Raw genomic sequence first — 57,671 nt, 5'->3', positions numbered from 1 at the left:
TATATATACGTATAAACCGAGGTAAATCATACGAACTGTTATGGCGATTATACTACCTATCGCCGCTCCTTGAACGCCTAAGCCTGTTAATGTAACTCCCTCTGAAAAAGAGTAACCATGTATTAACACATAAGAGAATAACGCATTGATTGGTAACTCAATAAGGTAACCTTTAAAAGGAATTTTAGTTTTCCCCAAGCCATTGAATAAAGCAATCATTACTTGTGTAATAGCAGTAAACAGTATGATGTATTTTGATATATTTAAGTAATCTGAAATCTCTTGATGTAGGGGTATATTGTCAGTTAATACCGCTATTAGAGGAAGGTCGAAAAATGTTAATAGAACCCAAAAAAGCAGTGCAACAGAGCTATTAATAAACATCCCAGACCAAAGTCCTTTAGATAATGACACTTGATTTCCGGCTCCTACAGCACGGCTCAATACCAATTGTGTACCATTGGCCAACGCCATTTGAATCCCCAGAATTGCAGCAACAATCGCGGTGGATATACCCATTGCAGCTAAAGGGATTTCGCCTAAAGGGGAGACTAATAAAGTATCTATCATTAGCATCGACTGCATTAATAAACCGTTTAGCGCTAATGGCCAAGCGAGAGATAGGTTCTTTTTGACATAGGATTGGGAAGACACAGATAAACCTTAACTTAATAGCAATAAAGAAATCACAGCTCAATTTTGTTAATAATATCCAATTGTTAGCTATGTTTAATTGTCAGTGATAATTGTTTTTTAGATAATGTTAATAAAACGACTCTTTATATCAGCATACTTCACTGTCATTATCATAATAGTAACTGGCTGAAACTACGTTTAATAGTATTATAATAGTTTTAATTTATCGACACTTTGATTACTTTCATTCTTTAAGGAATTGGTGCCTAATTTGTACCTATTTAATACTTAGAAAGTGTTTTAGTTAAGGCGTTATTCATTGTCGTTTTTTGTTGAAAGGTTAATAAGTTGGTTTGGTCTAGATAATTCAGAGCACTTTGCTGATCATAGCGATACCAAATTTTAATCACTCTTTGTTGTGTTTCATTTTGTAGTGTAGCTGTTTTAATAAAAGGTAACCATTGCAAAGCAATCTCTATTGATTCGTTAGATGAAGCAGCAATAGTGGCTATTTTAACTGCTGCGAGTTCTACATCATCCCATTGGCTTTGTTGATTAAGCCATTCATTTGCTATTTGAATGTCACTTATCGCCCACTCTTTTATTACTGAAGCCATCGCTATTTTACGTTGTTTATCTGACTTTATTGTTTCACTGTATTGTATTGCTATTTCTGGTGCTGTTTTGGCCCATTTAGCGACCAGTCGACTTTGTTGTATTGGGTATGCTTTAGCTGAATAAACGGCTTGTAATAACTGATCTATATTGTTAATTCTGCCACTTTTAATTAATCGTGGTAATGCTATATGTGACATAAACTCACGTAAGTCCTTATTTTGCATCATTTCTATTGCAGTTATTAAAGAGTCATCGATTTTATTAATAGGTAACGATAAACCAATTTGCATTAAGATATTTTTTTGTAGTTGTATTTCTTCCGTTTCTACTTCATTAAATAACTGTAAAGCCTGGGTTGGAGAGTGATGGCTAATATTGTTGTATATAGTATTTAAGTGGTTTTTATGTTGCTCGTGAGATAAAGCCCAACGGATTAATTTTTCGCCTTGGTAAGGCGCACGCTCTGTTATTATCTGTTGGATTGTTGTGTCACGTAAGTTTGTTGATTGAATATGACTTACCCAAAGTAATGCACTTGAAATATCGATTTTGGATGCGGGCAATACTGATATTGCTGCGTAAGCTTTATCTGTGCTGTCATCTTTAATAATAAAAGGCTGCCATTGTTTGAATCCTTTTAAGTCAGTTTCAACCCAAACGGTAAGCGCTGCATAATAAGCAATATCTCTTTGCCTCTTCTCATCTAAACTAGCTAAAAATGTAATTAAGTTAGTAGGGCTTTTTTGGATCTGTTGTTGGAATAGCAATTGTAGCCAGAGTTGTTGCGCTGATTTGTCGCTTATCTGTAAAATATCTACAAATTCGGTATAAAGGGTATTTGTTTGTATATCAGTTGCTGTGTCTATTTCTACGGTATTTTGTTTGTGAGTTACCACTTTTTCTTGTTTAGCAGGCACTCGATTTTTTTGTCCTATGTTATTTTTTTCTTTTCTAGGCAATATCTTTTCTTCTCCTCCCGTAAAGATGTTTGCAGAAGAAGTGAAAGAAAATAGCGTTATTAAGACTAATATAGAAATGATAAAAAGAGGGTGTTTTAATAATGTCATATCATTAATTATCTATATTGATTGATGTTGGTGAGTAATGGGATCTTGAGATTAACGTTACTTAATCATCATCATAAGGGCCTATTAGACCCTTGTGATTATGATCAAATTTAGTCGTAATATTTTAAACTAGAGAACTGAACTTCAACATCTGGTGATGTATCTGACTGAATGTAAGCACCTGCTTTAAAGTAACTCGGTAGGCCGTCCCAGTAACTTACATCAAAATTATTAAACGCTTCATGGGCAACACCGTTAACTTTAATTGTTAATTTGTTGTTGGCTACTTTAATCTCAAATTTCACGGCTTCTGTTGCAGAGTAATCCGCTAATTTATATTTCACATAATCACTACAGCTTGAAGCACAAGTACCTGTTTTTACGATTGCAAAATATGAATCATAGGTTTTTGATGATGCACCTGTTTCCTTTTGCTCTTCAAGCCAAGCAATACGCACCAATGGTTTGTTGATTTTATCTTCGCCTTCGTCTACCGCTGCATTAGCATCATCATGAATTTGCATTAATGTTACTTCATCTGCCGTGCCTTTTTCGAGCAGCAATACTTCGCCAATCATTTTATTGTAGCTTGTATCACTCGTGTACCAATTCTCCATTTGGCGTAATTCAGATCGCATCTTTTCATCTGGACCAATTTGAAATGTTAACCATTTATTGCCACTGCTAGGAATATAAAAATACTCATTGTAAGCACCTTCAAAATCACCCTGTGCAACCGCCACTGTTGAACTGTCTGGCGCTTGAAGTTTAGAATCATTCAATACTGATTGGTATTTAGTACCATAATCATAAGGTGCAGAGTCTGCTATTGCTTGCATCGGTAGCAAAAAAACTGATGTTGCAACTGCTGCGATTGAGAGAGAAACCTTTTTGTTAAACTGCTTCATTGGTGAGCCCTTTTTATTCGTATCAGTGAAATTAATGTAGTCGTTAATCATTTTATTTTTTTGCTAATGGCCTTTAGCAAGTGGGAAACAGCTTATCTTTGGTTTGTTTTTGTACAAATCAGGTTTTTATAAAGTTGGATATTAATCATAAAATAATACAATAGTGGTGCTGTTTATGAGCTTTGTATCACTTTTATTCGTAATTTCAGTGTGTTGTCACTACGGATCTTGGTCACCCTTTAGGCTGTGGTTTTGGTTTGAATTAACTATATTGGTCTTAATTTTTTATTATTTTTCGTCTTCTTCAGTTTTAAATTTCAAAATAGACTTTGTTTTAACAAAACGTTGAACGATCGTTCTTATGTGGTTATATTAGATGTTAATCATGCTAATCCCCTTTTTCGATTTTTAGAATCGTTTGGGGTTATGTTGGCAAAATACATTATATGAGGTTGTTATGAGTAATAAAATTCAGTTAGATGTTGTTTCTGATGTTGTTTGCCCTTGGTGCATCATTGGTTATAAAAACCTGCAAACTGCAATTGATGAGTTAGGTGTTGCAGATAAGATTGAGTTGCAATGGCAACCTTTTGAATTAAACCCAAATATGCCGCCAGAAGGCCAAGATTTACGTGAGCATGTTGCTGAGAAGTATGGTTCATCACGAGAAGAAAGTGACAAAGCTAGAATTAATATTAGCCAACGAGGCGCTGAAGTTGGTTTTACTTTTAACTTTTTTGAAAAAATGAAAATAGTGAACACACGTGATGCTCATATTTTATTAGAATATGCTTATGAGCATGGTAAGCAAACTGAACTAAAAATTGCTTTTTTTACGGCGGCGTTCACTGATCAAAAAGATGTCTCTAATCGTGAAACACTACTTGATGTAGTGAATAAAATTGGGTTAGATGTAAAGCAAGCTGGAGCGAGGTTAGAAGAAGCTAAATATCGTGAACAAGTTATAGAACACGAAAGGTTTTGGCAAGGTTTAGGTATTTCAGCCGTACCAGCGGTGGTATTTAACCGTAGTAGTGCATTGTCTGGTGCACAACCTGTTGAAGCTTATAAGCAAGTATTAACTGAGCTATTAGCAGAACTTTGATAATTTACATTAGCGAGCTAGGTTAAATGACCTCGCTCGTAATAACAAATTTGCTCAGTTGTTTAAGCTTTAATACTGAATATACTTTATATCGAGTGAATGCTTATATGTTTATATAGTGTATTGGCTTATCGCACAATCTGAGTCCGATTGTTCGCGTAACAATGCTTCAAATTTATCAGCTGTTATGGGTGGGCTAAATAAGTAGCCTTGCCCATATTCACAATCAACATCAATCAAAAACTGTTTTTGTTGCTCCTCTTCAATTCCCTCTGCAACCACTTTCAGGTTCAACGCTTTGGCCATGGCAATAATCGCGGTAACCAGTGACTGATCCGCTTTATTTTTAGTTAAATTCATAATAAACGCACGATCAATTTTTAGTTTAGTGAATGAAAACTTTTGTAAATAACTCAGTGCTGAATAACCCGTTCCAAAATCATCAATACTAAGTTCAACACCCATATTGCGTAGCGATTTCAACATATCAAATAACTCGCCTTCTTGGTTGATTAGCAAGCTTTCAGTGACTTCCACATCTAGTTTATTCGACGGTAGCCCTGTTTCTATTAGTACTTGTTGAATTTCAGTTAATAACTTCTCACAGTTTCTAAATTGTACACTGGAAAAATTAACGGCTATTTGTAAAGGTGTGATTGCTTGCCATTGTGCGGCTTGAGCAGCGGCGGTATGTAAAGCAAAACTGCCTAACTGCTCTATTAAATTGTTTTTTTCTGCAATCGCGATAAATTCATCTGGCGGCACAAAACCCAGCTCACTATCAGTCCAACGCATTAACGCTTCTGCACCTATAATTTTTTGTGTCGTGAGGTCTATTAAAGGTTGGTAGTACATCTCTAATGTTTTTTCTTGAATTGCTTTATGTAGACGAATATTAATGGAAACCTTACGATTTACTTCATCATTCATTTTAGATTCATAGAAATTAAAGTTATTGCGCCCATTGCCTTTCACTTTATAGAGGGCCATATCCGCACTTTTTAGTAGTGTTTCTGCATTGCTAGCATCGTCAGGATACATCGCCAATCCAATGCTCGTTGTCGTGTGTATGAGGTGTTTGTCTATTTGAAAAGGCTTCTCAAATAAATGAAGTATTTTAGTGGCCAGTTTCGTCGCTTGTTGTCGGTCTTCTAGTTCATGTATTACCACCATGAACTCATCCCCACTCAGGCGCGCTACAGTATCTGTTTTACGCAAAGCATCAATCAGGCGTTTACTTGTTTCTTGCAGTATTATATCGCCTGCAGCATGGCCTAATGTATCGTTGATTTGTTTAAAATTGTCTAAGTCTATATACATCAGTAATACTTTCTTATTACTGCGCTCACAACAATCTATTGCGTAGTTTAACTTTTGTAAGCTATAGCTTCGGTTGGGCAAAGCGGTTAATGAATCATGTGTTGCTTGATAAGCTAATTTCTCTTCAGAGCATTTACGCTTTATAACTTCTTTTTCTAATAATTCATTATGTACCAAGAGCTCTTCTCGGCGTTTGGTGGAGTTGTTTATTTGCGTATTAAGTCGGGTGTTTTTACGATCGATATAAAATAAATAATATAGGCTTAAAAAGACTGGGATAGCTAATAAAGAAATAACTAAAACAAACCATTTAGACGTAAATAGATCTGCATTATTAATACTTTCAAACCAAGTTTCTAACACAAAAGGCGTATCTACAATCTCGGATTTTAAATTAAAACTATGTTGGGGATCATCATGAACATGTTTGGTATTGTCTTTTTGTGAATGGGCTAATGAGTCCCAAATGAATAGGTCACCATACTCACTTCTTAATGTAATATGGCTGCCGCTGCCTTCATATTCTTGAGCAGTGACCAATGAGATAATGAGTGATTTATCAAACTCAGCTATTAAGACTGCAATGGGTTGATAATTAAAATATATCGTCGTCGACAAACGAATAAGGATTTCTTTTTGGCTATCGTCGATAAGGATTTTTTGATCTATATCCTTCAATGCTAATAAGTTAATATCAGCATCGTTAAATGTATTATTATTTTTGTCACTATCAGCAATAATGGATCCATCTAATGCTAATAATGAAATACGAGAAAAAACAGGATTTAATTTTTTGTTTTGCTGTAAAACTTGTTTTTGCAGTGCATTTTCAACATTAAACAAACTTGCCCCTAACCCATAGGTTATCGACATACCTGAGTTCTTATTCGCAAAATAAGTGATGACTGTTTTATCTGTTGAAATAATAGTTAAGTTACGTTTGGCAAGGTCAAAATAGTTGCTTAATAATTCTGCATAATGATCTACTTTTAAATGTAATTCGTTGTATTTTGCTTCTTCTAATTTTTTTTGTCCGATATTAGTGACCGTTAAAATTAACAGCAGATACCCTAGTAACATTATACTAGCTATTACAATGGCATTTTTACTGGTAAACCAAGGTCGCATCGACATCCTTATTTATTTTAAATTTTGAAAAAGTCTGGATAAAAATGAAATACTGATGGGTAATATTTTTTAACTAATAAATTATATTCACCGGTCAGCTGTATACCTTTTAAATATTGATTAAAGGCTTTACGTAATTCTGGCGAGTCTTTACGAAAAGCGACGCCCATCTTTTGGTCTTCTGAAATAGGGCCGATCACTTTTGTTTCACCTGGCCATTTCTCTAATGCAATTAAAATATCTGGTACATCAAGCAAAGTACTCTCTGCGTCATTATTTAGTATAGCAGGTATCATCTCATTTAATTTAAGCTCAGTGACGGGCAGTATTATATTAGCCTCTGTATCGTATAAATCATATAAATCTGGATCAAGACAGGTTTGTTTCATAGCTAAAACATTGTGATCTTTAATTAGTTTCTTTACTGCAATAATATCCTGAGTAACGGACCCTGAAGGTGTTATTGGCTTAAGGCTAGAGTCTGTTCTTGCGATTAACCAAACAGCAGATGGGAAGTAATCTGTAGAGAAATCAACAACTTCTTTTCTCCATGGTAAAATAGTGGTACCACTAGCAAGTAGGTCGCCTTGAATCTCGTGAATAACGTGTCCTCTCACTAACCCTGTATTAGCATAATGTGCATTTCGTCCTGTGAGTAAAGTAAATGCATTAGACCAACTTCCTTTGATATATTGATATTCGAGGCCTAGGTGTTCTGCAAAACCTTTCATTAATTCAACATCAAATCCATCGACTATTGTTTTATTACCGTCTTCATAAATAATAATAAAATTAGCGTAAGGGATGCCTATATGGCGTAATACTCCATCTGCTTTAATTTCAGCGAGATCTCGGGCATTACTAAGACTACTAAAAAAGAAAACTAATAAGAAAATGATGCTTTTCAGATGTTTGAGGCGTATGTAGTGTGGTGGTACCATAATAAGGACTCCTTGCTATAACGTTGTTATTATTAAGGGAGTCATTATTATACCTATAAATGATTAAATATAAAGGTCACTCAATGTTAAGTGACCAAGGTATTGAACTTATAATCGACTGTATTAAGTCATATCATTATGGATAGTTTGCATTGCTTCAATCAATCCTTCTACGTCATTTTCATCATGAAATAAATGGGTTGAAATTCTTAATGCATGCGTATCTTCGGTATCACTTTGTTGTATTTTAAAGTCTGTTGTACGAATAATAAATCCAGTTTCTTCACGTAATCTATCTCTAAATTCATTTAATATGTCTAAATCATTAACGTCATAAAATGGGTTAAAGCTAGTAATGGCACTCGCTAACTCATCAATATCAGGCGAGTAGATTGCAGCATTTGGAAATGTTGCTTTTATTTGCTGCTTACAAAGCTTACTAAGCGATAAAACTCGTTCTTCAATGACATCACGTCCAATCTCATCCCACATATTACATGCATCTGTTAATGCTTGTTTTGCAGGGTAGTTATCATTACCAATGTACTGAAATTGTAATTGTGTGCCTAAATAATCAGCATGACCTAATGAGGAATTAATAAACCATAAAGGGTTTTCACGATCAGACCAATATTCATCTAATCGTTGTGCGCTGTTTAATACAAATAATATCCCCGTTGCACCAGGACCACACTGCCATTTATGCCCCGCGCCAGTATAAAAGTCACAACCGATATCATGGAAGTCTAGATCTAACATACCGATACCATGCGCACCATCAATCAGTGTTGGAATCTGATTTGGAATCGCTACTTCTTGGCAAATACGTTTAGCAGGTAAACGAGTCCCTGTTTTATAAGTAATATGAGAGAAGGTAATTAAACGTACGCGACCAGCATATTCATTAGCCGCTTCAGTAAATAAGTCTACGAATTGTTGTTCGGTAATGTTGTTATCGCCAGTGTCCACTGGGATATCTAGATAAACGACTTCTACCCCGTAACGTGCCGCTACAATATATAAAGGCGAATTCGCTGCTACATGTTCATGGTGTGTTGTTAATATCACATCACCGGATTCAAAATGCAGACCATTAATAATGCTACACATACCATCAGTTGTATTACGGTTTAATATGATTTCATCAGCATTTGCGCCAAACCCTTCAGCAATACTCGTGGTCATTTCTGTTACGTAAGGCCATTCACCAAACTTGTTTTGCATATCCCATGGGTTTTCTGCAACGCTTTTATTATTTTCTTGGTAATTTTTTAAAATATCTTTAGGCATTGAGCCAGTCGTACCAATATTCATGTAAGTTGTTTTTTTATCTAACACAAATTCTTTTTGTACTTTATTCCATAATTTTTTATCTTTATGTTGGTGTTTGTTATTTTTTGATTTAGCACTCGCTTGTGATGGCAATAAGCTTGCGGTGAGTCCTGCTGCTGCGATCCCTGTTGATACTTTCAAGAAATGTCTGCGATCTGATGAAATACCTTTTTCTTTAATCATGTTAAGTCCTTTATGTTAGATGAGAGTTAACAATAGAGGATTTCTGAGAGAATACCTTGATTTTTTAGGATATATTTGAAGTTAAATATTTTAATTGTTTGTTTTATATAGCTTAAATTAAAATGGGTTGTATAAAGTAGGGGAGTTAGAATTTATTATTCGATGGAGATATTTCTAATGGCTAACACTCAAATAATTAAATGATGAGCACTATATACCTATAATAAGTGTCATTAGCTAAATGATTTGCAGGATCTCAAAGTGTTGTTTTTTGTTATTGATAGTAATACTAACTTGGTCATCGGTTTGTTGGTTTAATAAAGCCGCTCCAATAGGTGATTCTGGTGTAATGACCAGTACAGTATGTTGTTCCCACTGCAATTTGACACCACCTGCTACGGGGCAAATTAATAGATATTTTGCTTCATCCTGTTCGTTTACTAATACAACCAAAGCGCCAAGACTACCGACTGTCGACTTATTAAGAGGTAAGCTGATACAAGCATCAATGTCTGCCTGGCATTGTGTAACACGTTGCGATTGACCTTGTGCTAAATAAGCGGCTTCTAAAGCTAATGTATCGTATTTGTTTTCAGCAACATTCTCTTCGCTAGTTGCTGTTTCATGGGCACGTTTAGCCGCTGCTTTTGCATTATTTAAAAGGGACTGTAAATGTGTCATTAGTTGTTGGTGTAGCTGAATTTTATTCATATTACTTATTCACAGTTTCAAGTTCTATTGTTAGTGGGCGTGCATTATCAGTAACTCTCTACTTTGAATCAAGCTTAATGATTTTATTTAATGGCTTAGCTTAATTATGTTGTAGCCCGCCGTATAAGGTTTGATATAGACCATCCTGAGCGAGTAAATCTTGGTGTGTCCCTGATTGGCTTACTTTCCCCTCTTCTAATACATAAATATTGTCAGCTTGTTTAACGGCAGATAATCGATGGGCGATAATTAAAGTGGTGCGATCTGCAAGAAAACTGGTGAGTGCAGTATGTAATGTGCTTTCTGTTTGTGTATCTAATGCAGAAGTGGCTTCGTCTAAAATAACTAATTGTGGATCAGTTAATACCATTCTTGCGATGGCGACGCGTTGTCGTTGTCCACCAGATAAACGTAAACCTTGGCGTCCTAACTGTGTATCTAATCCATCTGTTAGTTTTTTGCTCACATCGTTAAGTTGCGCGACGTCTAAGGCATGCCATAACTGTTGATCTGTGCAGTCTAATCCAAGTGATAAATTCTGACGTAATGTGTCGTTAAATAGCACGGGTTGCTGCAATACCACAGAAAGGTGATCTCGTATGACATCGAAACCGATATCATTGCTATTCTCACCATTAAATAAAATACTGCCACTATTCGCTTTATAAATACCAATTAATAACTGAATTAGTGTTGATTTACCACTTCCGCTAGCGCCAACTAATGCAATTTTTTTACCGGCAGGAATCGTCAAACTTAAATTGTTAAGGACTTGTGTTTCACCATCATAAGCAAAATTAATATTGTCGATACGGACTTCAATGGCTTGTTTTTGTAGGAAAGGATTTACTTTATTAACTGATCGCTCATCTTCTTCAAGATGCATGAGCGTATTGATGCGTTTTAGTGCAGCTGAAGCGCTATACCAAGAGAATTGAATATTCAGTAGCTCTTGCATTGGAGACAACATAAACCATAAATAACCAAATACAGCGAACATTTGCCCAATACTTAAATCGCTGAATAATACCATCAACATGGCAATGGCTCTGAACAGTTCAAAGCCTAATAAAAAGAGTAAAAATGAAAAACGACCAGCGGCTTCACTTTGCCATGCGTATTTATCTGCGCTGCTACGGATATCGTCGGCTTGGTTTTTAAGATCATTAAGAAAAGCTTTTTCTCGATTCGATGCTCTTAGTTGATAGATACCGTCAAGCATTTCAATTAAACGATTTTGAAATGATTCAAAAGCTTGGTTTTCATGTTTTTTGAGGTGTTTAACACGGCTCCCTAATTTACGTGAACAATAAACGACGAGGGGATTTACCAATAAGATAAATAAGCCTAATCGCCAGTCAATCCATAATAAAATGAAAGCCGTGCCTAATACCGTAAAAAAGCTAACAATGAAGCGGCTTAAGGTGCTGCCAATAAAACTATCGATGGTTTCAATATCAGTAATGAGATGAGAGTTAATACCGCCACTACCGCGCGTTTCATATTGGCGAATACTAATACGTCCAATTTTATCAAGTAGTTGCTTACGAATATTACAGGTAATGGTTTTTGATACTAAAGTAAATTGACGACTTTGAAGAATGCCAAGCAATTGGCTTGTTATACGCATGACAAGCACGGTTATGAATATAAAAATGATGTAATTAGCGGGTTGTTGCCATTGTTCGGGAATAAACTGATTAATAAGTGCAACGCCTGAAGCTGGTTGCTTTAATAGAATCTCATCGACCATCAACGGCATTAATAATGGAATAGGAACACTGACTAGCGTGGCCAATATTGCGATAAAGTTCGCTGTAATAAGGCGTTTTTTATGTTGCTTCGCTTGTGTGATTAACCAAGACCAATTTATTGTAGGCGTATCGCTCAATATAAAAACCATGCTTATTTGATAGTAAGCGAATTGTACTTAATCTTGATTAATATTCTATTTTTATCAAAGCTAATTTAAATATTTACTGATATCAACATCATCGAACTGAGTCTCATGTAAAAATTTATTTGCATATTTTATATAAATCCCACTGCTGAGAAATAATTTAAATAGGTTCATGTCAATCACTTGGTCGACAGCTAATTGATGCAAAATTTCAATGGCAGTACTCAATGATTCAACTTTTTGTTGAGGCGTTTTAACCGACGTTAAGGTTTCAAAAATATCAGTCATAAGCAAAATTCTTGAAGTTATAGAAAAGCCTACATTATTTGCTTTAGAAGGGCAGCTTACATATTTTAATACCGGGTGGTAAGCGGATAGGTCTTGCACTTTAATGACTTGTTTATGGGATGTTGGTAATGCTTTTAACAAGTTGATTGTGCTAAGAATACTTTGGTTTATTTCAAATTTATCTTCTACTGTTAATGTCCCTTTAGGAATCGATAAATTATATAATTCACCAAAGTTATAAAGGTGATCTGCCACTTCTATTTTTATACCTGAATCGATTTTAGTGATATTATTGCGTTTAATAATATGTTCTTTTTTATCGCTTAATAGGGTTTCTTGTACGGGTAGTTTTTGTTTTTTATCCGTTAATCTAAGCTTTTCAATAGACGATAAGCCCAATCTATCATCAAAGTAACGTAACCAAGTCTGTGCACCAATTCTATGTAATCGAAGAGTCTCTTGTTCAGACATCGTTGTATCACCGAGGTTAGCTTTAGCAACAAATCCAAAGTCACGCATTAGCTGTAACTGTTGTTTAATTAATGTTTCTTTAAGTGGTTTATTTTGCTCTGGATTGCCTCTACTTTGTTTAAAATAGCTAATTTCAGCATCTCGCCATAGTATTTCAAAACGCATTCTAATTTCATGGATACGGTTATAATTGGCCTCTAATTTAGTGCTTTTACTCGTTACTTGTTGAGCCGTTGTGAGTTTCCCGTAATGGTGTGACCATGCATTACTAGAGAATTCGCTTAGCATTTCTTCATCTACTTGCTCAAAAGCAGGTAAATCAGACTTTAAACTTGCTTTTGCTAACATCATTCCTAATTCTGGTGCTCGATTAGCGTGCCCGAAGGTATAAGGAGACTTATCGTCAATTGCTTGCGCAATTTGTTTAATAAAGCGTTCTGTCATTTGCTTTTGTTGGGCTTGATAATCTTCAATTGATTGGCTCATTTCAATCATTGAGATATTTAACTCTTTCAGTTCAGTGACTCGGCTAACAACCTGTTGTAATTTTTTATAGTCTTGCCCTTTTGCTCTTTTGATTTCATTTAATAATCCTTTAATCGTATTGGTTAAAGGAGAAGAAAAACACCATGAGAGAATGAGTAACAAGGCTAAGCTGAGCGCTGAAATTTGTATTGATGTTTTTATACTTGGAAGAAGCAATGTTTCTTTCGCGACTAAAATAGCTAAATAGCTATTGGTAGCCGTTTTATCATCAACTTCAGCAATATAAGCATAATAGGGCTTATCGTTAATGGTCACGTTATTCAGTTTGTTCAAACTTGTTTGATGCTGCGCCATCTCAATTAATACAGGATAAGGAACCAGTGGTAACTTATTAGTATTAGTAGTGCGCTCTCTTGGTTGATTTGAACCTAATACCTGACCAGTACCGTTGTATAAGTAGATTTCATCGAGTAATGGGTTTTGTTTATTGCCATTAATTTTTTGTAAGCTATTTGAAAATGAGCTTAAGGTGGCATCAATGGCTAATACGATTTGTGTATTAGGTACTTTGATTGAGTATGTTTGTGTTAAGGAATTTGAATTTGTTAAAGAAAAAACATTAGATTTATTACTTGTTAATACTTTTGCATCTTTATACCAAGAGAGGCCTGTAATATTTTCATTATTTTCCTCTTGGCGTTGGCTAATAACATTAAATGCATCATCAAAATAAGCGTATTGACGTATTTTTTGACTTCCTTGCTCTGAAATAGATATCAATAACCATTTTGCGGACTCAACGTTGGCTAAACTCTGATCATTTTTTGCCTTATTTAAATGTATTAGCTGTTGTAAGTCGCCGTTTTCAAAACCAAGAGAAATTGAGTTGTATGATGGGTTTTCTGCCATTACATTAGCAAATAATTGTAATGCGTCTGGATGGAGCTTCTGATTGACGAGCAGCTTATTAAATTTAGAAAGCAGAATGCTGTAATGGTTTGCTATTTGATCAGCCTGTTTAATCTTATTACTAATAACCAGAGCCTCCGTCTCATAAAGCGCTAAAGCCGATTTTTGTGCTGTCGATTGGCTAACATAATATTGTAGAGCAACTGTTACTGTTGTCATCAGAAGGCAAATAAAGATAAAAGCTTTGATTAATGTAAAGCGAATTGAGCGCGTTGTTTTTTTTGTCTTTGTAGACATGATTCATCCTGAAAATTAATATGTTATTTATTATGTAATATTTTCAAATTAGTGTTTGTAGTTAGTCACTTTAGCCATGGTGTAGCACTAAAAATAACGTATTTATTTATCTGTTGAGCTAACTTAAACGTTTATATTGTTGTATCTAATGTTGAAATTGATGATTGCTAATACATTGCTTCTTATTCGACCTACAATATCTGTTTTTGTTCGTATTAATTTCATATCTTGTGTGTTTAATTTAGATATTTTTGAAAGCAAAATTTAGTGGAAATTTAAGTGTTATTGGTATTGCTTGAAAGGAGAGTTTTTTCTATTCAATAATGAATAATGAACGGTAATAAGGATGTTTCAATGTCTTTTTTTACTGCTTTTGAACGTTTGAAAAGGATAATTTGGTAAGTGATAGCTGAGAGCGTTAATCGTTTTAGTTACTTTTTTGAATTTAATAGCAGGGATACATACCCAGGCTATTATTTAATAAAATAACCTGGGTATTAACAAGTAATCAATTATTATTAATTACTCGTTTTTGTTTTGCCAATCTTTCGCTTTATTAATTAACGGCACAATACTAGAGCCTTGTACGAGTATTGAAAATAACACAACACCATAAGTCATCACTAAGATGATTTCACGCACATCAATATTTTTTTCAGGTAGAACCCATACACCAGCAGGTACAGCCATTGCCATTGCTAAAGCAAGTCCACCTCGTAATCCACCCCACGTTAAAATTCGTACTGAGTATGGGTTATAGCTACGAAATCGGTTAAAACCAACATAAGCTAAACGCACACTTAAGTAACGCGCTAACAGGACTAAAGGAATGGCAATAAGCATAATAATCCAATCCTCTTTATAGAAGCTGAATTGCAACATACTTAAGCCAATTAATAGGAACAATATACCATTTAAGAATTCATCAACTAATTCCCAAAAATGGTCCAATTGAGCTTTACTTTCTTTAGAGAATCCATTTTTTCTGGTCCAATTACCAATCATGATACCTGCAACAACCATAGCAAGTGGAGCAGATACACCAATCATTTCACCAAAGACATATCCAGCCGTCGGTACGCCAATAGTAAGTAAGAGTTCCATTGCGTGATCATCTGTTGCACTTATTAGGTAATGGAACAATAGTCCAAGTGCAAACCCATAAACGATACCGCCAATAGCTTCATGTAGAAATAACATCGAAACACTTTCTACTGTTAATGGTTGTCCAGAAAATGCGATATTAAATAAAGTAACAAAAATAACTAACCCAAACCCATCATTGAATAATGACTCACCTTCAATTTGAGTTGATATTCTTTTGGGAGCATCTAGTTTCTTAACAATTGCTAATACTGCGATAGGGTCGGTAGGTGATATTAATGAGCCAAATAATAAACAATAAATGAGATCGAGAGGTAAGCCGATAAGTTGGCAAATATAGTACAACGCGAAGCCTACAAAGAAAGTAGAAAAGAGTGTTGCAGCTAAAGCAAGAATGGTGATTTCCCACTTTTGATCTTTTAAGCTTTCTAATTTAATGCCTAAACCACCTGCAAATAACAAGAAACCTAATAAGCCATTTAATAAGAAATGTTCAAAATCTATTTCTGTAAGTTGAGTAACGGCTATTTCTCGTAATTGAGTAAAGCCATTTTTACCTGCAATAACAATAATCAGTGATAATAATAACGATCCAGCGGTGATAGCAATGGTATTTTGCCATTTACCTAATTTACTATTAACGAAGGTAATTAACATTGCTGCTGCAGCGAGGAAACAAAAGGTGGCATAAACTGTCATAGTAATAACCTGAGGTATAAAGAAAGTGTGAATATAATGCGAAATTGTATCAAATACCATGCTTAGTTCATTCTTTTATAAGCTTGTTGTCTGTTTTTTGACCATTATTGATAACATCTTTAATGGAACAGTGATTATTTACAAAATAATCATCTAGTCAGCTTTTATTTTCCTCTTTTGATAATATTTTCACTGTCTCTTTGTGAGCTAGATCAACAATTCTTCCCTATTTATCTCAACCTTAAATTTAGGTCAATTTAATTTTGTGCGAGATCGACCATGGGCAACGTAGTAGATCCTCACTTTAAATTACTCATTTCAGACATAAAAAAAATAAAAGTAATAACTAAGTTATTGAAAATAAATAGTAAGTTTGTTTTTTGTTCACTTAGTTGGCTATATATTTCTTATTTATTGGGTTTTATTTAATAAATGCATCGTATTATCTCTTCCGCAAACAAGGACCGTAGATGATTTATAGGATGTAAATCGGCAATGGACAGCAAGGAAACAACAGGATGTTGTTAAAGGGTAAATAGAGATTACTTATCCTATCAGGATGATAAAAGGACACTTCAAGGATTGGAGTTAGATAAGCAGGATGTTTATCGTTAAGGAAGAACACGGAAGATATTACAGGACGTAATAAGGACGCTTCAAGGATTGGAGTTAGATAAGCAGGATGTTTATCGTTAAGGAAGAACAAGGAAGATATTACAGGACGTAATAAGGACGCTTCAAGGATTGGAGTTAGATAAGCAGGATGTTTATCGTTAAGGAAGAACACGGAAGATATTACAGGACGTAATAAGGACGCTTCAAGGGTTGATGGAGTTAGATAAGCAGGATGTTTATCGTTAAGGAAGAACACGGAAGATATTACAGGACGTAATAAGGACGCTTCAAGGACTGGAGTTAGATAAGCAGGATGTTTATCATTTAAGGAAGAGCACGGAAGATATTACAGGATGTAAAAAGGACACCTTCCAAGGATAGGGAGCAGTTAATAAGCAGGATGTTTATTAAATATGGATGTGTCATGGAAGAAGCCAGCAGGATGTTGGATTGATGAACTGGATGTTTATCGGATAAGGATATGAAACAAGGAAGAAGCTCAAAGGATTTGGGAAGAGGATGCCTAGTATGGCAGTAGTCAAATGGATTTATTGCATGGAGCAACTTCTATCATGGATTTGATAGTGTGACTAAATTAGGGCAGCTTCGGCTGCCCTTTCCTGTTTTTACGTATTAGAAAAGCTTTTATCATATCGGACCCTGTTCTGAAATTTGTGTAATTACCTATCATTAACCTTGCCACTATTCTTACCATTCCTTACTGCAATCAGATCGATGACTAATAGCAATGGAATTAAATAAGTGATCAGAAATTGCGCAGGAAAAATTAACACTAATAAGGCGTGAGTTGTAGAAGATAGTTGTTCTCACTTCAAAACTCAGAACGCAGTTAGGGGGGGATTTTAACCAGCAAGAATGATTACCTTATTAATTCTTTTGGTATAAGCACATCTTTAATATTTATTCGCTTATGTATACCCGTTACCATTCAAGGTGCAAAATTCAGAAAACGGTGGAAGTGAACAGATGCTAGGTAGAAAGAGAAAGATCTAACAGGTTAAATTGACACTTTCTAACAACAAAGGTGTTTACTTCATAGCCTGCCCTCTAGGTTGTTAGCCTGCGTTGCAACCTTCGATAAGGACTCTCCATTGTCATCATGTTGCGCCTTGATTTGGAGCCCAAGCTAATGACTGAACAAAGCACTTTGAACTGTAATGAGTATATATGCCGAAGAAATTAGATTATTGATCATTGATTATTGGTGATTCAAAACGTACCCTTAGCTCTTTTTATGGGTGAATAATATGGCCACTTTCTCTGCTGTCGAAGTTCCTTTTAACTATCGTAATACTTGCTGGTTTTGTGGTGAGCCAAGCGATAAAAAAATTAAGTTCCCTAGGCATGAATACGAAATCAATATATTAGATCACCAAGCACTGAGTTTACCTAGTTGTAAAGAGTGTGCGAATATCGTAAAGCGTTCTGCATTTCCTTCTATTTACAGTTATCGTGATGCTGTTAAACAAGCTCTTACTGCCAAACATCAGAAAGTGCTTAGTATCGGGTCTAATTGGACGAAACAAGAGTTAGAAGAGTCAGAGTTTGAAGGTAGTGCGTTTGAAGGCTTCAAGCGTAGTGCATGGCCTATGTTTGAAATGATGCAAGCGCGTATTAATTATCAAGGCTGGCCACTTGTTATTAACAATGAGTTATTAGCAGTGGATAGCGATAATGAAAGTTTTGAATTTGATGGGGTGCAATACGTCTCTTTAGATGACGCAGTAACACATGCAGTTAAAACATTTTTCTTAGATGAAGCATTGTTTACAAGAGTTTTGAGTGTGTTAGGTAAAAAGAAGTTTAGCCAAGCAATCCGCTTATGTCGTTTGTATCCAAACTTAACGCCTAAAACTCGAGAAGATGTGTTCTTAGAAATACTAGATAGCATTGGTATTTAAGGTTTTCTAATAAGGTCCTCTAATAAAGAATATTTTTACTTGCAAAGGAAAGTATATGACTGATAAAAAAGAAATAAATAAAGCTAACAAACCGAGCGAAGAAGAGTTACAGCAATGGTTAGATGGCGTTCACTTTGGCAGTTGTTGTAGCGACCCTGTGGCATCAGACAATGAAGAGCCTAATAAAGATAAAGCATGTGGAATAGATAGCAAAGCGAGTACAAAAGTTAATAACAAAAAGTAAGATATATTGAGTACACGTTTCTTAATTAATATTTAATACTAGTCAGTGTTGATATAAAAAAGCCTAACAATCAAACGACTGTTAGGCTTTATAGAATTATTCAGTTTATAAAGAAAAGCGTCTTATTTAGCTTTTTTGTTACGACGAGCGAAACCAAAACCTAATAGAGATAAACCTAATAATGCTGCACCAGCTGGAGCTGGAATAGTAGTTGAAGAGAAAGATACATTCGTACTTCCGCCATTTGCAGTTATTACCCATGTACCTGCAGTGTCATCTAAGCCTGCAATAGAGCTAGATATAGTACCTAAACCACTCAATTCTAGAGTGCTGTTAAATGCATTTACTAGTACATTTGTTATCGTAAAGGTGAAATTACTAGTAGTCCATAAAAGATTAAGTGGTGTGCTTGCATCGAAATTAGTAAATGCCACTGCCCCACCAAGTTCAGGTGTAAAATCACCTGTTACAAGAGAAGGATCAGATACAACGCTTGAATAAGGGCTAAAAGTAATTGTACTAACAGTTGTTCCTGATTTAACCACGGTAGCTGTACCTGTAAAATCAATTCTACCTGTAATAGGCACAGCAGATGCTGTATTAGATACTAATAAAAATATTAGTGAAGTTATTGCTAAAGAAATAATTTTTTTCATGTGTTCTCTCCTTCGTATAAATGGATAATTCCATATATAGTAATGGAGCATATAATATGCCAACTTTTAAATTTGTTGTTTTTCAATAACTTAATTCAATTAAAAGGTGTTTTTTGTGCTTTTTATTTGATATTTTATTTAAGTTGTAAAGTTATTCAACAGTGTTTTTGGAGTATAAATAAATTTGTAGTTTAAGTTTTAAGCATTAATTTATTTATGAGGAATATGAAATTATCGTAACTATTTGTTTTTAATGTAATTTGTTTTTCAGTGATCTTTTGTTTATAACTACTTTTGGTTAGTTTAAATTTTATATTTAAAAGATATTCGTTGAGATAATTTAGTGTAAGGTTTTTCGATATCTAATTGTGAATAGTTTGTTTTTTGTTAATTAAATTTATATTTTAATTTGTAATTGTTTGATTTAAATGAATTTTAAAGTATTTTTTGATTCAGTGATTAAATACTATTTTATAATCGATGACCATCCACTTATAATCAGAACATCATTTTATTATCGAGGTTATTCAATCATTTTTTATCAATTTTTGTATAGAATGATTACCAATGTTATTCGATAATAAAGTTTGTATTTAAGCAATTTAAAAACTTAAACGTATTTTTTGAAGCTTTGGCGGAATGTCGTGTGCTAAAACATAATTTTGATAAGATTGATCGCTATTTAACGGCAACGAAACAATACTGGCACTATAATGCTTTCATGTTAAATGATTACCCCACCTTTTCAGGCAATAGCGCATTAATTAACTTTTTACACCGTATCGATGATAATAAATTACTGAATTATCAGAAAAACCCTGCTTCGTTATATCCATTATTAAAGCAATTTATTCCCGAATTATTGAATATAAATGATCCACTTTTTGATATTAACAATAACAATCTTACCCATGATCTTGATATGCCTTTTTGGTTAAAAAAAGGGATTAAAGGGCGAAAATGGATACAAATAGATCGATTTTCTAATTCTATAGATGAGACGCTTCCTGTTTTAGAGTGGTGTGCTGGTAAAGGGCATTTAGGGAGGTTGATTCATTATAAGACAAAAAATGAAATCAGTGCAGTGGAATGGAATGCTGAGCTATGCAATCAAGGCCTGGCATTAGCCCAACAACAATCTATATTACAACCTTTCTTTGTTGCTAACGTTTTGTTGGGAGAGGGGAACCAATTACTTAATAAAGAACAGCATGTTGTTGCTTTGCATGCTTGTGGTGATTTACATGTACATCTTATTAATGGTGTTAAAAAAGCATTAACAGAAAAAGTAACCATAAGTCCATGTTGCTACCATTTGACTGAACATGACAGTTACCAAGCGGTGTCCTCTTATGCTTTACAACAAAGCCAATTGTTGTCATCAATCACTTTAAGCAAGCAAGACTTAAAGTTAGCAGTGACACAACAAAGTACGTCTGGAGAAAGGCAAACACAATTAAATGATCAAGAAGTTTGGTGGCGTTTAAGTTTTGATTGTTTACAAAAGGCACTTTTAAAAACAGAAGACTACTTAACCGTACCTAGTTTTCCCAAAACGTTGTTATCCAATAACTTTAGAGATTTTGCAGAATGGGTTAAAGCATATAAACAATTGGATATTGAATTACCAGCCGATTTATCGATGTATTTAGTGCAAGGTAAAGTGCGTTTTAATCGCTTAAGACGCGGTGAGTTAGTATCACAATTCTTTCGTCGCTCCTTAGAGTTATGGTTAGTTTATGACCGTGCATTAAGTTTGCAAGAGGCGGGTTATCAAGTGAATATATCAATATTTTGCGATGCCAATATTACTCCCCGTAATCTTTTAATTCAGGCATCACGTTAACTTTTTAATGGTGTTTTTTTAAATCTTAATTGGCTGAACATTAAAACTAACAACCCTCCGATAACGCCCCATATCACTGAACTCAATCCCCACAAAGCAATGGGAGATGCTGTAATGAGTAAGGTGATCACTGCTGCTTCGTTAATGTGTTTAGATTTACTATTAACACTTTGCTGTAAGCTATGAGTAATGGTACCAAATAATGCAATACCCGCTAAGGCTAATATTAATGACTCTGGTAGTAGGGCGAACCAAGCAATGATATAGGCAGCTAGCAACCCTAAAATAATATAAAAAATACCAGCCCAAATGCTTGCCCAATAGCGTTTATTAGCATCTTTATGTACCTCTTCAGTCATACAAATTGAAGCACTAATAGCTGCTAGGTTGAGTGCATAACCACCAAACGGAGCTGCGATAATATTAAATAAACCAGTCAGTGATAAAATTCGCTTAATGGGGACTTGGTAACCAAAACTTTGCAGCATGGCTATGCCTGGTAAGTTTTGAGCGGCAGTAGTGACAATAAATAAAGGCAAACTTATCCCCACAATGACTGACCATGAAAATGCAGGTTTGATAAACTGCCACTCACTCCATTGCCATTCAATCACTTTACTTTCAATTAGTTGTAAGTGCCAAGCTAAGATTGCTGAAATAACGATGACAATTAATAAGGTCCATTGTGGTATCAATCTTTTTGCTAATAAATAACTGATAAACATGCTAATAATTAAAATTGGTTGAAGTTCCATTTGTGTAAAAACAGCAAAACCAAACTTCAATAAAATACCAGCCAACATTGCTGATGCTAATTGTGTAGGTAACCATTTAAATAATTTATCCAATGGTATTAATAGTGGGAAAATAAATAGCAACAATGCACAGACAATAAAACCACCAACGGCTTGGTTAAGGTCAAAGCCTTGTATGTTGGCAATCAGTAATGCGGCCCCTGGCGTAGACCAAGCAATAAGTATTGGAATGCGATAACAGTATGAAAGTAAAATACTTAAAATACCCATACTTGTGCCTAGTGCAAGAAGCCAACTTGCCACAAGATGGCTGTCACCACCTAAATTGATTACCAATTGGTATATTAATGCTATCGAGCTAGAAAATCCGACGATCACAGCGACTAACCCTGCACTCATTGCTGCAATTATTGAGTTGACCTGTTGGAAAAGTGTTTTCATAATAGCCTTGTGCGTTTTAACGTACAAAAAACAAAGTTAACATTGGCTGTTATAACGTACAAGGTAAATATGTCTGATTCAATCAATAAAACAGTAGCCACACAGCTGAAAAAAATTCGAGCTAATAAAGGCTGGAGTTTAGAGGTAGCAAGTCAACATTGTGGTGTTTCCAAGGCAATGTTAGGACAAATAGAACGAGGTGAATCAAGTCCGACAATTGCTAAACTATGGAAAATAGCGACAGGTTTTGAATTACCTTTATCAGAGTTTTTAGGGCAAAAGAACCCCTTAGATAGTGGCACTAAAGGTTTTAATCAAGAACATACTGTTAGTATTGAAACTATTTTCGAATATGATCAAAGCACCGGTATTGAGATGTTTGAGCTATGTTTTACAGTGGGTCATGAGCAACATTCAGAGGCTCATCAAATAGGCGTTATAGAGCATATTGTCGTCACTAGTGGTTGCATGGAATATTTTGCTGGTGGACAATGGAATACATTGAATACAGGCGAAAAAGCTAAGTTTAATGCCGATCAGCCTCATATTTATCGTAATACTGGTGATATCCCTTTACGTTTTTTCAATATTATTCATTATTCTTAATATAAACACTTAATATAAAAAAAGTTAATATAAAAAATCCTTAACAGAGAAAGTTAATTACAAAGCAATTTCTTACAAATAAATGGCTTATAAAAATAAGGTTCAAAAAATTAATGAATATCATCAAACGTTTGTTAGTCGTGTTTCTTGGATGCACTGTTTATACCATTGCTTATGCCGATCAAGCTCAACGAATCAGCAAGAAAGAAGCGAATGCCGCTTTGCAGCTTTTACAAACTGAAAATATCCATGTTATTCAAAAGCTATGTAGTCCATGTGGTGATGTGTTGCCTGAAAATATTATTATTGACCAAGTGGCAATACAAGACGCTAATTACAAAGGCTTATGGGAATTGACCGTTAATGGTCAAGCTATCGATTTGGCTTATTATTATGTGCCTGTAAAAGAGCGTTGGAAAAACTTTGCCAGAGCGGTAGATATTTATGTTGATGATATGCCTAAGTATTTAGATAACATTTCTCTCCAAGCCAAAGTGGAAGACAGCAAAGGTTGGTACATTAATAAAAAACAGAAAATGATTATTACTAAAGAAGTCGTTAGCGGATCATTAGTCGCTATATTAGGCAGAGGATCATATCAAGATTTGAGTGTGTTCTTTCAAGCAAGTGCAGAAAAAGGCTGTGAAGATGAATCTCTTCAGAAATCTCAGTCAGTACCTATGTATGTTAATGGTGATTTAGTTAAATTCACTCTTTTATGTAAAGAGAAAATAGTGGCGTTTTATGCCGATACAGAAGAAGGTAATGACTTTGTGCTTGATCAATTCATGAAGAGTACAGTGGTTAAATTAAAGCCTTATACAGGCGAAGAAAGCTTTGTATTTAGTGCTAAAGGTTTTAAAGAGTTATATGAAAAAGCGACGACTCACTAGTGCTTAAATGTATTGTTATAAGCGTAAAGTTATAGCTGAGATGGTGTCAATAAGGGAACAGAATGAGTCAAACGACTATCTATTATTTAGAAATGAACCAAGCGGAACAACTTAACGAAAAACCAAAAGTTGAAGACTTAACTCTTTCCGAAGCCATTATCAAAGAATATCGCTTTAATCGTTTCTTATATTCTTTGGTAGGCGAGAAATGGCAGTGGTTGGACAAATTAAATGAGTCTGATGAAAGTTGGAAGTCCTACGCTGAGCGCGATAATTTACGTACTTGGGTGGCGTATTATCAAGGTGCTATCGCGGGTTATTTTGAGTTAGAAGTAAGTGAAGAACAGGAAGTTGAAATTAAATATTTTGGATTGGCACCTACTTTTATTGGTAAAGGTTTTGGTGGCTATTTATTAACGTATGCAATTCAACAAGCTTGGACTGTTTGTAATGCTAAGCGAGTTTGGGTGCATACGTGCAGTTTGGATCACCCTAGTGCACTCGCTAATTACCAAGCGAGAGGGTTCGTTTTATATCATCAAGAAATAGAATAAACATGGACATTACTACCTCCTAGTAACACCCTAAGGCCTATTACCTAACGTGTATTACTTAACGGCTATTAATAGTGCTCTTTTAAAGTGATGATAAAAAATAAAAGTAGTTTTACAGTCATCATTTTACCGCCCTTGATGTATTTTTAGAGATAACCTATGCCAGCAGGACTCTGTTTTATAATCGCTACTTTTTTATGGGGTAGTTCCTTTGTTGCTTTGAAAGCGGCGATTGATATTTACCCTCCGTCTTTTGTTATTTTTTTACGGATGTTAATCACTCTTCTCATTTGTCTATGTTTGTGGCGTTGGATAAAACGTTTTGAGTATCAACAGGGCGATTGGAAGTGGTTGTTGGTTATGTCGTTAGCTGAGCCGTGTTTATATTTTTTATTTGAAGGTTATGCAATGCAATATACCTCTGCCTCACAGGCTGGCATTATTGTCTCTTGCTTACCATTAATGGTGGCCTTGTTTGCGTTCTTCTTAATTAAAGAAAAACTCAGTAAGCAGATCATTATAGGTTTCAGTTTGTGTATTGCGGGCAGTATTTTGTTAAGTATGGTTTCTCCTAATACGGATCATGCTCCGAATCCTTTACTCGGGAATACGTTAGAATTTTTAGCCATGGTATGTGCTGCTTTCTATGTTGTTAGTATGAAAAATTTATTGAATAGATACTCCGCTTTGTCATTAATCGCTTTACAAGGTTTTTCAGGTACCGTGTTTTTTGCCCCTTTTTTATTCTTTATTGAGTTACCACCACTACATGATGTTAATGCGTTAATGAATATTGTTTATTTAGGTTCTGCGGTGACACTAGGTGCTTATGGGATGTATAACTATGCACTTGCAAAAAGCTCAGTATTAACCGCCGCAGCTTATTCAAACTTAGTCCCTATTTTTGCTTTGTTATTATCGGCATTATTACTAAATGAGATATTAACACTTTGGCAATGGGGAAGTATTTTTGTTGTTTTTACTGGTATCGTGGTCAGTAAACGCCATGCTAACGTTAGCCAAAACATACAAACTCAATAGCGATTAAGGTAAAGCCATTATGAACTATCTTGCACATTTACATATAGCGGCTTCTACCAATACGAGTTTTAGTGGTAATTTTTTAGGAGATTTCGTTAAAGGCAATCCTGATGGTCAATTTCCTACTAATATAGTCCAAGGTATCCGTTTACATCGTTATGTCGATAGTTTTACGGATAAACACCCACAAGTACTCGCTGCTAAATTACTATTTCCTAAAGTATTACGGCGTTACGCGCCTATTGCACTTGATATGTTCTGGGATCATTTCTTGGCTCGACATTGGACCACTTTTCATCATTTAACTTTAGCTGAATTTTGCCAATTAGCAGAACAAAAGATTGTGAGTGAAACACAAGCAAAGGACGTTATTTTACCAGAACGTTTTGAACGTATTAATGGTTGGGTTTGGCAAGATAAGTGGCTCGAGTCCTATCAAAAGATAGAAAATATTGAATATGCTTTAAAACGTATGGCAACACGAAGCGAACGAATGGCACCTTTAGCTGAAACAGGAAAAGTATTGAGGGAAAATTATGTAGATCTGAGTGTCGTATTTTTTGCTTTATATGAGGATGTGTTAAAAGCAAGCCAAGAATTTATAGAGGTTAAAAAGTAAGTGACTATTCACTTTTTAGTTGTTGTTTAATTTTTTCGATACAAAAAAGGAGACGAAATAGTCTCCTTTTATAAAATCGTATTATTAAGCTTAAGCTACTTTAAACCTAATTAACTATAAGTAATTTTTTAGTCTTCTCTAGTAAACAAGTGTGCGATATTTTTTAAGTCGCTTTTACCTTCAGAAATTTCTTTAGGTGACAAACCTGATACTTCATGTGGGAACACTAACCATTCATCTGATTCATGAATATAGTAGTCTGGCACAATAGATACGGCTTTGTTCTTAGGCTTGTAATAAGGCGTTGCTATGCGTACGTCGCGTGGCATATTTAAGCGCATTACTTCATTTAGTTTTTCAGTTAACGCAACAACACTGCGCCCTGAGTCAAATACGTCATCTACAATTAGCAAGCCATCATCGGCATTAGCATTTTCAATAATGTAATGTAAACCGTGTACTTTAATTGTTTTACTTTGTTTACCGATACCGTAATAAGAAGAAGTACGTACAGCGATATGATCTGTCTCTACTTTTTGATAGTCAAAGAATTCTTGAACTGCAATACCGATTGGAGCGCCGCCACGCCAAATACCAACAATAAACTGTGGGCGAAAACCACTATCGTAAACTTGTGCTGCAAGACGAAATGAGTCTTCAAGTAATTGTTGTGCAGTGATAAAGACTTTATCAGACATATCATTTTCCTCTGGAATTAATTTAGTCGCGCAGTTTAAACTAAAAAAGTCCTCTCTGCACAATTTGCATGCTAAAAATCCTATAAAATAATGGCTACACAAGGTAAGTTATAGATTTTCAACACGTTACTATTATTTATTCTGGCATTTAATCGTGCTGCTTTTATTGATCTTAGTGTTAGTAACACTTTATTTAATGATCTGTTTATGGAAAAAGGGTAATAAAATGCAACGAATGATGAAGTATCCTCCGTTAGTCACTCTGTTATTTATGCTCGTGATATATTTGATGGGCTTGTTAATTCCTTTTTTTAATGTTGGTTCACTTGTCTTGAGTGGGGTTTCTGGCTTTGTTTTGTGTGCTTCTGTGTTAGTCATCCTGAGTAGTGGTTGGAGGTTTAAAAAGGCAAAGACGACAGTCGACCCAACGACACCTGAAAAAGCCACGAGTTTAGTCATTTCTGGAATATATCGTTATTCTCGAAACCCTATGTATTTAGGATTATTGGGGGCCTTAATCGCTGAGGTTTTGCTGTTGGGTAATCTATTGAGTTTAGTTTTATTACCTCTTTATATTATGACAATGAATAAATGTTTCATTAAGCCGGAAGAGGTTGCGTTAGAAATTCTTTTTGAACAGTCATTTATCGACTATAAGCAGAAAGTTAGACGTTGGCTTTAAAGGTAGTGTATAAAAACAGATAAAACCCTTAACTTATAAAGCTTATTACGGTTTTATCTGTTGAGTAATGTTAGTGACTATTCACTAACTTGATTAACACTCGTGTCATCTTCTAATAGCTCACGTAAATTATCGAGCGTTGTTTGTGCAATACTCGTTAATGCTTCTTTAGTTAAGAAAGCTTGGTGACCTGTAAATATCACATTGTGGCAAGCAGACAAACGACGGAAAATATCATCGGCAATAATTTCACTTGAATGGTCATTAAAGAATAAATGCTCTTCTTCTTCATATACATCTAGACCTAAGCCACCAATACGGCCTGATTTTAATGCTTCAATAGCATCATGTGCATTCAATAAACCACCTCGACTGGTATTAATAATGGTGACACCATCTTTCATTAATGCAAATGTGTCTTTATTTAATAAGTGTTTATTGTCACTAGTGAGTGGGCAATGCAGGCTAATCACGTCGCTGTTTTCAAAGAGTGTTTCTAAGCTAACGTACTCTGCGCCTAATGCCGTCGCTTTATCTGATGGGTAAGGGTCAGAAGCTAATATTTTACAACCAAAACCTTTAAAAATGGCCATTGTTGCTAATCCAATTTTACCGGTCCCGATAATTCCAACGGTTTTACCATGTAGATTAAAGCCAACTAACCCTTCTAATGAAAAGTTTGCATCACGGGTGCGTTGATATGCTTTGTGCGTGCGTCTGTTAAGCGTCATTAATAATGCAATGGCATGCTCTGCTACCGCTTCTGGTGAATAAGCAGGAACACGAACGATCGTCATACCCAGTGATTTTGCACAAAATAAGTCAATATTATTAAAACCAGCACAACGCATGGCAATATATTTTATGCCTAATGCGTGAAGCTGAGTTAAAACCGGGGCACTTAAATCATCGTTTACAAAGGCACATATAGCATCATAGCCAGTAGCCAATGCTGCGGTGTGTGAATTAAGTTGAGTATCAAAAAAGTTGATGCTGATAGGGTCTGAAATCAATGGTTCGAAATGCTGAATATCATAACTACGGGAACTGAACATTGCGACTTTCATAAAGGGAACTCCATGTTGAAAAGTAATGTTGTAATAAAGTAATCATTCTTTTAATCAAGAACAGCAATACGATAATATCTATTGTTGTTTTATATTTTATAATTGTACACCTTATACGTTGTAACTTAAGCAAAGGGATTACTTTGTTGTTATATAAATAAGTGCATAAATAACGATATAAATTATTTCATCAATAATTAGATTTAAAATGCAATAAATTTAGATCGTTGGCGGTCTACTATGTTTAATTATGGCGAACTTTTTAATCTTTATTCAGTCACAGGCATATATTTGTGCTACAAACTATTTCATTTGGTATTTTCTCGGAGTTTTCATGCCTTTTTTAAAGCATTGTTTTTTATTGTTACTGTTCATTTTTGGTCTATCTAGTAGTGCATTTGCACAAGCGCCAGAAACAGGGTGGATCACTAATTTTAACCACCTGCCTGTTAAAGTTAATTTGCAGCTAACAGGGCAAGTTCAAGAAAATGCTGTGAATGGTATTTTGAATGTTGATTTAGCGAAAGATTGGAAAACATATTGGCGATCTCCAGGTGAAGGCGGGGTTGCTCCTACATTTGAATGGACTGATCAATCATATAATATTGATACAGTTGATTGGTCTTGGCCAACACCTAAACGTTATCCCGTATTAGGCGTTGAAACCGTTGGTTATAAAGATCAAATTCATTTTCCCATTCAGTTACAACTGACAGACCCTCAACAAGTCAGCCGTTTAAAAGGTACGTTAACGCTAGCTTCATGTACGACGATTTGTGTATTAACTGATTACGAAATTGATTTAAGTTTTGATCCTAACCAACTGGCCATTAATGAAGATGTTGCGTTTGCTTATGCGCAAGCGACCAGTAGTGTGCCTATTTTAGTCGACCAACATGCCATTAAAATACAAAAAAATAATGCAAATATTACGAATATTATTAGTTCATGGGATCAATTTAATCAAGAAGTGTCAGTGCAGTTAGTGCATCAAATAGGATGGGAAGCACCTGATTTGTTCATTGATAGCAACGATCCTGAATTAGAGAATGTCTTCTTTTCTAAGCCTATTATTTCCGTTTTAGGTAAACAGGTCACCGCTACGTTTAATGCAAGCAGTTGGGGAGGCGAGGTCGACTTAAGTAATGCCAATGTCAACATTACAGTGGTTGATGCAGATATTGCTGTAGAAATTGCCACTACCTTAGGTAATCAGACTATCTCAGCCGTTGGAGAATCTATTTGGTCTATCTTTTTGGTCGCATTAATAGGCGGTTTAATTTTAAATATAATGCCTTGTGTATTACCTGTATTAGGCATGAAACTGAGTTCAGTCTTAGGCGTCGATGGTAGTCAACGTTCACAAGTACGTAAACAATTCTTAGCTTCTAGTGCGGGTATTGTTAGCTCATTCTGGTTATTGGCGCTGTTTCTATTAGTACTTAAACTGTCAGGTGAAGCATTAGGTTGGGGAATACAATTCCAAAGCCCTTATTTCATCACCTTCATGGTAATTGTTACCGCTATCTTTACTGCTAATATGCTGGGTTTATTTGAAATTCAATTACCTCCTTCAATGCAAACTTGGTTAGCGACAAAAGGTGGCCATTCTTACCTAGGTCATTATTTGCAAGGCATGTTTGCAACATTATTAGCCACACCTTGTAGCGCACCTTTCTTGGGAACGGCGGTTGCATTTGCCTTAGGTGCTTCTTCATGGCAATTATTTGCTGTCTTTACTGCGTTAGGTTTAGGGATGGCATTACCTTGGTTATTAATTGCTTTATTCCCAAGTATTGCATTGTTAATGCCTAAGCCTGGTAAGTGGATGGGCACTATTAAGCTGGTGTTCGGTTTACTTATTTTAGCGACATGTTTATGGTTAGTGAGTTTGCTAAGTAGCTTTATCGGACTGCTTTATAGCATTTTAGTGGCCGTATTTATTTTAATTATATTTGCTGCTTTGATTCTCAAAAAGCATGGTAAACGTTTATTCTTTATTATTTTTGGTGTGTTTATGATCGTGGCTGCTATTGCTTTGATCGTAGGCAGTTTAACGGCTAAGCATTGGGCGAATCCACTACAAGATGAGATTTCTTGGGTACCATTAAACGCACAGTTAATAGAGGAAGAAGTGAAAAAAGGCAATGTTGTCTTTGTAGATGTGACTGCAAAGTGGTGTGTCACTTGTAAGGCCAATAAAATTGGCGTGTTATTACAAGATCCTATTTATAGTGCATTACAAGAAGACGGTGTTATAGCGATGAGTGGTGATTGGACAGTACGTTCTGACTCTGTGACAGCCTATTTACAATCATTCGGACGTTATGGTGTTCCTTTTAATATTATTTATGGCCCAGCGGCACCTAATGGTATTGAGTTATCTACTATTTTAAATAGTGATGATGTTCTTAATGCGATAGAACAAGCAAAGGGGCAATAAGATGACTGAACGTAATCCTCAACAACCTAAAGTAAAAAAAAGCTGGGGAGCACGCATCAAGTCATTCGCAGTTTATGTGCTGTTAGCATTGGTATTAGGTTGGGGCGTTGATATATGGCGAGCTCAATCCATTGCATCTGGTAAAGCGCCTGAATTAGTGGTAACCAGTGTACAAGGAGGCAAGGTTGATTTGGTCGCAATGAGTCAAGATAAACCTGTTTTAGTTTATTTCTGGGCCACATGGTGCAGTGTCTGTAGCTTCGTTTCTCCCTCTGTTGATTTTGTGAGTGGTCAGATGCAAGTGGTTACTGTTGCACTGAATTCTGGTGAAAATAAGCGTGTGCAACAATACCTTGGTGCTAAAGATTATGATTTTACTGTAGTCAATGATCCTAAAGGGGAAATAGGTCGTGAATGGGGAATTAGTTTAACGCCGACTATCCTTGTGATTAACAAAGGAGAAGTAACTTCTGTAACAACTGGGTTCACTAGTCCATTTGGTATGTGGGTAAGAATGTTGTTAAGCTAAGTTAAATCAGGCTTATTCATTCAAAGCCATTATGTATACTCATTATCAACCAATATGTATTATTCAGTCGTTAACTCGGCCAAGCGTAACATGATGGCAATGACGATTCCTTATCGAGTGTTACAACGCAGTATCGGTTGTCGAGTTGGCGACCCGCAGGACTTTCTGATTTTTGCATCTTGAATGGTGACGAGTATATATAGCCGCTAATCTAAGTAATGATTTAAAAGGAATTAAGCCTAATTCCTTTTAAATTTTATAGCTATCTTGGTTTAGCAAATACTTGAGTCCAATAACGCTGATAGTCAGAGTCACTATTTACTTGGCAAGCTAATCCCATCTCAGTCACATCTGCATTCATGATATTAGTGCAGTGACCTTCACTAGACATCCAACCATCAACAACTTCTTGTGCTGAAGTTTGACCACCGGCAATATTTTCAGACACACGACTCCACGTGTAACCTTGTGCAGTAACACGTGTGCCAACAGTACTGCCATCTAAACCTGTATGATCGAAAAAGTTATAATTTGCCATATTATTTGAATGCTCAGTGGCAGCTAATGTTAATGTGCTACTCCAAGTCACTTCTGCTACGGCTGGGTAACTCGTATCACCGCAGGTCTGGCTTTCAATACGAAGTTGGTTAATTAGTGCTAATACATCAGATAAGTCATTTTCACATGTCATTAGGCTGTAATCGACACTTGCTGTCGCGGTATCAGTTGTAGTCGTAGAATCAGTTGCCGAATCATTAACTGAGGTTTCATCGGAAGTGCTTTCATCATTTGATTGATCAACCTCAGTAGGTGAACTTGTTGAGGTGTTTTCTATATCGTTGGCACTCGTTGATTCCGTTGTGCTACTTGATGAATTACCGCCACATCCAGTGAGCATCAACGTACAAAGTAAAGAAGTTAACCAATATTTCATTTTATTATTTCCTATAGGGTAGTTGATTATCTAAATTTTCTCAGTTAGAAATAAGCAATTATATTCAAATCCTTTTTCTGGAAAAAATAGACCAATATTATCAACCTAAGTTCAACCTCTCCTAAGCCCTATATATTAGGCTGTTTGATTGTGAAAAATAAAATACTGAAATAAAAAAGCCCACATTCATCGATTTAATATTACATTAAACAGTGAATATGGGCTTTTTTGTATCACGAATAGTTTAAGCGTTTATTAACTTGTAAATATTGGTCCTGCAGAAAGTAATACTTTACCTTCTACTTTGTCTGTATAACGAGCAAAATTTTCAATGAACAAATGCGCTAGCTTCTCTGCTTTAACATTCCATTCTTCGGCATCTGCATAAGTATCACGCGGATCTAAAATTGCACTGTTTACATTAGGTAATGCCGTAGGCACTTCTAAGTTAAATAATGGGATAGTTTTTGTTTCTGCTTTTTCAATAGAGCCATCTAAAATAGCATCAATAATACCGCGAGTGTCTTTAATTGAAATACGTTTGCCAGAACCATTCCATCCTGTGTTGACGAGATAAGCTTCTGCACCACAGGCTTCCATACGTTTCACTAATTGTTCTGCGTATTGTGTTGGATGCAGGCTTAAAAAGGCAGCACCAAAACACGCTGAGAAAGTTGGGGTCGGTTCTGTTATGCCTCGCTCAGTACCGGCTAACTTAGCAGTGAAACCCGATAAGAAATGGTACTGTGTTTGTGCTTTAGTGAGTTTAGATACAGGCGGTAAAACGCCAAATGCATCAGCTGTTAAGAAGATGACCTTTTGAGCATGACCACCTTTTGAAATAGGCTTGACGATATTTTCAATATGCTCAATCGGGTATGAAACTCGCCCATTTTCAGTTTTACTGGCATCATCGTAATCTACTGTACCTTGTTCATTGACCATCACATTTTCTAACAATGCATTACGTCTAATAGCGCCAAAGATATCGGGTTCAGCTTCAGCACTTAAACGCACTGTTTTAGCGTAACAGCCTCCTTCAAAGTTAAATACACCATCATCATCCCAACCATGCTCATCATCACCGATTAATTGACGTTTAGAGTCTGTTGAAAGTGTTGTTTTACCGGTGCCAGATAAACCAAAGAAAATAGCCGTATCGCCAGCTTTTCCGACATTAGCTGAGCAATGCATTGAAGCCATACCATTGAGAGGCAATAAGTAGTTCATGACAGAGAATAAACCCTTTTTCATTTCTCCACCGTACCAAGTGCCGCCGATAACTTGTATTTTTTCAGTTAAGTTAAAGGCCACAAAATTCTCTGAGTTAAGTCCCTGCTGCTGCCAATGAGTGTTATTTGTTTTAGAACCATTCATTACAACAAAATCAGGTTCAAAATTGACTAGCTCTTCTGCGGTTGGGCGAATAAACATATTCGTCACAAAGTGTGCTTGCCAAGCAACTTCCATAATAAAACGCACTTTTAAACGTGAGTTAGCATTAGCTCCGCAATAAGCGTCAACCACAAAGAGTCTTTTATTAGAAAGTTGATCTGTTACGACCGTTTTTAGCGCAGACCATGTTGATTGATCAATCGCTTTATTATCATTCTTACCTTGATCGCTCCACCAAACAGTATCGCGAGTCGTATCATCTTTTAATATGTATTTATCTTTAGGTGAGCGACCAGTGAAAATACCTGTATCAACGGCAACAGTTCCATTGTCGGTGATAATGCCTTTTTCATAACCGCTTAAAGATGGATTTGTTTCTTCTGTAAATAAGGTTTCATAACTAGGATTGTAAATAATCTCAGAGATATCTGTTATGCCGTACTTTTCCAGTTGTGTTGTTGATAGTACTGTCTGAGCCATGTTATTTTTCCCCTTATAACTTATGATTTTTCTATTAAAAAAAAGTGAAGTAAGAATTTGGAGAGTAAGTGAATTGCGGGAAAAGAAGTGGGATCTGGGTCTAATTCTTGATCAAATAGATGCCACAGAAAAATATCTATGGCAACTTTGTGAGGTCACACTTTTGTATGATAATTAGTGTTTTGGATTTGTAGAAGTAAATAAAATTTGAAGATCTTTTTCTTTAAAAGAGTAAGTTGTTGCGCAATATTCACAACGCATATCAATGCTTTCTTGTTCTTCTAGTATCTCTTTTATTTCTGTTTCATCAAGTGACGCTAATGATGATAAACAACGTTCTTCTGAGCAGCCGCACTTGAAACTAATTGGTTGCATTTCGAATAAACGCACTTGCTCTTGATGATATAAACGGAATAATAATTCATCGTTTTGTAATGTATAAATTTCTTCAGCTTTAATTGTTCCCGCTAATGCACATACATGAGCGAAGTCTTCTTCATGTGTATCACTGTGAGCAGGTAATGTTTGAATTAATAGACCAGCAGCCTGTACAGGAGTTGCTTGGCTATCTGCAAATAAGCTGATTTTAGTCGCGAGTTGTTCAGATTGAACAAAATAATCTTCTAAACATGCCGCTAGCGTGTCTTTTTCTAATGCGACTATTCCTTGGTAGCGTTCGCCATCTTCAGGCGTGATAGTAATCATAAGATTACCTTTACCAATTAATTGTGAAAATGATAACCCAGTAGTATCGCCTTCATAGCGAGCTGTACCACGTACTTCTAAATCTTGGTTTGCGTTAATGACTGCCATGCTGAGTGGTCCATCACCTTGAATTTGTACAGTGATTTTACCTTTAAATTTTAACGTTGCGGTTAGTAAGCTAGTCGCTATTAATAACTCGCCAATAGTATTGGCAATCTCTTTAGGATAATGATGGTTATCAATACATTGCTCAAATGCACTATGTGCTTGTGCAATTTCACCGCGAATTTCAAAGTCATCAAATAGGAAACGTTGTAGTTGGTCTGTCATAATTTCTCTCAATATATATTCTGCAGCAGTTAATCAAAATTCGCTGTGTTACGTTGTGTTTTTGCGTGTATTAACTCACGGCGTTCTTTTTTGTTTGGTTTACGGTCAGGGTGTGGTGCATTTTGTAAACTTAGCTTACGAAGCAACTGGTGTTGTTCTCGTTTAACGACACTTTTTTCTGTTTCCTGATATAACGTTTGTGCAATCGGAGCCCCTCTACGTTGTTCAGAAATGGCTTCTACAGTTACTTCAAATAAAAGTTCTCCTTGGCGTATTGATAATACAGCACCAAGTTCTACTGTTTTACTCGCTTTACAACGTTGGCCGTTATAATGAACTTTACCACCTTGCACCATATCTCGTGCTAAGCCCCGCGTTTTATAGAATCGAGCAGCCCATAACCATTTGTCTAACCTGACTGTTGATATTGCCATAATTTTTAACTCGAAAAGTATATTTTAGTATAGTAACAAGCACTTATTTACTAAACTAAAACAAAATAATGAACCGATTATGTATAGTTGGGGTCGAAAGGCGATAAATCAAGGTATACATGTGCCATAATATTGATTGTAAAGTTGTTATTTTATCGACAACTAGACCTTAAACTTATAGCCTAAGTCCCATTATTGAAATTGTCTTATGATATCTTTTTATAAACAGCTTCGTTAGCATTAGTATGGCAGCAATAAGAATTGATATTTAATGATTTAGTTACAGGATGAAAATAGAGGTTATGATTTCCTTACTACCGAAAATAATACTGGCAGTGATCTGTACTTTAATCGCTTATCAATCAGGAGTCTTAACCTGGTCTTTATATCCAGTTAAAGAAACGCCTTATCATTGGACCCCCACGGCTCAAAAAACAGAAAATAAAGCGGTCGCGTTAAATACTAAAAAATTACAAGAGCAAGCATTATTTGGACAATATAAAGGTGAAAACCGCCAAATACTTAACCAAGAAAAACCAACTGAAGCCCCTAAAACTCGTCTTAAACTCACTTTAGTAGGTATTGTTGCATCATCTGATGCGAAGTTATCAAGTGTTATTATTGAGTATAAAAGAATACAAGATAGTTATTTTATTGGTTCTGAAATCCAAGATACAGATGCAATTGTTAATGAGATTTATAGTGACCGCATCATTATTAGCGTCAATGGTGAAGAGCAAACGTTAATATTAGATGGATTAGAGCAATATAATAAACGAATGAGCACTATCGAAAAAGGGCAAGAAGTTAATAATGCATCTCAAGATCGTAAGAACCGTAAAAAGAAAACAAGAGAAATAGACTTAGATAGAGATGTATTAGTAGAAAATCCAAATAAATTACTTGATTATATAAATATATCTCCCGTAAGAGATGGAAATAAAATTAAAGGTTATAAAGTTAACCCCGGTAAAAATCCAGAACTATTCGAAGATGCTGGGTTGCAACCAGACGATTTAGTCATTGAATTAAATGGGGTCGATTTAACCGATATAACTCAAGCATTAGGTTTAATGAAAGAGTTTCCTACCATGACGGAGATGAGCTTAACAGTTGATCGAGATGGTGAGTTAAATGAGTTGTTTATTAGTATTCCATGATATGGGAATACTAATAAATATTAGACAATTAAATGATTAAAAAACAGTCGTTTATTAATCGATAGCTATAGACTGAAGCGTGTAATGCAGAAACATACAAACAATGAGGTTGGTGTAATGATTTTAGGGATTAAGAAAAAACTGGTCAGATTAATAGGAGCCGGTGTTTTTATTTTATTTACACAGTCAACTTTAGTGCAAGCTGTTGAATATTCAGCTAGCTTTAAAAATGCCGACCTTAATGAGTTTATTAATATTGTTGGTAAAAACTTACAGAAAACAATTATCTTGGATCCTGCTGTACGAGGCAAAATTAATGTACGTAGTTATGACCTTCTTAATGAAAAGCAATATTATCAATTCTTTTTAAATGTATTAGAAGTTTATGGTTTTGCTGTCGTTGAAATGGATAATGGCATCCTTAAAGTTATTAAATCGAAAGATGCCAAAGTAGCCGCCATTCCTGTTATTGATGATGGTAATCAATACAAAGGTGATGAAATGGTTACGCGCGTTGTGCCCGTTATCAATGTATCAGTAAGAGAGTTAGCGCCTTTATTACGTCAACTTAATGATAGTGCTGGCGGTGGTAATGTTGTGCATTACGATCCTTCAAATGTCATTATGATCACTGGGCGTGCTGCGGTTGTTAACCGTTTAGTCAAAATTATTCAACGAGTTGATAGAGCCGGTGACCAAGAAGTTGATATTGTTAAATTAAAATTTGCTAGCGCGTTAGATATGGTCAATATGATCAATTCTATTCAACAAACATCAACTAGTTCAAAAAATAGTTCTACCAGTGTGCTTAAACCTCGTTTAGTGGCTGATGAAAGAACCAATTCAGTTATTATCAGTGGTGAGCCTAATACGCGAGCACGGGTTATTAAGTTAGTTAAATCATTAGATAACGAATTAAAAAATAATGGTAATACACGTGTTTTTTATCTGAAATATGCGAATGCCAAAGAAGTTGTTCAGGTGTTAAGTGGTGTTAGCCAAGGTCTTGAAGAAGCAGGTAAATCATCTAACTCAACAAATAAACAACCGAATGTAAATATTCAAGCGCATGATGCAACTAATTCAATTATCATTTCTGCACAACCCGCGTTAATGTCATCATTAAGCAGCATTATTCATCAGCTTGATATTCGTAGAGCGCAAGTATTAGTTGAAGCCATTATCGTTGAAGTATCTGAAGGGGACGGTGTCAATTTAAGTGTGCAATGGGCTTCTACTTCAGGTCTTGGTACTCAGTTTAATGATAACGGAGCTTCTATTGGTGAATTAGCAGCAGGCGCTTATGCTATTGATAATGATTCAGATGATTTTGAAGACTTAGCATCGGCTATTTCTTCAATTTCAGGTGGAATTGCTGGTTATGTTGGTAGTGATTGGGCAGCAATTTTACAAGCTTTAAGCAGTACTAGTACATCAAATATTCTTGCAACACCAAGTTTAACAACACTCGATAATCAAGAAGCTAGTTTCATTGTTGGTGATGAAGTACCTGTACTAACAGGTTCTACGTCTAGCTCAACAAATGCTAATCCTTTCCAAACAATTGAACGTAAAGAAGTTGGTATTAAGCTGAAAGTGACGCCACAAATCAATGAAGGTGACTCGGTGCAGATGGTCATTGAACAAGAAGTGTCGAGTATCCAAGGGCAAACTTCTGTGGATGTTGTTTTTGCAACCCGTTCAGTTAAAACAACTGTGTTAGCAAAATCAGGTGAAACTATCGTTATTGGTGGGTTAATTGATGAAGAAGTTAATGAGTCTGTTGATAAAGTGCCTATCTTAGGTGATATCCCTTATATCGGTTGGTTATTCCGCTCGACTAAAAGTAGTACTGAAAAACGTAACTTAATGATCTTTTTACGTGCAACCATTATTCGTGATGACGAAACAATGAGAGAATTAAGTCAACGTAAGTATAGCTTAATGCGAGAAGTGCAACTTGGTGAAGATGAAAAAGGCATTGCTCTAATGCCTGATAGTAATGTGCCTCTTCTACCTGAATGGGGACAGCCAGTTGAAATTGATCCTGAGACTTTTATAGGACATTCTGATGCTTTTATTGATAAAAAAGTTGAAAGTGTAATTAAAGAAGCGGATCGACCAATATGAGTGATTTAAACGATGTTGATGCTGCGCTTGTTGATCAAGAAGTCGTTGAATTTACGCCTTCGGGGCAGTTGCCTTTTGCTTTTTCTAAAAAGCATGAGCTCGTTATGTCTCACGATGGTAAAAGTAGTGCGCTATGTTTTAAGCAAGTGCCTACTGTTGATTTATTAGTAGAGGCTCGACGTGTTATTGGCCACTCCTTTACTACTCAGCAGGTTGATGATGAAACCTTTGATAGGCTCGTTGCCCGTGCTTATCAATCATCGTCATTAGAAGCACAGCAATTAATGCAAGATTTAGGAGCTGATGATTTCTTTACGTTAGCTGAAGAGTTACCCTCGGACGATGATTTATTAGAAGCCGAAGATGATGCGCCGATCATTAAGTTGATTAATGCGATGTTAGGAGAAGCTATTAAAGAAGAAGCCTCAGATATCCATATTGAAACATTTGAACAAACATTAGTTATTCGTTTTCGTATTGACGGTGTATTACGTGAAATATTAAAACCACAACGTAAGTTAGCGGCATTATTGGTTTCACGTATAAAAGTAATGGCTAAGTTAGATATTGCTGAAAAACGTATTCCACAAGATGGCCGTATTTCATTAAGAATTGGTGGGCGTGCGGTGGATGTTCGTGTATCGACTATGCCTGCCAGTCATGGTGAACGTGTTGTATTACGTTTATTAGATAAAAACGCCGTTAAATTAGATTTATCAACGCTTGGTATGACCAAGCAAAATCATATTCTCTTACAAAATCTCATTCATAAACCACACGGTATTATCCTCGTTACTGGTCCTACTGGTTCGGGTAAAAGTACCACTCTCTATGCGGGTTTATTAGAAATTAATTCTAGAGATAGGAATATATTAACCGTCGAAGACCCGATTGAGTATTCCATTGACGGTATCGGTCAAACACAAGTTAATACAAAGGTTGATATGACCTTTGCGCGGGGTCTGCGTGCTATTTTACGGCAAGACCCTGATGTTGTGATGATTGGTGAGATCCGAGACCTTGAGACTGCGGAAATATCAGTACAAGCCAGCTTAACAGGTCACTTAGTATTATCTACCTTACATACTAATACGGCCGTTGGTGCGGTAACTCGTTTACGTGATATGGGTGTAGAACCTTTCCTTTTGTCCTCAAGTATTCTTGGTGTGTTAGCGCAGCGTTTAGTGCGACGGTTATGTCCGAAATGTAAAGCGGCTCATCCAGCGACTTCTTCTGAAAAAGTTATTTTAGGTAAAGCTGAAAACGAAGAAGCTATTATTTATCGACCTGCTGGTTGCCATAATTGTAATCATACAGGTTATCGAGGACGTACAGGTATTCATGAATTATTAGTGGTGAATGAAGTAGTACGTGAATTAATTCATACTGGTGCTGGCGAACAAGCCATTGAACGTGAAATTCGTAAAACCTCTCAGAGTATCCGTGATGATGGTCTACAGAAAGTCTTAGCGGGTCTGACTACGTTAGAAGAAATCTTACGTGTAACTAGAGAGGATTAGTGTGGCTACTTTTTCTTATAAAGCGCTAGACGCAAAAGGTAAACAAAAAAAAGGGACTCAAGAGGCTGACTCTGCCCGTATGTTACGCCAACAACTACGTAATGCAGGGATGACTCCGTTAGAAGTGGAGGCCATTTCAGCTAAGCGTAAAAAAGCAGGTAAGGGTTTTCTTCAAAGCAAAATTAAAACGGCGGATCTTGCTTTAATTACTCGTCAATTATCTACTTTAGTTGCTTCCTCTATTCCTATTGAAGAATCATTACAAGCCGTTGCAGATCAATGTGATAAACCAAAAATAAAAGATATGATCTCATCGGTTCGTGGGGGGGTGATTGAAGGGCATAGTCTCGCTGATAGTATGCGTAGTTATCCGATGATCTTCGATAACTTATTCTGTGCAATGGTTGCCGCCGGTGAAAAATCAGGACATTTAGAAAAGGTATTAGATCGGCTCGCTGATTACGCTGAGCAACGACAAGAAATGAGAAGTAAAATGATGCAAGCTTTGATCTATCCGATCGTTTTAACGCTTGTGGCTATATCGGTTGTGGCTATTTTATTGACCTCTGTTGTGCCCCAAGTTGTTGGACAGTTCCAACATATGGGAGCAGACCTTCCTGGCTCGACTACTTTTTTGATTGCCGCTAGTGATGCGGTAAGCGCTTATGGTTTCTATTTTGTTGTTCTGTGTATTATTGCTTCTTTACTGTTTAAACAGTATCTCAAAAAAGCCAAGAACCAATTACGATTTGATCGCTATTTATTAACTGTGCCTATCGTAGGTAAGGTCGCTAATGAACTAAATACAGCTCGTTTTGCAAGAACATTGAGTATTTTAAACAGTAGTGCTGTCCCATTACTTGATGCGATGAGTATTGCTGGTGATGTATTAAGCAATCAATACATTCGTTTAAAAGTTGGCGAAGCTGCTGAACGTGTTCGTGAGGGGATAAGTTTAGGCAGAGCATTGGAAAGCACTAAGCTATTTCCTCCTATGATGCTACATATGATCATGAGTGGGGAGCGTAGTGGCGAATTAGGTAATATGTTGGAACGATCTGCGGATAATCAAGACAAACAGTTTTCAGCACAAGTAACATTAGCGTTAGGCTTATTTGAACCTGCACTGGTTATTTCGATGGCTTGTGTCGTTTTGTTTATTGTTGCTGCTATTTTACAGCCAATTTTGGCACTTAATAATATGGTATCAGGCTAGCTGAACCATTCGTTTTCATAAAATAAAAAAGGATTAAAGAGTGAGAAATTCAAAATCAACGACTCAACAAAAAGGTTTTACCTTATTAGAAATTATGGTTGTTATCGTGATCTTAGGTGTATTAGCTGCAATGGTTGTACCTAACTTAATAGGCAATAAAGACAAAGCTGATATTCAAAAAGTTAAATCAGATGTCGTGGCATTAGAAAATGCATTAGATATGTATAAATTAGATAACAGTATTTACCCAACAACAGACCAAGGTTTAGAAGCATTAGTAGCAGAACCAAGCTCTACTCCATCACCACGTAATTATCGTGAGGATGGCTACATTAAGCGCCTTCCACAAGACCCTTGGGGAAATGACTATGTATTAAACAGTCCTGGTGAAAAAGGTAAGATTGATATTCTTTCTGTTGGTTTAGATGGTGAAGAAGGGACTGATGATGATATCGGTAACTGGAACTTAAATGACAAATAATTATTTATATTATTAATGTTAATCTCGATGCGTAAAGCTAACGGTTTTACTCTATTAGAAATCATGCTTGTTATGCTTTTAATGGGGATGATTTCTGTTGGTGTCGTCATGACGTTACCCAGTTCTGGTAGTACTACTGAAGGTAGTCAATGGCATGCGCAACGTTTCAGTACATTATTACAACTCGCTCAAGATCAAGCGTTAATATTGAACACCGAATTTGGTATCCAGTTTAATGAGCAAGGCTATACATTTGCTTCGTATGACGTTAATAAAAAGCAATGGTTACCACTGGTTAATTCTCGTATCGAAGCCGATGTAATACTCCCTGATACTGTGATTGCTGAATATAACTTAGCAGGTAGTGTTTGGGGGGAACTTGAAGCGGTACAAAATGCAGTTAATAATGATTCTTTCATTGATGAGTCATATACAGTGAATATTGGTGAAGAACAGAAAAGTACTCTTCAGCCTAGTGTTTATGTTATGTCTAGTGGTGAAGTCACCCCTTTCAGTTACCAATTTTCTAATGTTGGTGATGCAGAACATTCAGTAACCGTTAAAGTCGCTATGACCGGCTTAATCGAAATATTAAGTGAGTAATGTTAATGACAAAACGACTTAATAATAACTATTCCCTAAAACATAAAGGCGGTATGACGTTATTAGAAGTTATGTTGGCATTAGTGATTCTAGCAACCGCCGGATTAGCAGTTATGCAAGCAGCATCGCAATCTTTAAATAATCAAAACTACTTACAGCAAAAAACCTTCGCGACATGGATCGCTAGCAATAAACTGGCAGAGTTGAAGTTAGAAGAAAAATGGCCTGGCTTAGCATGGGTTAGAGAAGAAGTAGAGTTTGCTGGTGTTAAGTGGTACTTACGTTATGAAGGCGTAGAAACTGGGAATTCAAGCTTTAGAGCATTAGATGTTGAAGTGAGTGATAGCAAAGATGGTCAGGCACTGGGTTATATAAGGACTTATGTTGCTAAACAATAAAAGCTATCAGCATAAAAAAAATAGTGGTTTTACCTTAATTGAGCTATTAATCGCTATTGCTATTTTTGCGGTATTAAGTTTTTCTGCTTATCAAATTTTACAAGGTGTCTTACGTAGCGGTCAAATCAGTAAAGAGCATGATGAAAATTTAGTTGAAATTCAACGAGGCATGTTATTAATTGAACGAGATTTTGTGCAAATGGTTGCAAGGAGTTCACGTACTGGTAATACTGATGATGATAATTTACAAGTGTTATACACCGGTAAAAATACTTTGGATTCAGACTATGAAGGCATTGAGTTTAATCGTGTAGGCTGGGCTAATCCTCTTAATTTACTGCCTCGTTCTAATATATTACGTGTAGGTTATCGTGTCCAAGAAGGGCAGTTACAACGTTTATATTACTTGCATCCAGATACTGTCTCTGACGAAGAACCTGAGCAACAAGTGATTCTTCATGATATTGAAAACTTAACATTTAGATTTTGGGATGAAAATTGGGTGAGTTCATGGAGCTCATCATCAGAAATTCCAACAGGTATTGAAATCACTATTACTAGTAAACATTACGGCGAGTTAAAGCGTGTATTTATATTACCTAATAGTGTGGTGGGAAATTAATGACTAGCCCTAAAAAACAAACAGGCATCGCATTAATTACGGTATTAATGATTCTCGCTATTATGGTAACCATTGCATCTACCATGACGGGTAGAATGACATCCAGTTTATTACGAACTGAAGGAATAAACTACTCGGAAAAAATTTATTGGTATGGACAAGCAACTATAGAATTCGGCCGTATGATTTTAGAGAGTGATTTTAAAGATAGTGAAGTGATCAGTTTAGATCAAACTTGGGCGACACCAGGTCTAGTATTTCCTGTCGATGAAGGTACGATCACAGGCAATATTGTTGATTATCGTAGCTGTTTCAATATTAATGCCCTTTCGGTCGAAGAAGAAGACGATACTGAACCATTAGCGTTAACGCAGTTTAAATTGCTGTTAACCGGCTTAGAGGTTGAAGATTTTAGTGTAGATGTAATTGCAGAATCAACTCGGGATTGGCTAGATAGTAATGACACCGTAGATCAGTCTGAAGGGGCAGAAGATAGGTATTATGAAGCTCAAAATGTCCCTCATTTAGCCGCTAATAATTTGATGGTTGATATCTCTGAATTAAGATCTGTGCAAGGAGTGACTGGTAATATTTACAATCATATAAAGAAACATTTGTGTGCTTTACCGACGTCAGAACAACTCATTAATGTAAATACAGTCAAACAAGATAAAGCCGAAGTTTTATATGCTTTATTTCCAGAAGAACTAGGCTTATCAATAGAAGACTTTCAAGATTTACTCGATGACAGACCAGCTAGTGGTTGGAGTTCAGTTGAAGAGTTTTTAGAGTCGGATTTATTAACTGATAAAATAATACCGGAAGACGTACAATCACAATTAAGTGTAACCAGTGATTATTTCGAACTATATGGTTCAGCAGAGTTTGATGATCGAACAATCGTATTAAAGTCATTATTTAAAGTAGAAGATGAGGAAGCAACTACGGTTCGTTTCCAATTTGCAGGAATAGAAGACATGATAGGAAATGGAGATACTCAGTGAGTGAACAATTAATTATTCGCCTAGCTAGTGAAGTAGACCAAATTATTCATTGGTTAATTTGGTCTGATAGTGAAAAAGAGATCATTGCTTCTGGTGAGTTAGAAAATGCTCAAGCCCTGCAATTGTTAACTGAAAAAGCACTGTCACGTAAAGTGATTTGTTTAGTGCCTAGTGTAGATGTAACTCTAAAATCAGTGGTAATAAAAGGTAATTTTACACGTCAAATGCAACAAGCTTTGCCTTATATGTTAGAAGATGATTTAGCTAGTGATGTCGATAAACTGCACTTTTCAGTATTGGCTAAAAAAACTGACTTAGTGGATGTCGCTATTTGCTTTAAAAGTAAATTACAAATGTGGCTAGATTGGTTAGCTGACGCAGATATTTTTTGTCATCGCTTATTACCAGAAGCTCTTGCATTACCTTTGGCTGAAGAGGATGAGTGGCAAGCATTACAACTTGAAAAGTACTGGTTGATACGCGAAAGTGAATATCAAGGATGGAGTTGTGATAATGAAATGTTTAATGACATTTTACAGTTACGTTTATCGGATAACCCACAACAAATTATTAAAAGTCATAGCCCTTTACCTAAAAGTATATTCGGACAATGGCAAGCTGAGCAAGTCATGCTACCTATGCAATTATTATCTGAAGGTTGTTCTCAGAATTCTTTCAATTTATTAACGGGTGAATTCGCTGTTAAGAGAGAGAGTAATTTACAACTATATAAATGGAAAGCGCCTGCGATAGCTGCTGTTATATTGTTTGTGGTGTTATTAGTTAATTTATTTGTACAAACAAAACAGTTAGATCAACAAACTTTACAAGTTAAAAAGCAAGTTGAAACGGTTTACCAACAGGCTTTTTCAGATCAAAGTCCTTTGAGATATAGCCGTATTAAGAAAAAACTAAAAGGGTTGTTAGCTAATGCTTCAATTACAGAACAAGATTCAGGCTTATTGATTATTTTAAATGATCTGCTTCCAAGCTTAAAAGCCGTTCCTAGTTTACAAATATCAACATTGAAGTTTAATAGTAAAAATCAAGAAATCAGTTTAGCCATTAGTGCCGATAGCTTCCAAGATTTTGAGAAATTTTCATCAAAAGTACCAACACAATATAATTTTAAACAAGGTGCTTTAAGCAATAATAAAAATCGTATTAGTGGTGTTGTGACTGTGGGGATCCAATAATGTTTGAAGAAATTAAAGACTGGTGGGAAAACACCACTGAACGAGAACAGAGATTGTCACTTATTTCAGCTGTGGTCGTTTTTATCGCTATTGTTTATTTTCTTTTATGGCAGCCATTAGCTAATAATTTAGCGGTTAGTCAGAAAAAGTTAAATAATGCACAACAAACTTTGCAATGGGTTGAAGTTAATTCAAATAAAATTATTGCTGCTGGACTGCTTGATAATCAAGCTGGGACATCGCAAAATTTATCACAATTGATCAATAGCACGGCTAGACGTAATAAAATTAATATTTCACGTATTCAAAATCGTAATGGGACTGTTGATCTTTCTATTAATCAAATCGAATTTAATCAATTTATAGAATGGATCACGACATTGCAAAATCAACATAATGTGCAAACAGTTAGTGTTGATATAAGCCAGGATAAAGTTCAAGGCATGATTAAAGTTAGCCGCTTATCGTTAAGTTATTAATTATTAGACTTTGGATTTAAATTCAAGAACAAAAAAGGTTTCAAATGAAATTTAAAATCGTGGTATTAATCGTGCTCGTTTACCTCATGACCTTAGTGGTTAATTTACCGATGGCTGTGGTTGTTAATTGGCTTCCTAATAACTCTATTAAAATCAATAATGCCACTGGTTCACTTTGGGAGGGGCAGGCAAAGCAGATTGTAGTTAATCGTAAGTTGAGTTTTGATAATGTAAAATGGGATGTACAATTAATGGCATTATTTACATTAAACCTAAAAGCCGATGTTTCCTTTAATAATGGTCCTCAAGCGATGTCTGGTAAAGGTGTCGTTGGTTATAGTTTTTCAGGTATAAGTGCATCAAATGTTATTTTAGATTTAAGCTCAAAAGAGCTATTAACATTATTGCCAATGCGTTTACCGGTTAAAATTTCAGGAGATTTTTCCGCCATTATTAAAGAGTTTACACAAGGAGAACCTTATTGTGAGCAGTTAGAAGGTAATGTACTTTGGCAAAATGCTGTTGTGACTAGCCAACTAGGCATAGTAAATTTAGCATCTCCTGCTGTTGATTTAGGGTGTGATAACGGAGGTATTACTGCTTTTGTGACTCAAGAGTCAGATGAACTTGCAACAACCTTAGACATTAGTGTGGGTGAAGGTGGTATATATAAACTCAATGGAGAAATCCAAGGAACAGATAAATTGGCTCCTTCAGTTGCTAAATCATTAACTTGGATTGGTCCAAAAAATGACAATGGTGCAACAACACTTAGCTTTAGTGGAAAATTATAAAGCATAATTTACTGAGGTATCATTGAGTCATTGTTTGACTCAATATTCCATTATCATTTAGTTAATGCTCTTTTATCACTTATCTAATAATAAAAAAAGAGTCTTAACTGGTATTTAACCATGTATGAATATACACTGTGTTTGTTTACAGTTTATTATCGCGTGGAGATACTAATGAAAGAACTTACTAAACGCCAAGGTGAAGTCCTAGACGTAATTAAAGATCAAATCACAAAAACAGGTATGCCGCCAACACGCGTGGAATTGGCAAGAATTCTAGGCTTTAAAAGTGCTAATGCTGCAGAAGAGCATTTAAAAGCATTAGCGCGTAAAGGGGCTATTGAAATACTCTCAGGCACATCTCGCGGTATTCGCGTTATTAGTGGCCATAAAGATAATGAAGCCGCCAACGAAGGGTTGCCTTTAATCGGTAAAGTTGCTGCTGGGGAGCCGATTCTAGCTCAAGAGCACGTTGAAACTCATTATAATGTTGATCCTACCTTATTTCATCCTGCTGCAGATTTCTTATTGCGTGTTCAGGGAGAAAGTATGAAAGATATCGGTATCATGGATGGTGACTTATTAGCCGTGCATAAAACCCAAAATATCAATAATGGTCAAGTCGTTGTTGCAAGAGTTGAAGATGATGTAACCGTTAAACGCTTTTATCGTGATGGTAAAAAAATAACATTAAAAGCTGAAAATACTTTATTCGAACCTATTAAAGTTGATTTAGAATATCAATCATTTGATATTGAGGGTATTGCTGTTGGCGTTATTCGCACTGCTGATTGGATGTAGATATTCTGCTATCTACTTTGAAACTTAGTCGCTTAAGTAAATGTAGTAAATAAATAAAGCGAAGAAAATGCCAATAAATAGTAATGCTATTTATTGGCATTTTCATAACTTATTTTAAGCAAATAGAGTAGATAAATGAAACGTATAATACTGATATGCAGCCTTGTTGTTGTGGGCTTGTTTTTCGCGTTAGGTGGATTGGAAGTCATTAATCCGAATACTAAAAATAACAAAACACTTGTAACAGGTAATAATGCATTATTTTTAGCGGAACCGCGTATTACGTTAAATGAATTTGCTTTTGAGAAAGCAGGTAAAGTCGCTTTTACTAATGAATCATTAAAAGGGAAATGGACACTTTTTTTTGCAGGTTATACTTTTTGTCCTGATGTTTGTCCTACTACACTCGCTGACTTAGACCGCATTTATCCTCATTTAACCAATGATCATGATACAACAACTCAGGTTGTGTTTATTTCTGTTGATCCTAATAGAGATAAAGCAGAACAGCTGGCAGATTATGTTCATTATTTTAATAAAAATTTTATTGGTGTAACCAGTACACATAAACAGTTGTGGCCTTTTGTAACACAACTAGGTTTGATTTATGGGATTGTTGAAGCAGGTGACACTGAAGATTTTTACTTAGTCGATCACAGTGCATCTATTGTTTTAATTGATCCTGAAGGTAAGTTACATGCCACGTTTAAGTCAGTACCTAATAAACAAGGTATCAATAGTGTTGATATGGATTTAATGGTTCAAGATATCAAGAAATTACAACAGCAATACGTTACTCAAATTGGGGCCCAGGGTAACTAATACTCTCTAGTGTTTATTATGAAAAAGCTTTATTTGGTTCGATTTAATTTAATTGATCAATCTATCTCATCCGCTTAGTAGAGTCAGGCTAAGCGGTTTATTCAGTTAAGATCTGTAGCTAAGTTATTTATTAATGCTTATTAAATCTTTTTTGTCCAAAATAAAGCGCTGCCAAATTCTGGATCAAGTTGGTAGTCAGAAAATCCTAAACGTTTATAAGCTTTACATGCAACTTCATTCCCACTTAAAACTTCTAATGTAATTTTACAACAATCACGAGCTTTACCAATCTCTTCAATTTTTTTAAATAAATGTTTGGTTAAACCTTTTCCTCTAAAATCTTTATGTACAACCACATCGTGAATATTAAATAATGGCTTACAGGCAAAAGTAGAGAAACCTTCAATCGCTGTTAATAAAGCGGCAGGTTTACCGTCATTAAATATTAAAACAATAAAAATATCTGAGCGTTTTAGTAATGTTTTTATTAAATTCTGTTTAGCAAAGTCACTAATATCTTCACCCCCTCCCATAGGATCACAAGCATAATGGGACATTAAACTGAGGTAAGCATCTGCATGTTGTTGGTTACGTAAATCAGCCGTAACGATTTGAATTTTTAACATTTTAATTCCTTTTAAACTTTAATGATTAGCACTTTTTTCAGTTTAACTAATGGATGACATGGCAGCTAGTATAAGTCTTATTTAAATTTTATGTTTTCAAATTCAATTTTAATGTTAGACTTCTAGATGTCTAAACGATAACTTGTAAAGGGAACAGCTATGCCAATTCGTATTCCAGATGATTTACCTGCATCGAACATTTTAAAGTCTGAAAATATTTTTACTATGTCTGAGTCACGAGCTAGCCATCAGAACATTCGTCCATTACGAGTATTAATTTTAAATTTAATGCCTAAAAAAATTGAAACTGAAACACAAATAATGCGTTTGTTGTCTAATACTCCACTACAGGTTGATATTGAACTATTACGAGTTGATGCAAGGGCAAGTCGAAATACGCCCCAAAAACATCTTGATAAATTTTATGGTGATTTTGAGCGTATAAAAAGTCAAAAGTGGGATGGATTTATTATAACGGGTGCACCATTAGGCACTATCCCGTTTGAAAATGTTTATTACTGGGATAAATTTACTGAAATTGTAAATTGGTCTCGCCATAACGTGACTTCAACCTTGTTTCTTTGTTGGGCTGCACAGGCTGCGTTAAAAATTCTTTATGATCTAGAAAAAGTAACAAGAGATGATAAATTATCTGGGATCTATTCTCACAATACTCACCATCACCAACATCCACTTGTTAGAGGGTTTGATGATCAATTTTGGGCGCCTTTATCGCGTTATGCAGAATTTAATAGTAATGACATTCAGAGTAAAACGGACTTAACGGTTTTTGCTGATGCGCCAGATGCTGGTGTTTATTTAGCTGCAAGTCCTGACTGTCGCCAAGTGTTTATTACTGGACACCCAGAATACGATGCGAATACCTTAAACAACGAATACTTAAGAGATATAGAAGAGGATTTAGATCCAGTATTACCGGTTAACTATTTTCCAAGTGATGATATTGACCAACCGCCTCGTGCTATTTGGCGCAGCCATGGAAATCTTTTATACAATAACTGGTTAAATTATTGTGTTTATCAAGTTACGCCGTACGACTTAACTGATTTGAAATAGCAAATAGGGGTTATTTAAGTTTTTAAGAATTAATACAACAATAAACTGGTAAAGGTTAAAAGCTCTCCTATACTTATTTAGTAATAGGAAAACGACAAGGAGCTTAACGAAGAAATTGCTAGATAAATATATATTATTTCGAAAAGGTTCTGTGAAGTTCACAGATTGGTTCTTAACATAGCGTTACTATGGCGTGGAATGCAGTTGTTTAGTTTTCACATTTTTCATAAAAATAAGACGGAGGTATAAAGTTATTTTAAATTTTACTCGTACCAGTGTTCTAAAATCATCAATCATTGAGTTGGTTTACTAAGCACTCATTTCCCTCGATAGGGAGCTGTTTTGGTTTTGGAAGTTAATGCTGGTTGTATTCAAATATACAGGAGCTTAATTATTATTACGTTTTATCACTTTATTAAAAGTGAATGTCAGAGTTAGGAGTTTTTAATTTAAAACTCATTGCCAACGGGCGTTTCTAACATTTACTTTTATCAAATTAGATAGTGGATTGTTTGTAAAGTTTTGTTAATAGATAGCTAATTTTTTATTTCATCAGTTAATATTAATAATGCTTTTGATAATCACAATTAAACTGTTCTTTTATTTTAAAGCGAGCTATTTAGCTCGCTTTTTTTATATTTATTAATTGTCATTTCTACTTTTTTAGCATCATTCCTAGCGATACAACTATCAAAAAATTCATAATTTATAACAGAATATTTCAAGACGTTATCCGCTTTGAAAGGGTTTGCTGATGACTTTTATGTTATTATACAAATTGGTTTTTATCTTAGAATAAGTAGCAGGGAACTCTATGTCAGTAAGCGATCGTAGTGCGTTGATTAAAGCACAACTAGAAAAACACATTCTTCTGATTGATGGTGGTATGGGTACCATGATCCAGGACCATAAATTTGAAGAAGCAGACTTTCGTGGCGAACGCTTTAAAGACTGGAGTTCTGATTTAAAAGGTAATAATGATTTATTAGTGCTAACCCAGCCTGAAATTATTGCTAATATACATCGAGAATATCTTGATGCTGGTGCAGATATCCTTGAAACCAATACATTTAACGCGACGACCATCGCAATGGCTGACTATGGAATGGAATCTATATCGGCAGAAATCAATTTACAAGCGGCTCGCATTGCCCGTCGTATTGCTGATGAAAAAACCGATGAAACACCCGAACGCCCTCGTTTTGTTGCTGGCGTCTTAGGTCCAACTAACCGTACTTGTTCTATCTCTCCTGACGTTAACGATCCCGCTTACCGCAATGTTACCTTTGATGAACTAGTTGTTGCTTATATCGAATCAACTAAAGCACTGATTAAAGGTGGTTGTGACTTAATCCTAATTGAAACAATCTTTGATACGTTAAATGCTAAAGCGGCGGTTTTTGCTGTTGAGACAGTGTTTGAAGAGTTAGGTTATAAATTGCCAGTGATGATTTCAGGTACGATCACTGATGCTTCTGGACGTACTTTATCAGGCCAAACGACTGAAGCTTTTTATAATTCATTACGTCATGCTGAGCCGCTTACCTTTGGCTTAAATTGTGCTTTAGGACCGGATGAACTTCGTCAATACATTCAAGAAATGTCACGTATTTCAGAAACATATGTTTCTGCACATCCCAATGCAGGTTTACCAAATGCGTTTGGTGAATATGACTTAGAATCTGATGAAATGGCAACTCATATTAAAGAGTGGGCTGAAAGTGGATTTTTAAACCTTGTGGGCGGCTGTTGTGGAACAACACCTGCGCATATCAAAGCAATGGCAGATGCTGTTGAAGGTGTTAAACCACGTGTATTACCGGAAATTGAAGTTGCTTGTCGTTTAAGTGGATTAGAAGCATTAACTATCCGTAGTAACTCGTTATTCCAAAATGTGGGAGAACGAACAAACGTAACTGGGTCAGCACGATTTAAACGTTTAATTAAAGATGAACTTTACGATGAAGCGCTTGAAGTCGCGTTACATCAAGTAGAATCGGGTGCTGATATCATTGATATTAATATGGATGAAGCGATGCTTGATTCATTATATGCAATGAAAAAATTCTTAAATCTATGTGCTTCTGAACCTGATATCTCACGTGTTCCAATTATGGTCGATTCTTCTAAATGGGAAATTTTAGAAGAAGGACTTAAGTGTGTTCAAGGTAAAGGGGTTGTTAACTCAATCAGTATGAAAGAAGGTGTTGATAACTTTATTCACCAAGCTAAATTGATTCGTCGCTATGGCTTTGCTGTGATTGTGATGGCCTTTGATGAAGATGGTCAAGCCGATACACGTGAGCGTAAATTTGAAATTTGTAAACGCTCTTATGACATTCTAGTGAATCAAGTTGGCTTCCCACCTGAAGATATTATCTTCGATCCTAATATATTTGCTGTTGCAACGGGGATTGAAGAGCATAACAACTATGCTGTTGATTTTATTGAAGCTGTTAAGGACATTAAAGATAACTTACCACATGCGATGATTTCTGGTGGCGTCTCTAATGTCTCTTTCTCGTTCCGAGGTAATAACCCGGTACGTGAAGCGATCCATGCCGTATTCCTTTATTACTGTATCAAAAATGGTATGGATATGGGGATTGTAAATTCGGCTCAATTAGCCATTTATGATGATATTCCTAAAGAGCTAAAAGACGCGGTTGAAGATGTAGTTTTAAATAAAAATGATAATGCGACAGATGCTTTATTAGATATTGCAGAAAAATATCGTGGTGATGGCTCTGTTAAAGTAGATGAGAGTAAAAACCTAGAATGGCGTGAATTACCTGTTAATGAGCGTATTGCACATGCTCTAGTAAAAGGTATTACTGAGTTTATTGAAGAAGATACTGAACTTGCCCGTCAAGATGCAAACATGCCAATTGAAGTGATTGAAGGTCCATTAATGGATGGCATGAATATCGTTGGTGATTTATTCGGTGAAGGTAAAATGTTCTTACCGCAAGTGGTTAAGTCTGCACGTGTAATGAAACAAGCGGTTGCTTATTTAAATCCTTATATCGAAGAAACTAAAGCGGTTGGAGCAACCAACGGTAAAGTTGTTATGGCAACGGTTAAAGGTGATGTTCACGATATTGGTAAAAACATCGTAGGCGTTATTTTGCAGTGTAATAATTATGAAATTATTGATCTTGGCGTAATGGTATCTACAGAGAAAATCATTAAAACAGCGCTCGAGCATAATGCTGACTTAATCGGTTTATCGGGACTGATTACACCTTCATTAGATGAAATGGTTTACGTAGCAAAAGAGATGCAACGCCAAGGATTGACTATTCCTTTATTGATTGGCGGAGCAACCACTTCTAAGGCACATACAGCGGTTAAAATAGAACAAAATTACGATCAACCAGTTGTCTATGTGTCTAATGCTTCTCGTGCGGTAGGGGTTTGTCAGAAGTTATTAACACCAGCGCATAAACCTGAATTTGTTGAGAAGTTAAATTTAGATTACGAGCGTGTACGTGAACAACATGCAAATAAACGTCCGCGTAGTGCACCGATTGGTCTACCGCAAGCACGTGCTAATGCAGCTAAGATAGATTGGTCTAATTACCAACCTAAAGTGCCTAACAAGTTAGGCGTGCAAGTATTTAAAACAATGCCAATTAGCGTGTTACGTGAATACATTGATTGGACACCTTTCTTTATGACATGGGGATTAGCAGGTAAATATCCTCGTATCCTTAAAGATGAAGTGGTTGGTGAAGAGGCAACCCGTTTATTTGCAGATGCACTAGCAATGTTAGATACAGTGGAAGCTGCAGGCGAAATTACTGCTGCTGGTATTGTTGGCATTTTCCCTGCTAACAGCGTGAGTGATGACATTGAAATATACACAGATGAAACACGTACAGAAATACTACAAGTCAGTAATCAATTACGTCAGCAAACTGAGAAAAAACCACCGTTTGTAAATCATTCTTTAGCTGATTATATTGCACCTAAATCATCTGGCGTTGCTGATTATATTGGCGCTTTTGCGGTAACTGGTGGTATTGGAGAGCGTGAAGTAGCTGACCGTTATAAAGCAGATAATGATGATTATAATGCGATTTTAGTACAAGCAGTATGCGATCGTTTAGCAGAAGCTTTTGCAGAGTATTTACATCAACAAACACGTAAAGATTATTGGGGCTTTGCTGCTGATGAAACTTTAGGTAGTGACGATTTAATTCGCGAAAAATATCAAGGCATCCGTCCTGCTCCTGGTTATCCTGCTTGTCCTGAACACACTGAAAAAGCGGTGATTTGGGACCTAATGAATGTAGAACAAGAAATTGGTATGGAACTGACATCAAGTTATGCAATGTATCCAGGAGCTGCTGTATCAGGTTGGATTTTCTCTCATCCTGAAAGTCGTTACTTTGCTATCGCTGGTATCCAACAAGATCAGGTAGAAGATTATGCAAAACGTAAGGGATGGGATATGCAAACAGCTGAACGTTGGTTAGGACCTAATATTGGTTAATAAGTGAATATTAAAAATAAAGTAAAAGTTTATTTTTAAATTACCCTTTAATGAAACCTGTCACCTTCATCGTGAAGTAATTTTTTCAAGATGAAAATAAATTTGAATAACAGTAGATATATTTTTACTGTTATTCAATACCATCTAATCTTAAATAATCATCGTCATTAATGTTAATCAAATGTGGGTGTTATTTTTCATGTTTTCCATGTTTTTATAAAATATATGTAGCGCTGCTATATTTTTTAAAGTTGGCTATACTTAAGCCATAAAAATATTTTGAAAATAGTATAAGTAAACATTTTAAAGGTTGTGAAGGTTTTTATTTGGTAATTTTTTGTGTTTTGTCTAAAGATTAATTAATAATCAAATTTACTATTTGACAATATTTGTCCATTTTCATTACCTTAGAGGTATTAACTCTTAATTTATTACCCATAGTCTGTTTTTTGAACAATCAATATCGAAAGGGCTGCACCGTTTGATCATCTTAATTGCAGGTCCCATTATTAAGTATGTGATATATATTTATTAGAACTTTAAAGTCGAGTAGGAAATCATCATGGCCGAACAGAATAATTCAGTAAACGAAAGTAATGAAACTAAAGTTGAATTAACTAAAGAGCAGTTAAATCTAGCTAAAGAGGAATTAGATCAGTCTAAAGAAGCACTGAATTCTGTCGAACAGCCATTACCACAAGAAGCTGAAGTTGGAGAATTAAAAGTTGAGGTTGAAAAACCTAATGCCTCTACGCCTTCAGAGTTAAATGAAACTAATACAGAAATTGATGTTAATGATCTTGATGCTATATTGGCACTTGGTGAAGAAGTTTTTGATTTAGATATTGAAACTGTAGCAGGTGAAGAATCCGGAGGTGGTTTTACCCTAGTTGATTTTGATAGAGATGGGCAAGAAACAATTGCTACAACCAATTTTCAAACAGTTGGCTTTAATGATGATTTCACACCGACTATTTTTACCGATGAAGGTGAAAACCTAGATACGGCTTCAGTCAATTCAGTACCTACCTTAACAATTATTAGTTCAAATAACTTTACGGAAGATGATGGTAGTGCGATAGAAGGCGCAGTAGTATCAACGTTTGAAACTACCGATGAAGACGGTGACGAAGTTACGGTGACCTTAAGCGATACTATCAATTACGAAATTGTTGGTAATACCGTTGTATTAACCGACGCTGGCGCTGCATTGGTTAATAGCGGTGAAGATTTACCTGTTTATACCTTAACAGTGAACGATGGCACAGCGGATGGCGAAAGCGTCAGTGATGACCCAAGCGTGACCACCGTGAACGATACCCCAACGATCACCATCACAAGCTCAAACGACTTTACCGAAGATGACGGCAGTGCGGTAGAAGGCGCAGTGGTATCAACGTTTGAAACTACCGATGAAGACGGTGACGAAGTTACGGTGACCTTAAGCGATACTATCAATTACGAAATTGTTGGTAATACCGTTGTATTAACCGACGCTGGTGCTGCATTGGTTAATAGCGGTGAAGATTTACCTGTTTATACCTTAACAGTGAACGATGGCACAGCGGATGGCGAAAGCGTCAGTGATGACCCAAGCGTGACCACCGTGAACGATACCCCAATGATCACCATCACAAGCTCAAACGACTTTACCGAAGATGACGGCAGTGCGGTAGAAGGCGCAGTGGTATCAACGTTTGAAACTACTGATGAAGACGGTGACGAAGTTACTGTTACCTTAAGCGATACTATTAATTACGAAATTGTTGGTAATACCGTTGTATTAACCGAAGCTGGTGCTGCATTGGTTAATAGTGGTGAAGAATTACCTGCTTATACCTTAACAGCGAACGATGGCACAGCGGATGGTGAGACTATCAGTGATGACCCAATTGTAACGACTGTAGATGATCCAACAATTGTAACGTCTGATGCTACTACAACCAATGAAGATACCCCGGTTACGATTGATGTATTAGCCAATGATACCGACGCTGATGGCGTAGTCTCGCCTGTCGCTTCAGTAACGGATGGCAACAACGGCACTGTGACTATCAATGATGATGGAACGGTAACCTATACGCCTGATGCTGATTTCAACGGCTCTGATACGTTTACGTACACTAATGAAGATGGCACGACCGAAACGGTGAGCGTAACCGTCGAAGCGGTTGCTGATGACACGGTTGTCGGTGCTGATTTAGCAACAACCAATGAAGATACTCCGGTTACGATTGATGTATTAGCCAATG

Annotated in this window: 48 protein-coding genes (1 of these 48 running past the window's edge); 29 read left to right on the top strand and 19 right to left on the bottom strand. The window is 35.9% G+C overall.

What is annotated here, in order from left to right; all coding sequences use genetic code 11:
• The 3 genes from SP041_RS06240 to SP041_RS06230 all read right to left on the bottom strand — a co-directional run.
• A protein-coding gene (locus SP041_RS06240) for an MATE family efflux transporter (RefSeq protein ID WP_081695321.1) crosses the window boundary here: on the bottom strand, positions 1-654 show its start. It extends 720 nt beyond the left edge of the window; only the first 654 of its 1,374 coding nucleotides appear in the window; it begins with the start codon at positions 652-654; the stop codon falls past the left edge of the window.
• A gap of 263 nt (positions 655-917) precedes the next feature.
• On the bottom strand, positions 918-2,321 hold the full coding sequence (locus SP041_RS06235) for a hypothetical protein (protein WP_025562808.1): 1,404 nt from the start codon (positions 2,319-2,321) through the stop codon (positions 918-920).
• A 110-nt stretch (positions 2,322-2,431) separates the two neighbouring features.
• Positions 2,432-3,229: a polysaccharide lyase family 7 protein gene (locus tag SP041_RS06230; protein WP_025562807.1), complete on the bottom strand. Its 798-nt coding sequence runs from the start codon at positions 3,227-3,229 to the stop codon at positions 2,432-2,434.
• Positions 3,230-3,686: 457 nt separating this feature from the next.
• Between SP041_RS06230 and SP041_RS06225 the strand changes: the two genes are divergently transcribed.
• Entirely contained in the window at positions 3,687-4,334 is a 648-nt protein-coding gene (locus SP041_RS06225; RefSeq protein WP_025562806.1) for a DsbA family oxidoreductase, read from the top strand.
• A gap of 111 nt (positions 4,335-4,445) precedes the next feature.
• On the opposite strand, the gene SP041_RS06220 is transcribed toward SP041_RS06225, so the two are convergent.
• The 7 genes from SP041_RS06220 to SP041_RS06190 all read right to left on the bottom strand — a co-directional run bounded on the left by SP041_RS06220 (position 4,446) and on the right by SP041_RS06190 (position 16,103).
• Complete coding sequence (locus tag SP041_RS06220) at positions 4,446-6,782, bottom strand: EAL domain-containing protein (RefSeq protein ID WP_240791424.1); 2,337 nt, start codon at positions 6,780-6,782, stop codon at positions 4,446-4,448.
• A gap of 17 nt (positions 6,783-6,799) precedes the next feature.
• Complete coding sequence (locus tag SP041_RS06215) at positions 6,800-7,723, bottom strand: transporter substrate-binding domain-containing protein (protein WP_081695319.1); 924 nt, start codon at positions 7,721-7,723, stop codon at positions 6,800-6,802.
• A 123-nt stretch (positions 7,724-7,846) separates the two neighbouring features.
• Complete coding sequence (locus SP041_RS06210) at positions 7,847-9,238, bottom strand: aminotransferase class V-fold PLP-dependent enzyme (RefSeq protein WP_025562804.1); 1,392 nt, start codon at positions 9,236-9,238, stop codon at positions 7,847-7,849.
• A gap of 237 nt (positions 9,239-9,475) precedes the next feature.
• Positions 9,476-9,949, bottom strand: coding sequence for a GreA/GreB family elongation factor (locus tag SP041_RS06205; RefSeq protein WP_025562802.1), 474 nt, complete (start codon positions 9,947-9,949; stop codon positions 9,476-9,478).
• A gap of 100 nt (positions 9,950-10,049) precedes the next feature.
• Positions 10,050-11,840, bottom strand: a complete 1,791-nt coding sequence (locus SP041_RS06200; protein ID WP_240791423.1) for an ABC transporter ATP-binding protein — start codon at positions 11,838-11,840, stop codon at positions 10,050-10,052.
• Positions 11,841-11,912: 72 nt separating this feature from the next.
• Complete coding sequence (locus SP041_RS06195) at positions 11,913-14,300, bottom strand: HD domain-containing phosphohydrolase (protein ID WP_025562799.1); 2,388 nt, start codon at positions 14,298-14,300, stop codon at positions 11,913-11,915.
• Positions 14,301-14,822: 522 nt separating this feature from the next.
• Positions 14,823-16,103, bottom strand: coding sequence for a sodium:proton antiporter (locus tag SP041_RS06190; RefSeq protein ID WP_025562798.1), 1,281 nt, complete (start codon positions 16,101-16,103; stop codon positions 14,823-14,825).
• A 1,883-nt stretch (positions 16,104-17,986) separates the two neighbouring features.
• On the opposite strand from SP041_RS06190, the gene SP041_RS06185 reads away from it, so the two are divergent.
• A complete protein-coding gene (locus SP041_RS06185) occupies positions 17,987-18,640 on the top strand; it encodes a hypothetical protein (protein WP_137297460.1) in 654 nt (217 codons plus the stop codon).
• Positions 18,641-18,695: 55 nt separating this feature from the next.
• Positions 18,696-18,884, top strand: coding sequence for a hypothetical protein (locus SP041_RS06180; protein ID WP_137297459.1), 189 nt, complete (start codon positions 18,696-18,698; stop codon positions 18,882-18,884).
• Positions 18,885-19,006: 122 nt separating this feature from the next.
• Here SP041_RS06180 and SP041_RS06175 read toward each other — a convergent pair whose 3' ends face one another.
• Complete coding sequence (locus SP041_RS06175; RefSeq protein ID WP_137297458.1) at positions 19,007-19,540, bottom strand: hypothetical protein; 534 nt, start codon at positions 19,538-19,540, stop codon at positions 19,007-19,009.
• A 646-nt stretch (positions 19,541-20,186) separates the two neighbouring features.
• Between SP041_RS06175 and SP041_RS06170 the strand changes: the two genes are divergently transcribed.
• Entirely contained in the window at positions 20,187-21,386 is a 1,200-nt protein-coding gene (locus tag SP041_RS06170; RefSeq protein ID WP_137297457.1) for a methyltransferase, read from the top strand.
• Here SP041_RS06170 and SP041_RS06165 read toward each other — a convergent pair.
• Positions 21,383-22,582 carry a benzoate/H(+) symporter BenE family transporter gene (locus SP041_RS06165; protein WP_137297456.1) on the bottom strand — a complete coding sequence of 400 codons (1,200 nt, stop codon included), beginning with the start codon at positions 22,580-22,582 and terminating at the stop codon, positions 21,383-21,385. The two genes, SP041_RS06170 and SP041_RS06165, sit on opposite strands and share 4 nt — an antisense overlap.
• Positions 22,583-22,651: 69 nt before the next feature.
• Here SP041_RS06165 and SP041_RS06160 point away from each other — a divergent pair, with 69 nt between their 5' ends.
• The 5 genes from SP041_RS06160 (at position 22,652) to SP041_RS06140 (ending at position 26,295) form a co-directional block, all read left to right on the top strand.
• Positions 22,652-23,188, top strand: coding sequence for an XRE family transcriptional regulator (locus tag SP041_RS06160; protein WP_137297455.1), 537 nt, complete (start codon positions 22,652-22,654; stop codon positions 23,186-23,188).
• Between the two features lie 113 nt (positions 23,189-23,301).
• A complete protein-coding gene (locus SP041_RS06155; RefSeq protein ID WP_137297454.1) occupies positions 23,302-24,081 on the top strand; it encodes a hypothetical protein in 780 nt (259 codons plus the stop codon).
• Positions 24,082-24,143: 62 nt separating this feature from the next.
• Positions 24,144-24,635 carry a GNAT family N-acetyltransferase gene (locus tag SP041_RS06150; protein WP_025564560.1) on the top strand — a complete coding sequence of 164 codons (492 nt, stop codon included), beginning with the start codon at positions 24,144-24,146 and terminating at the stop codon, positions 24,633-24,635.
• Between the two features lie 159 nt (positions 24,636-24,794).
• Positions 24,795-25,676 (top strand): DMT family transporter, encoded by an 882-nt coding sequence (locus SP041_RS06145; RefSeq protein WP_051368532.1) that lies wholly within the window; start codon positions 24,795-24,797, stop codon positions 25,674-25,676.
• A gap of 19 nt (positions 25,677-25,695) precedes the next feature.
• Positions 25,696-26,295: an ACP phosphodiesterase gene (locus tag SP041_RS06140; protein ID WP_037048944.1), complete on the top strand. Its 600-nt coding sequence runs from the start codon at positions 25,696-25,698 to the stop codon at positions 26,293-26,295.
• A gap of 128 nt (positions 26,296-26,423) precedes the next feature.
• Here the strand turns inward: SP041_RS06140 and SP041_RS06135 are convergent, their stop codons facing one another.
• Positions 26,424-26,993: a phosphoribosyltransferase family protein gene (locus tag SP041_RS06135; RefSeq protein WP_025564559.1), complete on the bottom strand. Its 570-nt coding sequence runs from the start codon at positions 26,991-26,993 to the stop codon at positions 26,424-26,426.
• 226 nt (positions 26,994-27,219) lie between these two features.
• Between SP041_RS06135 and SP041_RS06130 the strand changes: the two genes are divergently transcribed.
• Complete coding sequence (locus SP041_RS06130; protein ID WP_025564558.1) at positions 27,220-27,675, top strand: isoprenylcysteine carboxylmethyltransferase family protein; 456 nt, start codon at positions 27,220-27,222, stop codon at positions 27,673-27,675.
• Between the two features lie 77 nt (positions 27,676-27,752).
• On the opposite strand, the gene SP041_RS06125 is transcribed toward SP041_RS06130, so the two are convergent.
• On the bottom strand, positions 27,753-28,742 hold the full coding sequence (locus SP041_RS06125; protein ID WP_025564557.1) for a 2-hydroxyacid dehydrogenase: 990 nt from the start codon (positions 28,740-28,742) through the stop codon (positions 27,753-27,755).
• Positions 28,743-29,076: 334 nt separating this feature from the next.
• Here SP041_RS06125 and SP041_RS06120 point away from each other — a divergent pair, with 334 nt between their 5' ends.
• Together SP041_RS06120 and SP041_RS06115 are read left to right on the top strand one after the other, a co-directional pair.
• A complete protein-coding gene (locus tag SP041_RS06120) occupies positions 29,077-31,185 on the top strand; it encodes a protein-disulfide reductase DsbD domain-containing protein (RefSeq protein WP_025564556.1) in 2,109 nt (702 codons plus the stop codon).
• A 1-nt stretch (position 31,186) separates the two neighbouring features.
• Positions 31,187-31,714, top strand: a complete 528-nt coding sequence (locus SP041_RS06115) for a protein disulfide oxidoreductase (RefSeq protein WP_025564555.1) — start codon at positions 31,187-31,189, stop codon at positions 31,712-31,714.
• Between the two features lie 262 nt (positions 31,715-31,976).
• On the opposite strand, the gene SP041_RS06110 is transcribed toward SP041_RS06115, so the two are convergent.
• The 4 genes from SP041_RS06110 to hslR form a co-directional block, all read right to left on the bottom strand.
• Entirely contained in the window at positions 31,977-32,648 is a 672-nt protein-coding gene (locus SP041_RS06110; protein ID WP_025564554.1) for a CAP domain-containing protein, read from the bottom strand.
• 255 nt (positions 32,649-32,903) lie between these two features.
• The gene (gene pckA / locus SP041_RS06105; RefSeq protein WP_025564553.1) at positions 32,904-34,523 is read right to left on the bottom strand and encodes a phosphoenolpyruvate carboxykinase (ATP); all 1,620 of its coding nucleotides are present in this window, start codon (positions 34,521-34,523) and stop codon (positions 32,904-32,906) included.
• Between the two features lie 174 nt (positions 34,524-34,697).
• Entirely contained in the window at positions 34,698-35,561 is an 864-nt protein-coding gene (gene hslO, locus SP041_RS06100) for an Hsp33 family molecular chaperone HslO (protein ID WP_025564552.1), read from the bottom strand.
• A gap of 26 nt (positions 35,562-35,587) precedes the next feature.
• Positions 35,588-35,992, bottom strand: coding sequence for a ribosome-associated heat shock protein Hsp15 (gene hslR, locus SP041_RS06095; RefSeq protein WP_025564551.1), 405 nt, complete (start codon positions 35,990-35,992; stop codon positions 35,588-35,590).
• Between the two features lie 302 nt (positions 35,993-36,294).
• Here hslR and gspC point away from each other — a divergent pair, with 302 nt between their 5' ends.
• From gspC to SP041_RS06025, 14 genes are all read left to right on the top strand, one after another.
• Positions 36,295-37,152 (top strand): type II secretion system protein GspC, encoded by an 858-nt coding sequence (gene gspC / locus SP041_RS06090; protein ID WP_025564550.1) that lies wholly within the window; start codon positions 36,295-36,297, stop codon positions 37,150-37,152.
• 84 nt (positions 37,153-37,236) lie between these two features.
• A complete protein-coding gene (gene gspD / locus SP041_RS06085) occupies positions 37,237-39,282 on the top strand; it encodes a type II secretion system secretin GspD (protein WP_240791422.1) in 2,046 nt (681 codons plus the stop codon).
• On the top strand, positions 39,279-40,802 hold the full coding sequence (gspE, locus tag SP041_RS06080; protein WP_025564548.1) for a type II secretion system ATPase GspE: 1,524 nt from the start codon (positions 39,279-39,281) through the stop codon (positions 40,800-40,802). Before gspD ends, gspE begins: the two co-directional genes overlap by 4 nt.
• 1 nt (position 40,803) lies before the next feature.
• Positions 40,804-42,018: a type II secretion system inner membrane protein GspF gene (gene gspF / locus SP041_RS06075; protein ID WP_025564547.1), complete on the top strand. Its 1,215-nt coding sequence runs from the start codon at positions 40,804-40,806 to the stop codon at positions 42,016-42,018.
• A 40-nt stretch (positions 42,019-42,058) separates the two neighbouring features.
• Positions 42,059-42,499 carry a type II secretion system major pseudopilin GspG gene (gene gspG / locus SP041_RS06070; RefSeq protein WP_025564546.1) on the top strand — a complete coding sequence of 147 codons (441 nt, stop codon included), beginning with the start codon at positions 42,059-42,061 and terminating at the stop codon, positions 42,497-42,499.
• Positions 42,500-42,526: 27 nt separating this feature from the next.
• Positions 42,527-43,102, top strand: coding sequence for a type II secretion system minor pseudopilin GspH (gene gspH / locus SP041_RS06065; RefSeq protein ID WP_025564545.1), 576 nt, complete (start codon positions 42,527-42,529; stop codon positions 43,100-43,102).
• Between the two features lie 5 nt (positions 43,103-43,107).
• Positions 43,108-43,500: a type II secretion system minor pseudopilin GspI gene (gene gspI, locus SP041_RS06060; RefSeq protein ID WP_205961175.1), complete on the top strand. Its 393-nt coding sequence runs from the start codon at positions 43,108-43,110 to the stop codon at positions 43,498-43,500.
• A complete protein-coding gene (gene gspJ, locus SP041_RS06055; RefSeq protein ID WP_240791421.1) occupies positions 43,487-44,122 on the top strand; it encodes a type II secretion system minor pseudopilin GspJ in 636 nt (211 codons plus the stop codon). Before gspI ends, gspJ begins: the two co-directional genes overlap by 14 nt.
• Complete coding sequence (gspK, locus tag SP041_RS06050; protein WP_025564542.1) at positions 44,122-45,126, top strand: type II secretion system minor pseudopilin GspK; 1,005 nt, start codon at positions 44,122-44,124, stop codon at positions 45,124-45,126. Before gspJ ends, gspK begins: the two co-directional genes overlap by 1 nt.
• Positions 45,123-46,322 (top strand): type II secretion system protein GspL, encoded by a 1,200-nt coding sequence (gene gspL, locus SP041_RS06045; protein WP_025564541.1) that lies wholly within the window; start codon positions 45,123-45,125, stop codon positions 46,320-46,322. Before gspK ends, gspL begins: the two co-directional genes overlap by 4 nt.
• Positions 46,322-46,801 (top strand): type II secretion system protein M, encoded by a 480-nt coding sequence (locus tag SP041_RS06040; protein WP_025564540.1) that lies wholly within the window; start codon positions 46,322-46,324, stop codon positions 46,799-46,801. The genes gspL and SP041_RS06040 overlap by 1 nt, the downstream gene beginning before the upstream one ends.
• Positions 46,802-46,845: 44 nt before the next feature.
• Positions 46,846-47,595 (top strand): type II secretion system protein N, encoded by a 750-nt coding sequence (locus SP041_RS06035; protein ID WP_025564539.1) that lies wholly within the window; start codon positions 46,846-46,848, stop codon positions 47,593-47,595.
• Between the two features lie 174 nt (positions 47,596-47,769).
• Positions 47,770-48,396 (top strand): transcriptional repressor LexA, encoded by a 627-nt coding sequence (gene lexA, locus SP041_RS06030; RefSeq protein ID WP_025564538.1) that lies wholly within the window; start codon positions 47,770-47,772, stop codon positions 48,394-48,396.
• Positions 48,397-48,531: 135 nt separating this feature from the next.
• Positions 48,532-49,218, top strand: a complete 687-nt coding sequence (locus tag SP041_RS06025; RefSeq protein WP_025564537.1) for an SCO family protein — start codon at positions 48,532-48,534, stop codon at positions 49,216-49,218.
• 140 nt (positions 49,219-49,358) lie between these two features.
• Here SP041_RS06025 and SP041_RS06020 read toward each other — a convergent pair whose 3' ends face one another.
• The gene (locus SP041_RS06020) at positions 49,359-49,844 is read right to left on the bottom strand and encodes a GNAT family N-acetyltransferase (RefSeq protein WP_037048935.1); all 486 of its coding nucleotides are present in this window, start codon (positions 49,842-49,844) and stop codon (positions 49,359-49,361) included.
• 159 nt (positions 49,845-50,003) lie between these two features.
• Here SP041_RS06020 and metA point away from each other — a divergent pair, with 159 nt between their 5' ends.
• The 3 genes from metA to SP041_RS06005 all read left to right on the top strand — a co-directional run.
• Positions 50,004-50,921, top strand: coding sequence for a homoserine O-succinyltransferase (gene metA, locus SP041_RS06015; RefSeq protein ID WP_025564535.1), 918 nt, complete (start codon positions 50,004-50,006; stop codon positions 50,919-50,921).
• An 814-nt stretch (positions 50,922-51,735) separates the two neighbouring features.
• On the top strand, positions 51,736-55,419 hold the full coding sequence (gene metH, locus SP041_RS06010; RefSeq protein WP_025564534.1) for a methionine synthase: 3,684 nt from the start codon (positions 51,736-51,738) through the stop codon (positions 55,417-55,419).
• Positions 55,420-55,981: 562 nt separating this feature from the next.
• Positions 55,982-57,671 (top strand): cadherin-like domain-containing protein (locus tag SP041_RS06005; protein ID WP_170968523.1); only part of this gene is annotated, 1,690 nt, incomplete at its 3' end.

This window comes from Psychromonas sp. SP041 (assembly GCF_000470315.2).
Taxonomy (GTDB): Bacteria; Pseudomonadota; Gammaproteobacteria; order Enterobacterales; family Psychromonadaceae; genus Psychromonas.
The sequence above is the reverse complement of the archived record's forward strand: the minus strand, read 5'-3'. Positions and strand labels throughout refer to the sequence as shown.

Bases quoted from the DNA above. Each gene is read 5' to 3' on its own strand.
- SP041_RS06215 (WP_081695319.1), bottom strand. From the start codon at position 7,723: ATGGTACCACCACACTACATACGCCTCAAACATCTGAAAAGCATCATT.
- metA (WP_025564535.1), top strand. From the start codon at position 50,004: ATGCCAATTCGTATTCCAGATGATTTACCTGCATCGAACATTTTAAAG.
- SP041_RS06130 (WP_025564558.1), top strand. From the start codon at position 27,220: ATGCAACGAATGATGAAGTATCCTCCGTTAGTCACTCTGTTATTTATG.
- SP041_RS06155 (WP_137297454.1), top strand. From the start codon at position 23,302: ATGAATATCATCAAACGTTTGTTAGTCGTGTTTCTTGGATGCACTGTT.
- SP041_RS06235 (WP_025562808.1), bottom strand. From the start codon at position 2,321: ATGACATTATTAAAACACCCTCTTTTTATCATTTCTATATTAGTCTTA.
- SP041_RS06225 (WP_025562806.1), top strand. From the start codon at position 3,687: ATGAGTAATAAAATTCAGTTAGATGTTGTTTCTGATGTTGTTTGCCCT.
- SP041_RS06135 (WP_025564559.1), bottom strand. From the start codon at position 26,993: ATGTCTGATAAAGTCTTTATCACTGCACAACAATTACTTGAAGACTCA.
- lexA (WP_025564538.1), top strand. From the start codon at position 47,770: ATGAAAGAACTTACTAAACGCCAAGGTGAAGTCCTAGACGTAATTAAA.
- SP041_RS06040 (WP_025564540.1), top strand. From the start codon at position 46,322: ATGTTTGAAGAAATTAAAGACTGGTGGGAAAACACCACTGAACGAGAA.
- SP041_RS06185 (WP_137297460.1), top strand. From the start codon at position 17,987: ATGGCCACTTTCTCTGCTGTCGAAGTTCCTTTTAACTATCGTAATACT.
- SP041_RS06020 (WP_037048935.1), bottom strand. From the start codon at position 49,844: ATGTTAAAAATTCAAATCGTTACGGCTGATTTACGTAACCAACAACAT.
- SP041_RS06175 (WP_137297458.1), bottom strand. From the start codon at position 19,540: ATGAAAAAAATTATTTCTTTAGCAATAACTTCACTAATATTTTTATTA.
- SP041_RS06120 (WP_025564556.1), top strand. From the start codon at position 29,077: ATGCCTTTTTTAAAGCATTGTTTTTTATTGTTACTGTTCATTTTTGGT.
- hslR (WP_025564551.1), bottom strand. From the start codon at position 35,992: ATGGCAATATCAACAGTCAGGTTAGACAAATGGTTATGGGCTGCTCGA.
- SP041_RS06025 (WP_025564537.1), top strand. From the start codon at position 48,532: ATGAAACGTATAATACTGATATGCAGCCTTGTTGTTGTGGGCTTGTTT.
- SP041_RS06150 (WP_025564560.1), top strand. From the start codon at position 24,144: ATGAGTCAAACGACTATCTATTATTTAGAAATGAACCAAGCGGAACAA.
- SP041_RS06210 (WP_025562804.1), bottom strand. From the start codon at position 9,238: ATGATTAAAGAAAAAGGTATTTCATCAGATCGCAGACATTTCTTGAAA.
- SP041_RS06230 (WP_025562807.1), bottom strand. From the start codon at position 3,229: ATGAAGCAGTTTAACAAAAAGGTTTCTCTCTCAATCGCAGCAGTTGCA.
- gspI (WP_205961175.1), top strand. From the start codon at position 43,108: ATGACAAAACGACTTAATAATAACTATTCCCTAAAACATAAAGGCGGT.
- SP041_RS06160 (WP_137297455.1), top strand. From the start codon at position 22,652: ATGTCTGATTCAATCAATAAAACAGTAGCCACACAGCTGAAAAAAATT.
- SP041_RS06165 (WP_137297456.1), bottom strand. From the start codon at position 22,582: ATGAAAACACTTTTCCAACAGGTCAACTCAATAATTGCAGCAATGAGT.
- gspK (WP_025564542.1), top strand. From the start codon at position 44,122: ATGACTAGCCCTAAAAAACAAACAGGCATCGCATTAATTACGGTATTA.
- SP041_RS06115 (WP_025564555.1), top strand. From the start codon at position 31,187: ATGACTGAACGTAATCCTCAACAACCTAAAGTAAAAAAAAGCTGGGGA.
- SP041_RS06110 (WP_025564554.1), bottom strand. From the start codon at position 32,648: ATGAAATATTGGTTAACTTCTTTACTTTGTACGTTGATGCTCACTGGA.
- gspD (WP_240791422.1), top strand. From the start codon at position 37,237: ATGCAGAAACATACAAACAATGAGGTTGGTGTAATGATTTTAGGGATT.
- gspE (WP_025564548.1), top strand. From the start codon at position 39,279: ATGAGTGATTTAAACGATGTTGATGCTGCGCTTGTTGATCAAGAAGTC.
- SP041_RS06140 (WP_037048944.1), top strand. From the start codon at position 25,696: ATGAACTATCTTGCACATTTACATATAGCGGCTTCTACCAATACGAGT.
- SP041_RS06195 (WP_025562799.1), bottom strand. From the start codon at position 14,300: ATGTCTACAAAGACAAAAAAAACAACGCGCTCAATTCGCTTTACATTA.
- gspH (WP_025564545.1), top strand. From the start codon at position 42,527: ATGCGTAAAGCTAACGGTTTTACTCTATTAGAAATCATGCTTGTTATG.
- SP041_RS06205 (WP_025562802.1), bottom strand. From the start codon at position 9,949: ATGAATAAAATTCAGCTACACCAACAACTAATGACACATTTACAGTCC.
- SP041_RS06180 (WP_137297459.1), top strand. From the start codon at position 18,696: ATGACTGATAAAAAAGAAATAAATAAAGCTAACAAACCGAGCGAAGAA.
- SP041_RS06035 (WP_025564539.1), top strand. From the start codon at position 46,846: ATGAAATTTAAAATCGTGGTATTAATCGTGCTCGTTTACCTCATGACC.
- pckA (WP_025564553.1), bottom strand. From the start codon at position 34,523: ATGGCTCAGACAGTACTATCAACAACACAACTGGAAAAGTACGGCATA.
- SP041_RS06145 (WP_051368532.1), top strand. From the start codon at position 24,795: ATGCCAGCAGGACTCTGTTTTATAATCGCTACTTTTTTATGGGGTAGT.
- SP041_RS06220 (WP_240791424.1), bottom strand. From the start codon at position 6,782: ATGCGACCTTGGTTTACCAGTAAAAATGCCATTGTAATAGCTAGTATA.
- gspC (WP_025564550.1), top strand. From the start codon at position 36,295: ATGATTTCCTTACTACCGAAAATAATACTGGCAGTGATCTGTACTTTA.
- metH (WP_025564534.1), top strand. From the start codon at position 51,736: ATGTCAGTAAGCGATCGTAGTGCGTTGATTAAAGCACAACTAGAAAAA.
- SP041_RS06125 (WP_025564557.1), bottom strand. From the start codon at position 28,742: ATGAAAGTCGCAATGTTCAGTTCCCGTAGTTATGATATTCAGCATTTC.
- SP041_RS06190 (WP_025562798.1), bottom strand. From the start codon at position 16,103: ATGACAGTTTATGCCACCTTTTGTTTCCTCGCTGCAGCAGCAATGTTA.